This window comes from Sphingobium tyrosinilyticum (genome assembly GCF_042654265.1).
Taxonomy (GTDB): domain Bacteria; phylum Pseudomonadota; class Alphaproteobacteria; order Sphingomonadales; family Sphingomonadaceae; genus Sphingobium; species Sphingobium tyrosinilyticum.
In genome coordinates this window covers 106088-159493 of record NZ_JBHSFZ010000008.1, presented here as the reverse complement: position 1 = coordinate 159493, position 53406 = coordinate 106088, and the positions used below count along the sequence as shown (strand labels likewise).

Annotated in this window: 61 protein-coding genes (2 of these 61 only partly in view); 29 read left to right on the top strand and 32 right to left on the bottom strand. The window is 62.8% G+C overall.

What is annotated here, in order from left to right; all coding sequences use genetic code 11:
- A protein-coding gene (yihA, locus tag ACFO3E_RS06785; protein WP_066526716.1) for a ribosome biogenesis GTP-binding protein YihA/YsxC crosses the window boundary here: on the top strand, positions 1-559 show its 3' portion. 89 nt of this gene lie to the left of the window's left edge; 559 of the gene's 648 nt are visible here — the last part of the coding sequence; its start codon lies off the left edge, out of view; its stop codon occupies positions 557-559.
- A 70-nt stretch (positions 560-629) separates the two neighbouring features.
- Here the strand turns inward: yihA and ACFO3E_RS06780 are convergent, their stop codons facing one another.
- A complete protein-coding gene (locus ACFO3E_RS06780; protein WP_380803365.1) occupies positions 630-1187 on the bottom strand; it encodes a 2'-5' RNA ligase family protein in 558 nt (185 codons plus the stop codon).
- A gap of 123 nt (positions 1188-1310) precedes the next feature.
- Between ACFO3E_RS06780 and ACFO3E_RS06775 the strand changes: the two genes are divergently transcribed.
- From ACFO3E_RS06775 to ACFO3E_RS06760, 4 genes are read left to right on the top strand one after another with little or no spacing between them, the layout of a single operon-like run.
- Positions 1311-1745 carry a pyridoxamine 5'-phosphate oxidase family protein gene (locus ACFO3E_RS06775; protein WP_066526713.1) on the top strand — a complete coding sequence of 145 codons (435 nt, stop codon included), beginning with the start codon at positions 1311-1313 and terminating at the stop codon, positions 1743-1745.
- The gene (locus ACFO3E_RS06770) at positions 1723-2190 is read left to right on the top strand and encodes a DoxX family protein (RefSeq protein ID WP_380803363.1); all 468 of its coding nucleotides are present in this window, start codon (positions 1723-1725) and stop codon (positions 2188-2190) included. The genes ACFO3E_RS06775 and ACFO3E_RS06770 overlap by 23 nt, the downstream gene beginning before the upstream one ends.
- 54 nt (positions 2191-2244) lie before the next feature.
- Positions 2245-4290, top strand: a complete 2046-nt coding sequence (locus ACFO3E_RS06765) for a carbon starvation CstA family protein (RefSeq protein WP_066526711.1) — start codon at positions 2245-2247, stop codon at positions 4288-4290.
- A complete protein-coding gene (locus ACFO3E_RS06760) occupies positions 4287-4472 on the top strand; it encodes a YbdD/YjiX family protein (RefSeq protein ID WP_066526709.1) in 186 nt (61 codons plus the stop codon). The genes ACFO3E_RS06765 and ACFO3E_RS06760 overlap by 4 nt, the downstream gene beginning before the upstream one ends.
- A 9-nt stretch (positions 4473-4481) precedes the next feature.
- Here ACFO3E_RS06760 and ACFO3E_RS06755 read toward each other — a convergent pair whose 3' ends face one another.
- Both ACFO3E_RS06755 and ACFO3E_RS06750 read right to left on the bottom strand, forming a co-directional pair.
- The gene (locus ACFO3E_RS06755) at positions 4482-5399 is read right to left on the bottom strand and encodes an XdhC family protein (RefSeq protein WP_066526707.1); all 918 of its coding nucleotides are present in this window, start codon (positions 5397-5399) and stop codon (positions 4482-4484) included.
- Between the two features lie 142 nt (positions 5400-5541).
- Entirely contained in the window at positions 5542-6207 is a 666-nt protein-coding gene (locus tag ACFO3E_RS06750) for a S24 family peptidase (protein WP_380803361.1), read from the bottom strand.
- A gap of 115 nt (positions 6208-6322) precedes the next feature.
- On the opposite strand from ACFO3E_RS06750, the gene ACFO3E_RS06745 reads away from it, so the two are divergent.
- Both ACFO3E_RS06745 and ACFO3E_RS06740 read left to right on the top strand, forming a co-directional pair.
- Positions 6323-6508 (top strand): hypothetical protein, encoded by a 186-nt coding sequence (locus ACFO3E_RS06745; protein ID WP_380803359.1) that lies wholly within the window; start codon positions 6323-6325, stop codon positions 6506-6508.
- Positions 6505-6876, top strand: a complete 372-nt coding sequence (locus ACFO3E_RS06740; protein WP_380803357.1) for a hypothetical protein — start codon at positions 6505-6507, stop codon at positions 6874-6876. Before ACFO3E_RS06745 ends, ACFO3E_RS06740 begins: the two co-directional genes overlap by 4 nt.
- 10 nt (positions 6877-6886) lie before the next feature.
- On the opposite strand, the gene ACFO3E_RS06735 is transcribed toward ACFO3E_RS06740, so the two are convergent.
- Both ACFO3E_RS06735 and ACFO3E_RS06730 read right to left on the bottom strand, forming a co-directional pair.
- Positions 6887-7738 (bottom strand): hypothetical protein, encoded by an 852-nt coding sequence (locus ACFO3E_RS06735; RefSeq protein WP_066529084.1) that lies wholly within the window; start codon positions 7736-7738, stop codon positions 6887-6889.
- A 4-nt stretch (positions 7739-7742) separates the two neighbouring features.
- Positions 7743-8969: a TIGR04063 family PEP-CTERM/XrtA system glycosyltransferase gene (locus ACFO3E_RS06730; protein WP_380803355.1), complete on the bottom strand. Its 1227-nt coding sequence runs from the start codon at positions 8967-8969 to the stop codon at positions 7743-7745.
- 200 nt (positions 8970-9169) lie between these two features.
- Between ACFO3E_RS06730 and ACFO3E_RS06725 the strand changes: the two genes are divergently transcribed.
- The 5 genes from ACFO3E_RS06725 to ACFO3E_RS06705 all read left to right on the top strand — a co-directional run bounded on the left by ACFO3E_RS06725 (position 9170) and on the right by ACFO3E_RS06705 (position 13996).
- Positions 9170-10537, top strand: coding sequence for a putative O-glycosylation ligase, exosortase A system-associated (locus ACFO3E_RS06725; protein ID WP_380803353.1), 1368 nt, complete (start codon positions 9170-9172; stop codon positions 10535-10537).
- The gene (locus ACFO3E_RS06720; protein WP_066526691.1) at positions 10537-11241 is read left to right on the top strand and encodes a hypothetical protein; all 705 of its coding nucleotides are present in this window, start codon (positions 10537-10539) and stop codon (positions 11239-11241) included. Before ACFO3E_RS06725 ends, ACFO3E_RS06720 begins: the two co-directional genes overlap by 1 nt.
- A 67-nt stretch (positions 11242-11308) precedes the next feature.
- Entirely contained in the window at positions 11309-12316 is a 1008-nt protein-coding gene (locus tag ACFO3E_RS06715) for a DNA topoisomerase IB (protein WP_380803351.1), read from the top strand.
- A gap of 22 nt (positions 12317-12338) precedes the next feature.
- Entirely contained in the window at positions 12339-13508 is a 1170-nt protein-coding gene (locus ACFO3E_RS06710) for a mechanosensitive ion channel family protein (protein WP_380803349.1), read from the top strand.
- Between the two features lie 89 nt (positions 13509-13597).
- On the top strand, positions 13598-13996 hold the full coding sequence (locus tag ACFO3E_RS06705) for a hypothetical protein (RefSeq protein WP_380803347.1): 399 nt from the start codon (positions 13598-13600) through the stop codon (positions 13994-13996).
- On the opposite strand, the gene dgcA is transcribed toward ACFO3E_RS06705, so the two are convergent.
- Complete coding sequence (gene dgcA, locus ACFO3E_RS06700) at positions 13990-14967, bottom strand: N-acetyl-D-Glu racemase DgcA (RefSeq protein ID WP_380803345.1); 978 nt, start codon at positions 14965-14967, stop codon at positions 13990-13992. The genes ACFO3E_RS06705 and dgcA overlap by 7 nt on opposite strands.
- 104 nt (positions 14968-15071) lie before the next feature.
- On the opposite strand from dgcA, the gene ACFO3E_RS06695 reads away from it, so the two are divergent.
- Together ACFO3E_RS06695 and ACFO3E_RS06690 are read left to right on the top strand one after the other, a co-directional pair.
- Positions 15072-16358 carry a class I SAM-dependent methyltransferase gene (locus ACFO3E_RS06695; RefSeq protein ID WP_380803343.1) on the top strand — a complete coding sequence of 429 codons (1287 nt, stop codon included), beginning with the start codon at positions 15072-15074 and terminating at the stop codon, positions 16356-16358.
- A gap of 57 nt (positions 16359-16415) precedes the next feature.
- Positions 16416-18203: an ABC transporter transmembrane domain-containing protein gene (locus tag ACFO3E_RS06690; protein ID WP_380803342.1), complete on the top strand. Its 1788-nt coding sequence runs from the start codon at positions 16416-16418 to the stop codon at positions 18201-18203.
- A 123-nt stretch (positions 18204-18326) separates the two neighbouring features.
- Here the strand turns inward: ACFO3E_RS06690 and ACFO3E_RS06685 are convergent, their stop codons facing one another.
- The 5 genes from ACFO3E_RS06685 to ACFO3E_RS06665 form a co-directional block, all read right to left on the bottom strand.
- The gene (locus tag ACFO3E_RS06685) at positions 18327-18644 is read right to left on the bottom strand and encodes a PilZ domain-containing protein (RefSeq protein ID WP_066526677.1); all 318 of its coding nucleotides are present in this window, start codon (positions 18642-18644) and stop codon (positions 18327-18329) included.
- 194 nt (positions 18645-18838) lie between these two features.
- The gene (locus tag ACFO3E_RS06680; RefSeq protein WP_066526675.1) at positions 18839-19261 is read right to left on the bottom strand and encodes an ExbD/TolR family protein; all 423 of its coding nucleotides are present in this window, start codon (positions 19259-19261) and stop codon (positions 18839-18841) included.
- Between the two features lie 20 nt (positions 19262-19281).
- On the bottom strand, positions 19282-19770 hold the full coding sequence (locus ACFO3E_RS06675; protein ID WP_066526673.1) for an ExbD/TolR family protein: 489 nt from the start codon (positions 19768-19770) through the stop codon (positions 19282-19284).
- A 116-nt stretch (positions 19771-19886) separates the two neighbouring features.
- Positions 19887-20645, bottom strand: coding sequence for a MotA/TolQ/ExbB proton channel family protein (locus ACFO3E_RS06670; RefSeq protein ID WP_197486260.1), 759 nt, complete (start codon positions 20643-20645; stop codon positions 19887-19889).
- Positions 20646-20716: 71 nt separating this feature from the next.
- Positions 20717-21376 carry an energy transducer TonB gene (locus tag ACFO3E_RS06665; RefSeq protein WP_066526669.1) on the bottom strand — a complete coding sequence of 220 codons (660 nt, stop codon included), beginning with the start codon at positions 21374-21376 and terminating at the stop codon, positions 20717-20719.
- Positions 21377-21626: 250 nt separating this feature from the next.
- Here ACFO3E_RS06665 and ACFO3E_RS06660 point away from each other — a divergent pair, with 250 nt between their 5' ends.
- On the top strand, positions 21627-22484 hold the full coding sequence (locus tag ACFO3E_RS06660) for a hypothetical protein (protein WP_380803338.1): 858 nt from the start codon (positions 21627-21629) through the stop codon (positions 22482-22484).
- Between the two features lie 98 nt (positions 22485-22582).
- Positions 22583-23887 (top strand): homoserine dehydrogenase, encoded by a 1305-nt coding sequence (locus ACFO3E_RS06655; RefSeq protein WP_380803337.1) that lies wholly within the window; start codon positions 22583-22585, stop codon positions 23885-23887.
- 14 nt (positions 23888-23901) lie between these two features.
- Here ACFO3E_RS06655 and ACFO3E_RS06650 read toward each other — a convergent pair whose 3' ends face one another.
- On the bottom strand, positions 23902-24213 hold the full coding sequence (locus tag ACFO3E_RS06650) for a hypothetical protein (protein ID WP_380803336.1): 312 nt from the start codon (positions 24211-24213) through the stop codon (positions 23902-23904).
- 155 nt (positions 24214-24368) lie between these two features.
- On the opposite strand from ACFO3E_RS06650, the gene glpX reads away from it, so the two are divergent.
- The gene (glpX, locus tag ACFO3E_RS06645) at positions 24369-25352 is read left to right on the top strand and encodes a class II fructose-bisphosphatase (RefSeq protein WP_066526663.1); all 984 of its coding nucleotides are present in this window, start codon (positions 24369-24371) and stop codon (positions 25350-25352) included.
- A 68-nt stretch (positions 25353-25420) separates the two neighbouring features.
- Here glpX and ACFO3E_RS06640 read toward each other — a convergent pair whose 3' ends face one another.
- The 5 genes from ACFO3E_RS06640 to ACFO3E_RS06620 form a co-directional block, all read right to left on the bottom strand.
- Positions 25421-25798, bottom strand: a complete 378-nt coding sequence (locus ACFO3E_RS06640; RefSeq protein WP_066526661.1) for a MerC domain-containing protein — start codon at positions 25796-25798, stop codon at positions 25421-25423.
- A 98-nt stretch (positions 25799-25896) separates the two neighbouring features.
- The gene (locus ACFO3E_RS06635) at positions 25897-27678 is read right to left on the bottom strand and encodes a sensor domain-containing diguanylate cyclase (protein ID WP_380803335.1); all 1782 of its coding nucleotides are present in this window, start codon (positions 27676-27678) and stop codon (positions 25897-25899) included.
- A 75-nt stretch (positions 27679-27753) separates the two neighbouring features.
- On the bottom strand, positions 27754-28161 hold the full coding sequence (gene clpS / locus ACFO3E_RS06630) for an ATP-dependent Clp protease adapter ClpS (protein WP_066526657.1): 408 nt from the start codon (positions 28159-28161) through the stop codon (positions 27754-27756).
- 111 nt (positions 28162-28272) lie between these two features.
- Complete coding sequence (locus ACFO3E_RS06625) at positions 28273-29124, bottom strand: phasin family protein (RefSeq protein ID WP_066526655.1); 852 nt, start codon at positions 29122-29124, stop codon at positions 28273-28275.
- 141 nt (positions 29125-29265) lie between these two features.
- Positions 29266-31008, bottom strand: coding sequence for a PHA/PHB synthase family protein (locus tag ACFO3E_RS06620; protein WP_066526653.1), 1743 nt, complete (start codon positions 31006-31008; stop codon positions 29266-29268).
- A 141-nt stretch (positions 31009-31149) separates the two neighbouring features.
- Between ACFO3E_RS06620 and ACFO3E_RS06615 the strand changes: the two genes are divergently transcribed.
- The 3 genes from ACFO3E_RS06615 to ACFO3E_RS06605 are packed head-to-tail and all read left to right on the top strand — an operon-like array spanning position 31150 to position 33407.
- On the top strand, positions 31150-32358 hold the full coding sequence (locus ACFO3E_RS06615; protein ID WP_380803334.1) for an LL-diaminopimelate aminotransferase: 1209 nt from the start codon (positions 31150-31152) through the stop codon (positions 32356-32358).
- A 39-nt stretch (positions 32359-32397) separates the two neighbouring features.
- Positions 32398-32874, top strand: coding sequence for a DUF2721 domain-containing protein (locus ACFO3E_RS06610; RefSeq protein ID WP_066526647.1), 477 nt, complete (start codon positions 32398-32400; stop codon positions 32872-32874).
- A complete protein-coding gene (locus ACFO3E_RS06605; RefSeq protein ID WP_380803333.1) occupies positions 32871-33407 on the top strand; it encodes a (2Fe-2S)-binding protein in 537 nt (178 codons plus the stop codon). The genes ACFO3E_RS06610 and ACFO3E_RS06605 overlap by 4 nt, the downstream gene beginning before the upstream one ends.
- 8 nt (positions 33408-33415) lie before the next feature.
- Here the strand turns inward: ACFO3E_RS06605 and ACFO3E_RS06600 are convergent, their stop codons facing one another.
- The 3 genes from ACFO3E_RS06600 to ACFO3E_RS06590 all read right to left on the bottom strand — a co-directional run bounded on the left by ACFO3E_RS06600 (position 33416) and on the right by ACFO3E_RS06590 (position 37397).
- A complete protein-coding gene (locus tag ACFO3E_RS06600) occupies positions 33416-34225 on the bottom strand; it encodes a DODA-type extradiol aromatic ring-opening family dioxygenase (protein WP_380803332.1) in 810 nt (269 codons plus the stop codon).
- Between the two features lie 69 nt (positions 34226-34294).
- Positions 34295-36865, bottom strand: a complete 2571-nt coding sequence (locus ACFO3E_RS06595) for an HWE histidine kinase domain-containing protein (protein ID WP_380803331.1) — start codon at positions 36863-36865, stop codon at positions 34295-34297.
- Entirely contained in the window at positions 36858-37397 is a 540-nt protein-coding gene (locus ACFO3E_RS06590) for a biliverdin-producing heme oxygenase (protein WP_380803330.1), read from the bottom strand. Before ACFO3E_RS06590 ends, ACFO3E_RS06595 begins: the two co-directional genes overlap by 8 nt.
- Before the next feature lie 241 nt (positions 37398-37638).
- On the opposite strand from ACFO3E_RS06590, the gene ACFO3E_RS06585 reads away from it, so the two are divergent.
- The 3 genes from ACFO3E_RS06585 (at position 37639) to ACFO3E_RS06575 (ending at position 39925) form a co-directional block, all read left to right on the top strand.
- Positions 37639-38490 (top strand): RcnB family protein, encoded by an 852-nt coding sequence (locus tag ACFO3E_RS06585; protein ID WP_380803329.1) that lies wholly within the window; start codon positions 37639-37641, stop codon positions 38488-38490.
- A 97-nt stretch (positions 38491-38587) separates the two neighbouring features.
- Complete coding sequence (locus ACFO3E_RS06580; RefSeq protein ID WP_380803327.1) at positions 38588-39265, top strand: 2OG-Fe(II) oxygenase; 678 nt, start codon at positions 38588-38590, stop codon at positions 39263-39265.
- Positions 39266-39451: 186 nt separating this feature from the next.
- The gene (locus tag ACFO3E_RS06575; protein WP_380803325.1) at positions 39452-39925 is read left to right on the top strand and encodes an RcnB family protein; all 474 of its coding nucleotides are present in this window, start codon (positions 39452-39454) and stop codon (positions 39923-39925) included.
- Positions 39926-40174: 249 nt separating this feature from the next.
- Here the strand turns inward: ACFO3E_RS06575 and ACFO3E_RS06570 are convergent, their stop codons facing one another.
- Positions 40175-41752, bottom strand: a complete 1578-nt coding sequence (locus ACFO3E_RS06570) for a lysine--tRNA ligase (RefSeq protein WP_380803323.1) — start codon at positions 41750-41752, stop codon at positions 40175-40177.
- A 199-nt stretch (positions 41753-41951) separates the two neighbouring features.
- Between ACFO3E_RS06570 and ACFO3E_RS06565 the strand changes: the two genes are divergently transcribed.
- From ACFO3E_RS06565 to ACFO3E_RS06555, 3 genes are read left to right on the top strand one after another with little or no spacing between them, the layout of a single operon-like run.
- Positions 41952-44708, top strand: a complete 2757-nt coding sequence (locus ACFO3E_RS06565; protein WP_380803320.1) for an ATP-dependent DNA helicase — start codon at positions 41952-41954, stop codon at positions 44706-44708.
- Positions 44705-45247, top strand: coding sequence for a SixA phosphatase family protein (locus ACFO3E_RS06560; protein WP_380803317.1), 543 nt, complete (start codon positions 44705-44707; stop codon positions 45245-45247). Before ACFO3E_RS06565 ends, ACFO3E_RS06560 begins: the two co-directional genes overlap by 4 nt.
- On the top strand, positions 45216-45782 hold the full coding sequence (locus ACFO3E_RS06555; RefSeq protein ID WP_380803315.1) for a GNAT family N-acetyltransferase: 567 nt from the start codon (positions 45216-45218) through the stop codon (positions 45780-45782). Before ACFO3E_RS06560 ends, ACFO3E_RS06555 begins: the two co-directional genes overlap by 32 nt.
- A 2-nt stretch (positions 45783-45784) precedes the next feature.
- Here the strand turns inward: ACFO3E_RS06555 and ACFO3E_RS06550 are convergent, their stop codons facing one another.
- From ACFO3E_RS06550 to rpmF, 5 genes are all read right to left on the bottom strand, one after another.
- The gene (locus ACFO3E_RS06550) at positions 45785-46156 is read right to left on the bottom strand and encodes a MerR family transcriptional regulator (RefSeq protein ID WP_380803467.1); all 372 of its coding nucleotides are present in this window, start codon (positions 46154-46156) and stop codon (positions 45785-45787) included.
- A gap of 73 nt (positions 46157-46229) precedes the next feature.
- Positions 46230-46526, bottom strand: coding sequence for an integration host factor subunit alpha (ihfA, locus tag ACFO3E_RS06545; protein WP_066526619.1), 297 nt, complete (start codon positions 46524-46526; stop codon positions 46230-46232).
- A 125-nt stretch (positions 46527-46651) separates the two neighbouring features.
- Positions 46652-47620: a beta-ketoacyl-ACP synthase III gene (locus ACFO3E_RS06540; RefSeq protein WP_066526617.1), complete on the bottom strand. Its 969-nt coding sequence runs from the start codon at positions 47618-47620 to the stop codon at positions 46652-46654.
- Complete coding sequence (gene plsX / locus ACFO3E_RS06535) at positions 47617-48642, bottom strand: phosphate acyltransferase PlsX (RefSeq protein WP_066526615.1); 1026 nt, start codon at positions 48640-48642, stop codon at positions 47617-47619. Before plsX ends, ACFO3E_RS06540 begins: the two co-directional genes overlap by 4 nt.
- Positions 48643-48707: 65 nt before the next feature.
- Positions 48708-48887, bottom strand: a complete 180-nt coding sequence (gene rpmF, locus ACFO3E_RS06530; protein ID WP_380803311.1) for a 50S ribosomal protein L32 — start codon at positions 48885-48887, stop codon at positions 48708-48710.
- A 210-nt stretch (positions 48888-49097) separates the two neighbouring features.
- Here rpmF and ACFO3E_RS06525 point away from each other — a divergent pair, with 210 nt between their 5' ends.
- Positions 49098-49526 (top strand): MAPEG family protein, encoded by a 429-nt coding sequence (locus ACFO3E_RS06525; protein WP_380803309.1) that lies wholly within the window; start codon positions 49098-49100, stop codon positions 49524-49526.
- Positions 49527-49530: 4 nt separating this feature from the next.
- Here the strand turns inward: ACFO3E_RS06525 and ACFO3E_RS06520 are convergent, their stop codons facing one another.
- From ACFO3E_RS06520 to ACFO3E_RS06505, 4 genes are read right to left on the bottom strand one after another with little or no spacing between them, the layout of a single operon-like run.
- Entirely contained in the window at positions 49531-50187 is a 657-nt protein-coding gene (locus tag ACFO3E_RS06520) for an MBL fold metallo-hydrolase (RefSeq protein ID WP_380803306.1), read from the bottom strand.
- Between the two features lie 39 nt (positions 50188-50226).
- Positions 50227-50652 (bottom strand): RrF2 family transcriptional regulator, encoded by a 426-nt coding sequence (locus ACFO3E_RS06515; RefSeq protein WP_066526610.1) that lies wholly within the window; start codon positions 50650-50652, stop codon positions 50227-50229.
- 51 nt (positions 50653-50703) lie between these two features.
- Positions 50704-51060 carry an ArsC family reductase gene (locus tag ACFO3E_RS06510; RefSeq protein WP_380803304.1) on the bottom strand — a complete coding sequence of 119 codons (357 nt, stop codon included), beginning with the start codon at positions 51058-51060 and terminating at the stop codon, positions 50704-50706.
- Between the two features lie 5 nt (positions 51061-51065).
- Positions 51066-51446: a RidA family protein gene (locus ACFO3E_RS06505; protein ID WP_380803301.1), complete on the bottom strand. Its 381-nt coding sequence runs from the start codon at positions 51444-51446 to the stop codon at positions 51066-51068.
- Positions 51447-51582: 136 nt separating this feature from the next.
- Between ACFO3E_RS06505 and ACFO3E_RS06500 the strand changes: the two genes are divergently transcribed.
- A complete protein-coding gene (locus tag ACFO3E_RS06500; protein ID WP_380803298.1) occupies positions 51583-51888 on the top strand; it encodes a hypothetical protein in 306 nt (101 codons plus the stop codon).
- 138 nt (positions 51889-52026) lie between these two features.
- Positions 52027-52485: a thermonuclease family protein gene (locus ACFO3E_RS06495; protein WP_380803296.1), complete on the top strand. Its 459-nt coding sequence runs from the start codon at positions 52027-52029 to the stop codon at positions 52483-52485.
- Here the strand turns inward: ACFO3E_RS06495 and ACFO3E_RS06490 are convergent.
- Entirely contained in the window at positions 52482-53024 is a 543-nt protein-coding gene (locus ACFO3E_RS06490; protein ID WP_066526605.1) for a glycine zipper 2TM domain-containing protein, read from the bottom strand. The two genes, ACFO3E_RS06495 and ACFO3E_RS06490, sit on opposite strands and share 4 nt — an antisense overlap.
- A 381-nt stretch (positions 53025-53405) precedes the next feature.
- Position 53406, bottom strand: partial view of a YegP family protein gene (locus ACFO3E_RS06485; protein WP_380803294.1) — a 1-nt sliver only. It continues 158 nt past the right edge of the window; only 1 of the gene's 159 nt is visible here; its start codon lies beyond the right edge, outside the window; the stop codon is cut by the window's right edge — 1 of its three bases falls inside, at position 53406.

The window sequence follows — 53406 nt, the reverse complement described above, 5'->3', positions numbered from 1 at the left end:
CAAATTCCTGCCCGACATGTCGGTCAACGAAGTCGCCTTCGCGGGCCGATCCAACGTCGGCAAGTCCTCGCTCCTCAACGCTCTCACCGGCCGCAACGGCCTCGCGCGCACATCCAACACGCCGGGGCGGACGCAGGAATTGAACTTCTTCAATGTGGGAGATCCGCTGCGCTTCCGCCTCGTCGATATGCCGGGATATGGCTATGCCAAGGCGCCCAAGGACATGGTCCGGAAGTGGCGCTTCCTGGTGAACGATTATCTGCGCGGCCGCGCGAAGCTGAAGCGAACGCTGGTGCTGATCGACAGCCGCCACGGCATCAAAGATGTCGATAAGGATATTTTCGACATGCTCGACGCGGCCGCAGTGAGTTACCGGGTCGTCTTGACCAAGGCGGACAAGGTGAAGGCCAGCCATCTGGCCGAGGTCATTGCGGCGGTGGGCGAAGCCATCCGCAAGCGTCCCGCCGCTCATCCCGACATTATCCCGACGTCCAGCGAGAAAGGCATGGGCATCCCCGAATTGCGGGCTGCGGTGCTGGAGAGCGTAACTCAAGGGTGAGTTGAGGTCCTTGGCCGTCGGCCCCCTTGAACGGCTCGCGGAGGCAACGGGCGCTGGCTGTGCTAACGCCCTAAAACAGCGAATATTGCCCGTCTCCTGTGAGCGGCCATGTTCCCAAAGTCTCATGCCGCGTTTGGCCGACATGGCTGCACAGCAACGCGAATTGCTCCACCCGCCAGTGAAAGCCTTCGATCCTTCTCTGCTCAGGCGGCCCGTTACGATAGAATAGTGTCTGACGCGGACTGAAGCTCCAGCCGGGGCGCAGCATCACCCCTGCCCCGCGCATCGCGTCGATGATCGACCGCTGCAACGCGTTAAGCAGTGGCAGGGAGGATGACGGCCGCAATGCAGCCGACCGATTGCTGAAGCTCAAACGATCAAGCGGCAGATCGAAAGGTTCCGCCATGATGGTCGTTCCCGCGCGCAGCAGTGCCTTGATCACTGCATAGGGATAATCATCATAATCGGCTGTAATGGCCAAGGTCATATGCTGATGCTCCGGCAAAATCCGGCGCGCCCCATTGGCCAGACTTTCTGCCAGATAGTCGATCTGCCGTGCAATCACCGGCGAAGTCTGGAGCGCAAAGAACAGCCGGTACAAGGCTTTGGTGCGCATATCGTGGCGCATCGCTGATCCTTTTGATTCGTGATATGTTCGCTATATGTTCTTATTCTTCGCATTGCGAGTCCTCACCGGAGCCCTTTGCCGGTCCGGGCGTTGGGGTTTTGAAAATTGAAAGGAGTAGCACCGATGGTTCAGCGGACGCTGGCGCAACTTGCGAAAGCGATGAAGGATATCGACTTCGCGATGCTCTCCACTCATGCAGGTGACGGCCGTATCGGCGCCCGCCCCATGAGCAACAATCGTGACGTCGAATATGATGGCGATAGCTATTATTTCACGACGGATGACACGGTGATGGTCCGAGACATCGAGCAAAACCCCAATGTCGGCCTCTCCTTTCAGGGCAGCGCCGGATTGCTGAACCAGCGGCCCCTGTTTGTCGCCATCGAAGGTCGCGCTGATCTGATCCGTGACAAGACGGAATTTGAGGCGCATTGGAATAGCGATCTGGAGCGCTGGTTCGAACAGGGCGTGGATACCCCTGGTCTTGTGATGATCAAGGTTCGCGCTGAACGCGCCCATTATTGGGATGGCGAAGATGAAGGGGAAGTCGGCCTCTAAGCCGTCAGAGGCCAACCGACGGGACCGCATTCGCATAGCGGCGCTGTGGCTTCTGTCAGCGTTTTATCTGGTTGCGGGCATCGCGCATCTCACTCGGCCGAGCGGCTTCGTCGCGATCACGCCCCCCTGGGTGCCCTGGCCTGCTCAGGTTGTCGCCCTCACTGGGCTGGCGGAGATAGCGGGGGCGATCGGATTGCACATTCCACGCCTCCGCCGGGCAGCTGGCGTCGGGCTTGCCCTTTATGCCCTATGTGTCTGGCCAGCCAATCTCAACCACGCCATCAACGACATCCCGCTGGGCGAGGCGCATCTTGGCTGGTGGTATCATGGGCCACGCCTGTTGTTGCAGCCGGTCATCATCTGGTGGGCGCTCTGGGCCAGCGGCGTCATCGACTGGCCGTTCAGGCGAAAGGGCGTGGCCCGGAAGATGGGTGATTGTCTTTGAAGGACGCGGCCTTACTGTGACCGCCGACCTTTCAGAGCAAAGCCAGAGAGAGTGATGACCCGGCATATCCCATGGATCCCGATCGCCATTATCGGCGCAGCCGCCCTGTCCGTCGTCGCAGTGTCGCGCGGCGAGGCGGTCAATGCTCTCTGGATCGTCATAGCCGCAGTCAGCAGCTTTCTCGTCGCCTACCGCTACTATGCGCTCTACATCGCCCGCGCCGTGATGCGGCTCGATCCGTCGCGGCCCACCCCTGCTATCAGGCGGGCCGACGGCCTGGACTATGTCGCGACAGATCGCGTTGTGCTGTTCGGCCATCATTTCGCAGCCATCGCGGGGGCGGGACCGCTCGTTGGCCCGGTCCTCGCCGCGCAGATGGGCTATCTGCCCGGCACGATCTGGATCATCGCAGGGGTCGTGCTGGCCGGTGCGGTGCAGGACTTCATGATCCTCTTCATCTCCATGCGCCGCGACGGCAAGTCGCTAGGCGAGCTGATCCGCATGGAGATGGGCCAGGTTGCAGGCACCATAGCGCTGTTCGGCGCCTTCATGATCATGGTCATTATCCTTGCCGTTCTGGCGCTGATCGTGGTGAAGGCGCTCGCCGAAAGCCCGTGGGGCATGTTTACGGTGGCGGCGACCGTGCCGCTCGCCATGCTGATGGGCGCCTATACGCGCTGGATCAGGCCGGGTCGGATCGGAGAAGTGTCTCTGCTGGGTCTGGTCGGGCTGCTGGCGGCAATCGTTTATGGGCAGAGCGTGGCGCTCTCGCCCGTCTGGGGTCCCATCTTCACCTTCACGCCGGTGCAGTTGTGCTGGATACTCATCGGCTACGGCGCAGTCGCTTCGGTGCTGCCGGTCTGGCTGCTGCTGGCTCCGCGCGATTATCTGTCCACCTTCCTCAAGATCGGCGCGATCGCCGCACTCGCCATCGGTATCGTCATCATGGCCCCGCCGCTCAAGATGCATGCGGTCACGCAGTTCGTGAACGGCAATGGCCCGGTCTGGTCGGGCGGGCTCTTCCCCTTCCTGTTCATCACCATCGCCTGTGGCGCTGTGTCTGGTTTCCACGCGCTGATCGCCAGCGGCACCACGCCCAAGCTGATCGCCAGCGAAGCCGACGCGCCGATCATCGGCTATGGCGCGATGCTGATGGAGGCGTTCGTCGCCATCATGGCCCTGGTAGGGGCGTCCATCCTGGACCCCGGCGTCTATTTCACGATGAACAGCCCGGCAGCGGTGATCGGCACCGATGCCTCAAGCGCGGCGGCGGCCGTAACCGCCATGGGCTTCCCCATCACGCCCGAACTGATCGCCCAGACAGCGAAGGACGTCGGCGAACATACAATCATCTCGCGAGCGGGCGGCGCGCCGACGCTTGCGGTGGCCATGGCGGAAATCTTTTCTCATGTCGTAGGTGGCCCGGCGATGAAGGCCTTCTGGTATCATTTCGCGATCCTGTTCGAAGCGCTGTTCATCCTGACTGCCGTGGACGCGGGCACACGCGCGGGCCGTTTCATGCTGCAGGACTTGATCGCGCTGGCCGTGCCCAGCTTCAAGGAGACGAAGAGCATCGGCCCCAGCCTGGTTGCGACTGGGCTTACCGTCGCGGCATGGGGCTTCTTCCTCTATCAGGGTGTCACCGATCCGCTGGGCGGCGTGAACACGCTGTGGCCGGTGTTCGGCATTTCCAACCAGATGCTCGCCGCCATCGCGCTCATGCTGGCCACGGCGGTGTTGTTCCGCATGAAGCAGGACCGTTATGCCTGGGTGACGATGATCCCGACGACATGGCTGCTGGTCTGCACCCTGTCGGCGGGCCTCTTAAAGCTCGTGTCCAGCGATGTGAAAGTCGGCTTCCTTGCCCATGCCGCCAAGTTCAGCGCGGCAGCGGAGGAAGGCACGGTCCTCGCCCCGGCCAAGTCGATGGCGGAAATGCGGCAGATCATCTTCAACGACCGGGTGGACGCGGGGTTAGTCGCGATCTTCCTAGCGGTCGTCCTCTCGCTGCTCTTCTTCACGATCCGCACCTGCCTCGCCGCGCGGCGGACGAACGGACCGACGGCACGCGAGATTCCGGCGCTGGTGCCCGCGGAATGAGCGGGCTGCTGGACAGGATTCGGCGAACAGCGCGGATGATGGTCGGCGTGCCGGACTATGACAGCTACGCCCGGCACATGCTGACGCATCATCCGGACCAGCCCGTAATGACGCACGCGCAATTTTTCCGTGAGCGGCAGGAAGCGCGCTACGGCGGCAAAAATGGGGGCAAGTGCTGCTAAGCGCGCCGGTCAGGCCCGCGCATTGAACCCTGCAATCATCCCGGCCGCAATGGACAGCGCGATCTCCGCTGCGCCCACCGCTCCGATGTTGAGGCCCGCCGGACCGTCGATCCGCGCCAACTCCTCTGCTGAAAAGCCCATGGCCGTCAGCCGCTCCAGCCGTGCCGCATGGCTCTTGCGCGATCCCAGCGCCGCGACATAGCCGGTGGGCGCCCGCAACGCTGCGGCCAGTGCCGGATCATCGATCTTGATGTCGTGGCTAAGCGTCACCACCGCCGTCGCCTCCCCCGGCTGACGCGCGGCAATCGCCTCGTCGGGCCAGCGATCATCCAGTTCGACGCCGGGAAAGCGCTCGTTTGTCAGGAACCGCCCGCGCGGATCGATCACCACCGGCGTCACGCCGATCGCCGTTGCAAGGGCGCTCAGGGCCTGAGCAATCTGGACAGCCCCCACGATCAGCAGCCGGCGCGGCGGATCGTAGCGGTTCTGGAACTGGCCTTCGATGGCGCCTTCCCGGCTCAGCCCCGTGTCGAGGTCAGTAGAAAGAAGGAGCGCGCGCCCTTGCTCCCGCGCCTGTGCAACCCGGTCGAACAGTGCAGGCGCAAAGCCGCCCTCGCCCACCGGCTGCACCAGCACGCTGATCTGGCCGCCGCAGGGCAGTCCCACCGCCCAAGCGTCGTCGTCGGCAACGCCATAGCGTTCGACATGCGCCGGGCGGCCTGCAATTACCTCCTCCGCACGCTGCAATACATCGGCCTCGACGCAGCCGCCCGAGATGCTGCCTTCGAAACGGCCATCCTGGTGCACGATCATATGGCTGCCGCGCGGCCGGGGCGCCGATCCCCAGGTCGATACCACTGTCGCCAGCGCCATGGGCGCGCCGCGCCACTCGATCGCCTTGCGGATCACCGCGTCATTGTCGTTCAAGCCGGATCTCCTTGCCGGTCAGCAGATAGGAAGCCGCAACCGCGACGCCAAGCGAGGGCTGATCGACATTCAATTCAGGTGGAGCCGAAAAGCGTGATCCCCGGCGCTTTGCAGGCCCGCATGGCTGGATGTCGATCAGCCCTTAGACGAGCCGCCGTCCGGTCCATACCACCCTGCCGACGATCGCTACCAGCGCCGGCTCTATATCCACCCAGCCGGGATAATGACGATTATCGCTGAGTACGCTGAACAGCCCGCGCCGGGGGCCCATCGCGATGCGCTTTACCATCAGCACACCGTCCAGCCGCAGCACATAGACCCCGTCGCGGAGCCGCGTCGCGTCATCATCATGATCGACCATGATCTCATCGCCGTCATTCAGTGTCGGCGCCATCGATTCGCCATCAACGCGGATGATGGAGACGCGCTGCGGGCGAACGCCCAGATGCCGCAGCCAATTGGCGTCGAACGCCAGCACGCCCGCCGCCCGCTCATCCTCATCGAGTGAACCTGCCGAGGCGCCGAGCGACAATCGCGGCACCGGCACCACGGCGGGCAGCGGCCGCGATTTCCTTTCAATCGGCACCTGCCCTCGCGGCCCGCCAAGCATTTCTTCAGCCACGCCGAAATAACGCGCCAACACGCGTCTGTCCTCTTCGTCCAGCTTACGCGGCGTGCCGCGCTTTATGAACTGCTGAACATAGGCCGGATTGCGCTTTAGCAGCCGAGACAGATCGGCATAATTCTCCCCCCGTTCGGCAATCAGCCGTTCCAGCACCACGCGCGGATCTTCTCCATTACCGACCATGATTCATCCATAATGATAGGATTTTTCCTAGACAAGTAGGAAATAGGATAAGAGATAGGAAGAAGCTCAGGGATTCGCAGCGGGCGAGTCCTTTGGAAGAGGGAGAATGGAAAATATGCTGCTTCGCGCCGTCGAGAAATTTCTGCGGGACAACGGCATCCCCGCGACACGCTTCGGACGAGAAAGCGTGCGCGATCCTCGTCTGGTGTTCGACCTGCGCCAAGGTCGCGAGCCAGGGGAACGGATCAAGAGACGAATAGAACATTTCATGAACGCATATCGCAGGAGCGTCGGCCAATGACAAGCATCGATCATATCCGCCAGCCCCGAAATCTGATCGGAAATGAAGGAAGCCGCTTGCGAGGCAAGGATCCCCTGCCCCGGCTTCTGGTCCAACTGCTGGAACGCGCCGGGGAACCCGCGATTGTCGAACGCGCCGCCAGTCGTCCGTGGGCGAGCGCATTGTTTCAGGGAAGGCGGCATGTCATCGCCCTGCGTCTTTCCGGGCCAGACGCGCAAGAAAGGCGAGCGGTATTCGCGGCAGGTCTGGAGGAAGCGGAATGGTCGCTCCCCCGGCACTTCGTCGCCGACATCACGATAGACGGCGGCCACTCCGCCCCACAAGAAGAAGTGATCGAGCTTTCGGCCCTGACCATCGAAGATTGGTAATAAAGGGTCCTTAGCGCGTGCGGTCTGCCATTGCCCGCAAGGTGCCCAGCGCCGCACGCAGCGCCTGGTCCACATCGTCCTCGAGCCGATCGCGGACCGGAACGGGCTGCTCCACCGGCATGTCGGCAATCACGCTGGCTGCCGCTCTCGTGCCACGCACGCGCTCGGCAAGGCCCCGTTCGAAACGGGCGGTCAGTTCGCTAAGCGACGGCGCTTGGCCGCCAGGTGAGGACTGTCCGCCCCGTTCTGCGCTGGCTGCGTGCACGGCCGCGCTCATTTCTTCGAATTCCGCCCCAATCAGTTCGGGAGCGGCCTCGGCCTCTTCAGCCAGCGGCTTGAAAGACAGCGTCATCGGCTGCTGCTCTGGCCCGGCCTGCTCTGGCCGCTCGACGGGCGCAGGTGCAATGCGGGGGAATATTTCCAACCCGCCAAAATCGCGACTGGCGAAGATCGGCGTGCGTATGGGCGCGTCGGGGTGCGCATCGGCGCGGCGCGCCAATGGACGCGACACCCGGGACGAACCCGCCGCGCGGCTGCGGGACAGCCAGTTCAGCTTCGGCAATGCAAAACCCATTCTACTCACTCCCGGGACACCGCGACGGCGTCCATTCTCTTTCCCAGGCGCTGGCGCGGCGTTGAAGCACAGGCAGCCCATTCCCATCAGCGCGCCAAAGCCGGCGAGCAGCAGTCGCGCCTTCATCCCCAGTGGCGGCGCGGCAGCAGGCCAGGCTTCGCTGAGCCCGCTCGACGCCACGACCGTTTCGACCACGCCCGCCGGCATCGCCAACAGGATCAACGCCACGGCGAGACCGCCCAGCACAGCCGGGGTGATCGTCCCATGTCGCCGAATCGCGGTCGCCATCGACTCAGGCGGCGGCGCGCACGCGCTGCGAACGCTGCAACAGCCGCTCATAAACAGGCTCGTACCGCAGAATATTTGACGACCAGTTACGCTCACGCTCGACAAAGGCCCGCGCGACCCCGCGCCGATCGTCCCAGAAGCCCCTATCGGCGAACATGCCCGCCAGCGCCGTCGCCATCGCCGCCGGATCGCCCGGCGCAAACAAGGTGCCGGTGACGCCATCCTCGATCAATTCGCGATGCCCCCCGACGCTCGACGCAGCGACCAGCCGCCCCTGTGCCATCGCCTCCAGCGGCTTCAATGGCGTCACCAGATCGGTAAGGCGCATCAGCTTACGCGGATAAGCGAGGACATCGACCTGCGCGTAATAATTCTCGACCTGATCGTGCGGCACCCGGCCAACGAAAAGAATATGGTCGGCAAAGGGCGAAGCCGTCGCCTGATCGCGCAACGCCTGTTCGCAAGGACCGCTACCGACCAGCAACAGCTTGACCTTCGGGCGCGCACGCACGAGTCGCGGCATGGCTGCGATGAGATCGTCCAGCCCCTCATAATCATAAAAGCTGCCGATGAAGCCGACCACATCGGCACCCTCTAGCCCCAGCTTTTGCGTAAGTGCCGGATCACGCGGCACGGGAGTTCCGAACTGCTCCATATCCACCCCATTGGGCGACACGATGATCTTGGCCGCATCGATGCCGCGAGAGACGAGATCCTGCCTCAGCCCTTCGCATATCACCGCGACCGCATCGGCCGCTCGCACCGCATGAGTTTCCAGCTGCCGGGTGAGCCAGTAACGCGGGCTACCTTCTATACCCGTGCCGTTGCCGACCGCCGCATCTTCCCAAAAGGCGCGGATTTCATAGACCAGGGGAATGTCGTGCCGCTTCGCCGCACGCTGGGCCGCCATGGCGTTCAAGACCGGTGAATGGGCATGGATCACATCGGGCCGCCAGTGCGCGATAAGCGCATCGATCGCGTCGGCATGGGCGGAAATATCCCGCCATTCGCGCAGCAGCGGATTGCCCGTCGCCGCATTGCCCGGCGTGCGATGGAAATGAAGGCCGTCGATCGTCTCTTCGGCAGGGCCCGCCGTGCCATGACGATGGCCGGTGATGCCCCGCACCTCCCAGCCCCGCGCCATCTGCGCCCGCAGGATCGCGCGAGTGCGGAACGTGTAGCCGCTGTGCATCGGCAGGCTGTGATCGAGCACATGAAGTATCCGAGTCATGTGCAAACTTGTGCCGGAAAAGGTTTAACGGCCCGTCAACTCTGCCGCGCTAGGAAAAGGCCGTGGCCACGGACGAATCCCTCACGCGATGATTGACGCCTTCTCCCTGCTGATCAGCCATGGCGTGATCATCCTGGCGGCATGGCGGCTGCTGTCGCGCCCCGACCTGGACGACGAATCGCAGGTGGAGCGCACGCCCGATGCGTGACATCTTCTTCTTGGCCTTCCTCGGCGCTTTCTTCCTGCTCGGCTTGCGGCGGCCTTTCCTGCTGATCGCGGTCTATACCTATATCGACATAGTCTCGCCGCAACGGCTTTCCTATTTCCTGCTGAACCGCATCCCCATTTCCGCGATCGCCTTCGCCTTGGCTGTGGGGGCATGGCTGTTGGTGGACAAAAAATCCGACTGCCGCTTTTCCATGCGCCAGGTGCTGCTTTTGATCCTGCTAGCCTGGTGCGGTTATACGACCGCGACCGCCGATTTCCCGCTCAACGCCCACACCAAATGGGAATGGGTTTGGAAAGCGATGATCTTCGCGATCTTCCTGCCCCTCACCCTGCGCACCAGGCTGCGGCTGGAGGCGTTGACCCTCTTCATGGTGCTGTGCGCCAGTACGATCATCATCAACGGCGGCATGAAGACGGCGCTGTCGGGGGGCGGCTATGGCGTGCTGAACCTGATGGTCGATAATAATAGCGGCCTTTATGAGGGCAGCATCATCAGCTGCGTCGCCATTTCGCTGATCCCGCTGATCCTCTGGCTGGCGAAGCATGGCACCATCTTCCCGCCGGACTGGCGCGTGCGCGGCTTCGCCTATGCGCTGTGTCTCGCCTGCCTGCTGATGCCCATCGGCACCGAAGCGCGCACCGGCCTTGTCTGCATCGCGATCCTCGCTGGGCTGATGCTGATGCGGTCGAAGCGGCGTTTCGTCTATGGGCCCTTGATGGCGATCGCCGCACTCGCCGCTATCCCTTTCCTGCCCGCCAGCTTTACCCAGCGCATGTCCACGATCGAGAATCATCAGGGCGACGAAAGCGCCTCAACGCGCCTCGCCGTGTGGAAATGGACGCTCGACTATGTGAAGGAGCACCCCGGCGGCGGCGGGTTCGACAATTATCTGCAGAACAGCTTCACCTATCACATGCAGGAACGGGTGACCGACAGCGGCGGGTCACGCGTCGAGCGGCGGCTCGTCACCGACAAAGGCCGCGCCTATCACAGCGCCTATTTCGAAATGCTTGGCGAACAGGGTTATTTCGGTTTCGCCGTCTGGCTGCTGATCCACCTCATCTGCTTCATCCGCACCGAATCGATCCGCCGCCTCTACCGTAACAGCGACGCTCCAGGCGAAGCATGGATCGCGCCCTTCGCGCTGGCGCTCCAACAGGGGCATGTCATCTATATGGTCGGATCGCTGTTCGTCGGGATCGCTTACCAGCCCTTCATCTTCATGATGCTATCGCTGCAGATCGGCCTCGACACCTATCTCGCGCGCAAGCGCGGGGCAGCGGCGCGGGGCCGGCTTGTTCCACTGCAACCATTACGGCCTATCAAGGGGGGAATGTGATGAGCGGAGAACTCCGCATTTTGGGTGTCGCCCATGGCCTGCTGCTCGGGCTCGTGCTGGCGTCGCCGATGATCGGCCCGGACCTGCTGCCGTGGGGCGTGGAGGCGCTGTTCATCATCGCCGCCTTTCAGCTCCGTCTGGCCGATCGCCGATGGGAATCCCGCGCCGGCCTGCGCGGCTGGGCAAGCCACATCCGCATGGCGCCCGGCCGCCTCGTGCCCTGGGCGGGCACAGCCGTCGTCGCCGTGATCGCAGGACCGCAGCAAGCCGCATTGGCAGGATCGATTCTGGCCGCAATATTGATGGGGGAACTGCTCATCTATCCCGTCGGGGCCTATCTGCTCGGCCGACTTCCGCGCCGCGGCCTGGCCGCCCTCATCCTGCTCCTGCTGATCGGCTGCAGCCTCGCTGGACAGGGCCAGCCGGCCCGTCTCGCCATGGCTTTCGCCCTGGGCATGAGCGGCTGCGTCTTCTGGATGCGCGGGCCTGATGGCGAAGCACGATCGACCATGTTGACCGCCAGCGCCGCCGGGGTGGCGCTGCTGTGCGCCTTGATCCTGCCCGCGACCACAGCCTTCGCAATGCCCGCGGGCGTCTTGGCGGCCACGCTCACTCTCGCGCATCTGTCGGTGATCCGCCGCCATCCCGATCATTGGCGTCTTCGCGGCGCCGGAGGCTTCCGCTGGCGGCTCACCGGATCTTGACCCCCCGGGTCTAAAGCTGCGGAACGAAGCAAAGTAAGGCGGGTTAGAGGCTCTTGAGAAGGAGCCCATGCCGCAAAATCGACTTGTCCACGCCAATGACAGCCTGCCGGGGATTTCGCGCCGCGCACTGAAGCGGGGCTGGGCCTATTTCCTACCCGACGGTACACGCATCACCGATCGTGATGAAATCGACCGGCTCAACGCCGTCGGCATGCCGCCCGCCTACCGGGATTGCTGGTTCTGCCCGCTGCCGCACGGCCATATCCAGGCGATCGGCTATGACGATCGCGGCCGCAAGCAATATCGCTACCATCCCGACTTTCGAGCGGCGCGCGAGGCGGAGAAATATGGCGGGTGCGCCCTGTTCGGCCGCGCTTTGCCCCGCCTTCGCGCCCGGATCGAGGCAGACCTATCGACCCGCGGTCTCCGCAAGGAGCGCACGATCGCGGCAGTCGTCCGCCTGCTCGACCTCGCCAAGGTCCGCGTCGGCAATGAACAATATGCCACCGCCAACAAGAGCTTCGGCGCAACGACGCTCCGCCGCCGCCATGTCGATCTTACCGGTCAAAAGCTGCGGCTACGCTACCGCGCCAAGTCGGGCCGCGAGCATGACCTGACGATCAGCGACCGCCGCCTGCTTCGCTTCGTGCGCGCGATGCAAGACCTCCCCGGCCAGCATCTGTTCCAATATCTGGATGAAGATGGCGTAGCCCGCCCGATCAGTTCGGGCGACGTCAACGCCTATATCGCCGAGGCCATGCGCCACGATTTCACCGCGAAGCACTTTCGCACCTGGGGCGCTTCCACGATCGCGTTCGAAACGCTGGCGTCGGGGCCTGTCTCGCTTGCGCAGATGGTCGCGCCCGTTGCCGAAGCGCTGGGCAACACCCCCGCGATCAGCCGCAAAAGCTATATCCACCCAGCGCTTATCGAACTTTGCAAATCTGGACAGGATGAATGGCGCGCAGGGCTTCGCTTGCCGCGCACTACGCGCTATCTGACGCGTTACGAACGCGGACTGATCGCCTTTCTGGAAGAGCGTGGCGCAAGCCCTGCACTCCCCCTGGCGGCCTGACCGCCCTCATTTCAGGATCCCCATGGCTGCAAAGAAAGACCCTGCCCTTCCCGACATCGCGGTGCGCCCGCCGAACCTTCCGGAGATGTGGCACTCGACGGTTAATTGGTTCTCCATCCATGCGCTGCAGATCCTGGTTGCGGTGGGCGTCGGCGTCGTCATCTATCTGACCCTCGCCACGCTGCGCCAGTTCGGCAGCCGCCTCAATGGAAAGCCCGGCGACACGCTGGGCCTTCCCCATGTCATCGGCCGCGCCATCGCCAGGACGACGCATTTCTTCATGGCGCTGGTCGCCGCCCGGTTGGTGGTAAGCTACGCCAACCCGCCCCAGATGGTGCTGAAGACGGTCATCTTCCTCTTCACCATCGCGGCCGTGTTCCAAGCGGCGATTTGGGCGCGGGAGATCATCCTGGGCCTCATAGAGCGCAAGACGGTCGGCGACGAAGGGCATGGCGAAACGCTCGCCAACGCCATGGGTCTGATCCGCGTGCTCGTGACCTTCGGCCTGTTCGCGATCGCCGCCGTGGTGGTGCTCGACAATCTGGGCGTCAACGTCACGGGCCTGGTCGCTGGCCTCGGCATTGGCGGCATCGCCATCGGCCTTGCAGCCCAAGGCATATTTTCAGACCTGTTCGCCGCTCTTTCGATCATCTTCGACAAGCCCTTCCGCCGCGGCGAGGTCATCACCTATGACCAGACCACCGCCCGCGTCGAAAAGATCGGGCTTAAAAGCACGCGCCTGCGCGCCATGACGGGCGAGAAGAAGGTCATCTCCAACGCCAATCTCCTGCAGAAGGAAATCACCAGCCTTCATACGCTGGAGCAGCGCCGAGTGACCTTTTCGCTCGGCATCATCTACCAGACGCCGGATGAAAAGGCCGACACCATTCCGTCCATTCTGAAGCACATCGTCGAAGGCGAAGGGTTCCATTTCGTCAATGCGGGGCTTGTGCGCTTCGGCGCGAGTTCGCTGGATTTCGAACTCAATTTCGATGTGCCCGATCCCGACCGTCACGACTATTTCCAGTCACGGCACCGGGTCGGCCTAGCCATTTGGCAGCGGTTCAAAGCGGAAGGCATCGAATTCGCCTATCCCACCCAGACGAGCTTCACCGCTGCCCCGGATGGACGAACGATCATGCCCTATCCCGATGCTGACCCTGTCGATGAGAGGGCGAGGCGCTTCACCTGAGCGGATTTTCGATTCGGCTCGCCTTCCCCTCGCTTGCCTGACGCGCGCATGCCCGTCACGCAGCAGCACGCCTAGATTTGGGGAAGATCATGATGATACGCCAAACCGTTGCCGCCGCATCCTTGCTCGGCGTCCTTGCCCTCGCACCGGCCGCTCATGCCGAAGGCTTGGGAGCGGAACTGAATTATGGCCGGGCAGACGGCCATTGGGGCACAGAGATTGGCGCGGGCTATGCGCTGGACGTCGCCGGTTTCAGCCTGACCCCTGGCGCCGGCATTTATCTGCACGATGGCGATGCGGAGCTCTATGGCAGGGTCGAAGCGACCTACTCGCTGCCTGCATTCGCGACGATCGGCGCAGGCGTCCGCTTCAGCAGCGATAACACGCGCCCCTATGCGACGATCGCCATGCCGATCATTCCCAAGCTGCGGGTGAAGGGTAATGTCGGTCCCAAATATTATGCTGTGGGCCTGACGCTGGGCTACTGACCTGTACCCCAGAGCGTGCCGGGATGAAGCAGCCCGTCCTTCAGCGGCAAGCCGCCCTCACGGTCCTTGGCCAGCAACAACGCGCCGTCGAGATCGATCCAGTCCGCTCCCTGGGCCACCAGTGCCGCCGGAGCGATGCCGAGCGAGGTTCCAAGCATGCATCCGACCATCGCGCGAAAATTCCGGGTGCGCGCTTCGCGTGCCAACGCCAGCGCCTCGGTCAGCCCGCCAGCCTTGTCGAGCTTGATATTGACCGCGTCGAAATCGCCGAGCCGGTCAAGGTCCGCCCGCGTATGACAGCTCTCATCGGCACACAGCGGCAACGGCGCTTTCACGCCTACCAGCCTGTCCTCACGGCCGTGAAAGACCGGCTGCTCGACCATTTCCACGCCAAGCTGCGCCAGAGCCGCCGCTTCCGCTGCGATATCCAGGTCATGCCAGCTTTCATTGGCGTCGACGATCAACCGCGCATCGGGCGCACCCGCCCGAACAGCTGCGATTCGCGCCCGGTCGCCCTCGCCCGTGAGCTTGCACTTCAGCAGGGCGAACCCCTTGGCAGCGGCGAGCCGCGCATCCGCCTCCATCTGGGCGGGATCGTTCAGGCTGATGGTGAAGGCGGTGGGCAGCGGAGCGGGCGGCGCGAGCCCCGCCAACTGCCAGACGGGTGCGCCCGCCTGCTTGGCCTCCAGATCCCACAGTGCGCAGTCAAGGGCATTGCGCGCCGCCCCGCGCGGCATTCCCCGCAGCAGCGCGTCGCGATTCAACGGACCATCATAGGCGTTGATCGCGGCCGCGCAGGCTTCGGCGGTTTCGCCCTCATAATATATCGGCGTTCCCTCACCCCGACCGACATGCTTCCCATCACCGACCGTGCACAGGACCACATCGACCGATGTCTTGGCGCCCCGGCTGATGATGAAGGCCCCCGCCACGGGCCAGCGTTCGACGGTCGCGGAAATTATACGGGTCATCGGCGTTTCCTGAACGGACGAAAGAGGGAGCAGATTTGGGGTCTATGCGAAAATCCCGAGCCGCCGCATAGTCCCGCAGGCTTTAATATGAGGATCGGCGCACCGTGACGTCCCGCGAACTGACTGGTTTCCTCCCCCTGGCCGAACAGCAGGCCGACGACGCGCGACGCCGAATGTCGGACCTCGCCTGGCGCCTGGGTTTTGGCGCCATCAGCTGGCCATGGTTGCTGGCCAGCCTTTCGGGGGGGCGCAAGGCTGACAAACGCGCCCTCCTCAAGGAACTCGCCCTGCCGCATGACGCCCTTCCCCATCTCGGCAGCTGGAAGGCCGATGTCGGCTTTCTCCGCCATATCGTGCGGGAAATCGCACGTTTGCAACCTGCGCAGGTAGTCGAACTCGGCGCAGGCGCGTCCACCTTGGTTGCGGCACGGGCGTTGGCCCTGCATGGCGGCGGCCGATTGACCAGCTTCGATCAGCATGGCGGCTTTGTCGATGCGACACGGACATGGCTCGCTGATAATGGCCTGGAAGCCGACCTGCGCCATGCCCCGCTTACGTCAGAAAGCTCGGACTGGCCGGGGCGCTGGTATGCGCTCGACGCCCTGCCCGATCATATCGACCTGCTGATCATCGACGGTCCGCCTTGGTCGGTCCATCCGTTGGTGCGCGGTGCGGCCGACAGCCTGTTCGCGCGGCTGTCACCCAACGCCGTCGTGCTGCTCGATGATGCGGCGCGCCCGGGCGAGCGGATTGTCGCGCACCGATGGCGTCAGCGCTGGCCGCATATCGACTTTCGCCTGATGCATGACGGCACGAAGGGCACGCTGGTCGGGCGCAGGCGCGACATCTCGCTGCCAGTGGCAAATGACAATGAAGGCGGCCGCAGTTGGAGGCATCTCCGCCGCGCCGCAGCCATGGCGGCGCTGCTCGCCACAGGCTGGATCGCGAGAGGCGCGCTCGGCGAATTTCCCCAAGCCGCGCAGGCAAGCCCCTTCCTTGACGAGGCCGCGGCATCCCATCGCGCCGGTCTGTTACGGCAAAATATGGCGTCGCAGGTCGAAAGCGCGACGCTCAATGCCGACGAAATTCGCCGTTCCACAGGGATCATCCTTCCGGCTTTGCCGCGCAACTGGCGCGTCACCGATGTTCAGCTTTTCCCCACGCCCGACAGCCCCGCCATCGCGGTTTCGATCATCACTCCGGCTGGCGAGCAGCTCTCCTTCTTCGCCGACCGGGCAGAGACACCCGCCGAAGCGCGGCCTCTGCTCGCCCGTCGGGCAAGCGATATCATCGCTTATTGGGAAGCTGGCGACATGGCCTATGCGCTCACCGGTCGCACCGGGCCGCGCCGGATCATGACCCTGGCGGCGGAAATTACACCGTCCATCTGACAGGATCGCCTTTGATCCTCGTTGAGGCTTGCACAAGGGGCTGCTAAGCGGCCGCGCATGCAAGATGCGGAAAAGCTCGACCCACGCAGCAGTGCGCGTTCCTCCCTCGGTAGCCTGGGGATGCTATGGCGCTTCGCCACCCGCTATCCCGGCCGCATTGCTGCCGCCGTGGCCGCGCTCATCGTATCTTCGGCAGCGACGCTCGCGATCCCCAGCGGTTTCCGGCTGGTCATCGACCGAGGCTTCATGGGCGGCGGCGACATCAGCCGCTGGTTCCAATATCTGCTGCTGATCGTGTTGATCCTGGCGATGGCGACGGCCGCCCGCTTCTATTTCGTCTCCTGGCTCGGCGAACGCGTCGTGGCCGATATCCGGTCCGCGACACAAGCCAATCTGTTGCGCCTTGAACCCCGCTTCTTCGAAGAGAACCGGCCGTCCGAAATCGCGTCGCGCATGACGGCAGACACCGCCATCATCGATCAAATCGTGGGCTCCACCGTTTCGGTGGCGCTGCGTAACCTGGTCACCGGGGTCGGCGGCCTCATCTACCTGTTCGCTCTTGCGCCGAAGCTGGCGGGGCTGCTCGTGCTGGGCATCCCGGTAATCCTGCTCGTGATGATCAGCCTGGGGCGGCGCGTCCGCAAGCTCTCCCGCGCCAGCCAGGATCGTTTGGCAGCCGTCGGCAGTGTGACGGCTGAGGTGCTCGGGGCCATGAAGATCGTCCAGGCGTTCGGGCAGGAGGGCCGAGAAGCCGCGCGTTTTGACGCGACCGTGGCGGAGGGCTTTGCAACTGCGCGGCAACGCATATTGCTCCGCGCCGCCATGACGGCGGTCGTGATCGCCTTGGTGTTCGGCTCCGTCGTCGCGGTGATGTGGCAGGGCGCTCTGGACGTGAAGGCAGGCAACCTGTCGGGCGGCAGCATCGCTGCCTTCGTCCTTACGGGCGGCCTCGTCGCCGGGGCATTTGGCGCGCTTTCCGAGACCTGGGGAGACCTGCTCCGTGGCGCTGGCGCGGCCAGCCGGCTGCACGAATTAATGACCGCGCAGCCCGAAATTGTCGCGCCTGCCAACGCCAAACCTCTGCCGCAGCTTCCCCAAGGGGCTCACCTCCAGTTCGACCAGGTGCATTTCAGCTATCCGACACGGCCGGACGATGCCGCACTTCATGGCGTCACGATCGACATTGCACCGGGCGAAACCGTTGCAATCGTCGGGCCTTCGGGCGCGGGCAAATCGACGCTGATCCAACTCGCCTTGCGGTTTTACGATCCAGATTCGGGAACGATCCGGTTGAATGGCGTCGCCTTGCCCGAAGCGGACCCAAGCGCCGTGCGCGGCATGATGGCGATGGTCCCTCAGGACAGTGTGAACTTCGCCGCTTCTGCCCGCGACAATCTGCGCTTCGGCCGCTGGGACGCGACCGATGAAGAGATCTGGGAAGCCGCACGCGCCGCCAACGCAGAAGCCTTCCTGCGCGCGCTGCCGCAGGGCCTGGACACCTATCTTGGCGAAGGAGGAGCGCGCCTGTCCGGCGGCCAGCGTCAGCGCCTCTCGATCGCGCGGGCGCTGTTGCGCAATGCCCCCATCCTGCTGCTGGACGAAGCAACCTCAGCCCTGGACGCCGAATCGGAACGGCTGGTGCAGGATGCGCTCGCTCGGCTGATGAAGGGGCGCACAACAGTCGTGATCGCTCACCGACTGGCCACCGTCCGTGCTGCCGATCGCATCATCGTGCTTGATGCAGGCAGGGTCGTTGAGCAGGGCGATCATGCCGCGCTCATGGCGAAGAAAGGCCTCTACGCACGGCTCGCCAACCTCCAGTTCCAAGACTCTCCGTCCGCCTGAACCCCGCCGTCAGTGCATTAAAGCATCGTGTATAGAAGTGGGTCGATTACAGCGAAGCGAGGGGCGCAACTCGTAACTGCAGCGCTGCGTCCCTCGGATTTCCGCAGCGCATTGCAGGAAGCCCTACTGGCTGATCCTGACGATATGATCCAGGATCGCGGGATGCAGGGGCCGCTCAAAATGACAGCCCGCCTCATGACCGCGAGCCCACAGCACATGCGCGCGGCGGCCCTCAAATCCAGGCAACATGATCCACAGGGTATCCCCTGCCGCTAGCTTCATGAAGCTTTGCAGGCGGAAGCCGGTGACGGAAAGATCCGCAACTTGGCTCTTGAACCAGTTTTCGCCGGGCCTGCGAACCTTGACGGGCACTTGCACATGGCGGCGCTCAGCCAATCGGCTGTTCTTCCTGCTCACGTCAATTTGTAGTTCAGCGCCCATGATTCACATGCGTCCCTCGCGACCCACTATCGCCGATCAGGATTAAGGAAGCATTGAAGGACTGAAGTCGAAAAAAAGGGGTCGCCGAAGCGACCCCATAATCAGTAGCCAAAGGCTGATTGCGTCACCCCTGCCCGCGCCCGGAAGCGGGAAGTCGAACATTCCCGGCCAGACGGCGGCGGCGTAGTCAGCCTTTAGAAATTACCATATTGCTCGTTGCCCACGAAGCCGAGCTTCGTGACGCCAGCGCGCTTGATCTCCGCCAGCACTTCGTCAACGACGACATAGCGGGTCGCGGCATTGGGCTGGAACTGCAGCTCGGGCTCCACCGGCAGACGCAGGGACTGCTGAAGATACTGACGCAGAGTCAGCAGGTCGATGGCCGAACCGTTCCAGGTGATGATGCCACCCTGGTCGATCGCAACCTTGTTCTTGACAGGATCAATGACGCTGTCAGTCGGCGGCGCGTTCTGCGGCAGATCGATCTTCACCGCGTGGGTTTGGATCGGGATGGTGATGATGAACATGATGAGGAGAACGAGCATGACGTCGATCAACGGCGTCGTGTTCATTTCCACCATCGGCTCGCCGTCTTCACTTCCGGCACTCATAGCCATGGGGCGATACTCCTAAAAACTTAGAGCCGCTGCACCGTCGAACCCGGTTCGGGCTCGGAGATGAAGCCGACCTTCGGGAAACCGGCGCGCTGCATCGTGTAGATGGTGCCGCCGATACACCGATAGGGCGTATTGATGTCGCCGCGGATATGCACTTCAGGCAGATCCTCTGGCGTCATATTTTCAACGCCGCCCGCCTTCTTGATGTCCGCCTCGAGCTTCGCGACCGCGCGGTCGAGCAGCTCATCCGAAGACACCTTGGTCAGGTTCCAATAAACCGCGCAGCTGCCGTCGCCGGCCTGCGTGATCGACAGCGAGACATTTTCCGGTTTCGTCGTCGTCGGCTCGAACGCGACCTTGGGAAGCTGCAGCTGAACCGTCTGGACGACGACCGGGACCGCGATGAGGAAGATGATGAGCAACACCAGCATGACGTCGACGAGCGGCGTCGTGTTGATGTCGGACATCGGCTTGTCATCACCGCCGTCGGAGCCAACACTCATTGCCATTGATAATTTCCTAACATCCGTGTCGATGGCGCCCCGTCAGGACGGGGCCCATGGCCGGTGGGGAACCTTGGCGGTCGCAGCCGCCCGCCGGTTCCCGCACCGGCTCCTTGACCCAATCAGGCCTTGGTCGGAGCTGCGGCCGGCTTGGCGGCAGCAGCGGCCGGGGCAGTGGCGAACGAAGGCTTCACAGCGCCGTTCGACACGAGGTGGGCCAGCAGATCGACGGTGAAGCCGTTCAGCTGTTCGGCGATCGACTTGTTGCGGCGCTGCAGGAAGTTGTAGGCAAGCACCGCAGGAACGGCCACGGCCAGACCCAGCGCGGTCATGATCAGAGCTTCACCGACCGGGCCGGCAACAGCGTCGATCGAGGCCTGACCGGCAGCGCCGATCTTGATGAGCGCGCGGTAGATGCCGATAACGGTACCGAACAGACCGATGAACGGCGAGGTCGAACCGACGGTCGCGAGGAACGCCAGGCCAGTGCCCAGCTTCGAGTTGATCGCGGCTTCCGAACGAGCCAGCGAGCCGTGCAGCCAGTCATGCGCTTCGACCGGATCGGTCAGCTTGGTGTGTTCTTCCTGCGCCTTGATGCCGTCATCGACGATCTGCTTGTAGGCGCTGTTCTTTTCCAGCTTCGCCGAACCTTCCTTCAGCGTGGGCGCGCGCCAGAAAGTCGCGCGGACCTTCTTGCCCTGGTTGAGGACCTTCTGCTGCTCGATGAGCTTGGTGAACAGGATGTAGAAGGTGCCGACCGACATGCCGCAAAGGATGATGAACACGGTCCAGGCGATGGTACCGCCCTGCTGCAGAGCTTCCATCAGGCCGTACGGGTTCTCCGACTTGGGCGCGGCCGCGGCTGCGAGATACATCAACATTTTCAAGACTTCCCTCTCAAAAGGATCAATAAAAGGGGAAGGCGGCGGCAGCGCCGGCCTTCCCGATAAAATTATTCAGGTAGTCGCCAAGTGATACGGCCGTTGTACGTGTCGGACATCGGCCCACCTCCTGCAGCCGTCGCCGCCTTGAACCTCGCGCGCTTTGGCAGGAGGCGGCAGGTCGCCTCGTCGAGATCGGCATGACCGGTCGAAGAGGTGATGGTGCAGCTGGTGACACGGCCATCCGGACCGATTTCCAACCTGAATCCGGCAGTACCCGAACGTTCCTCACGCTGCGCGCGGCTCGGATAGTCCGCATCGCTAAGCCAGCTTCCCGGCGAGCTGCGCGGGGTCGCCCGCGAAGCTGGGACAGCAGGCGGCGGCGGCGGGGCCGGGGGCGGCGGTGCGGCAACCGGAACCGGGTTGAAAACCGGCGGTGGCGTACGCACCGTCTGAATGGGCGGCGCCGGAGCCGGCGTCTGAACGATGGGCGGGGGCGCGACGACTGGCGGCGGCTCGACCGGTTGGTCTGGCGGCGGCGGCGGCGGCTCCTCATCCGGCGGCGGCGGTTCCTCCTTCACGTCGATCACGTTCAGCTGTTCCGCCGCCTTTTTGACATATTTCATGCCAAGACCGGTGACGAAGGCATAACCCAGAACAGCGTGAATCAGGGCGACGATGATAATCGAGATCGTGCGACTCGATCCTTGCGAGTGGTCAGCATAGGCCATTCGGCAACGACACTCCTTAACTCAGCTTACCATTGTTATCCGGCAAATAAGCCAAAAACGGCCCCAGCTGGCCGGGTCCTCCCCGGTCACCTTTGGCCCCTATCCGTCCATTTGCTACCGTGCGAACTCCTATCGCGGCGCATCGTGGCACGCAAACGCTTTATCGATACGATCATTTGCGATTAACATTTTACACCGGAATGACTTGCCTGTGGCAACAATGTCACGGATGACTCTGGACAGGACGAACATGAAAAGCAAATCCTCCATGACCTTCAGAAATATGGCTGCGGCATGCCTCATTTTAGCCGCATATCCACAGGTTTCAGCGGCTCAGACGAACCAGGCGACGGAACCCGCAATCCTTTCCTATTCCGATCTTGCGGACCTTGCAGACGCCGCGCCGCTGGTCGCGGCCGCGCGCATCCGCAGCATTATTGCACTACCTGCCGAGCAAGCCCAAAATGTCCCGGCAGGTCAAAAACGACTCTATGTCGAGGCGGAAGTCACCAACCTGATTCGCGGCGAAAGCGGAATCAGCCCGCTGGTTTACTACCTTTACGACGCGCCGCTCAACGCCCGCGGAAAGCTGCCCAAACTCAAAAAGGCTAACGTGATTCTCTTCGCACGCCCGGCGGCACGGCCCGGAGAGATCCAGCTCGTCACACGCGACGCACAGATCCCTGCCACGCCGGCTACCTTGGAAAAGGTAAAGACAATCCTCTCCGACTTAATGACAGAACGCGCACCTCCGCGAATCATAGAACTGGGCGACGCCTTCCATGTTGCCGGTACCGTCGCGGGAGAAGGCGAGACGCAGATATTCCTGCGCACTGCCAATGGCGAGCCCGTATCGCTTTCCATCCTGCGCCGCCCGGGACAGGAACCCAAATGGGCTGTCGCCTTGGGCGAGATCGTCGATGAAGCAGCGCGGCCGCCAGCGCCGGGAACGCTCCTGTGGTACCGCCTCGCCTGCAGCCTGCCGCCAGCGCTTCCGGAGCGCTCCGTTCGCGCACTCTCCCCTTCCGATGCCGAAGCGGCGCGTGTGGATTACGCGCTGATTATCCAATCGCTTGGCAATTGCGGCCGCACGCGCACCCCGCGCTGACAACCCACCGGCGCCACCGCCTCGTCCTTTTCCTTGGACAGAGGCGTATTGGCGGCTATCAGCGCGGCTTTACGCCACCCCTGAGGACTGCAACGACCATGACCAATCTGCACCGCCACGCCCCGCTGCGCGTCGCGCTTGTCGGCCTCGGCACAGTGGGCGGCGGCGTGATCCGGCTGTTGCAGACCAACGCCGACCTGATCGCCCGCCGAGCAGGCTGCCCCATTCAGATCGTCGCCATCTCTGCGCGCGACCGCAACAAGGATCGTGGCGTCGATCTGTCTCCCTTTGAGTGGGTCGATGACATGACGACCCTCCCCGGGCGGGAGGATATCGATGTGGTGGTGGAGCTGATCGGTGGAGCTGACGGCCCGGCCCTTACGCTGGCGCGGCAGTGCCTGTCAGCGGGCAAGCCCTTCGTCACCGCCAACAAGGCGATGCTCGCGCATCACGGCCTTGATCTGGCGGCTTTGGCGGAAAAAGCGGGCATCGCGCTCAAATATGAAGCGGCCGTGGCAGGCGGCATCCCGGTCATCAAGGGGATGCGCGAAGGTGCGGCGGCGAATGAGATCAGCCGCGTCTATGGCATTTTGAACGGCACGTGCAATTATATCCTGACCACGATGGAGAAGGAAGGACGCGGCTTCGACGATGTTCTGAAGGAAGCGCAGGAACTGGGCTTTGCCGAAGCGGACCCGAGCTTCGACATCGACGGCGTGGACGCAGCGCACAAGCTGACCATCCTTGCCAGCCTGGCCTTCGGCACGGAACTCGACTTTGACAATGTCGCCGTCACCGGCATCCGCCATGTCCTCGCCGAGGACATCGCCGAAGCGGCGGCGCTCGGTTACCGCATCCGTCTCGTCGGGATGGCGGAAAACGGGCCGGAAGGCTTGTTCCAGCGCGTCCATCCGATGCTCGTGCCGCTCGACCATCCGCTTGCTCATGTCGATGGCTCGCTCAACGCTGTGGTTGCGGAGGGAAATTTCGTCGGACGCCTCTTCTTCCAGGGCCGCGGCGCTGGGGACGGCCCGACGGCATCGGCGGTAGTCGCGGACCTGATCGATGTCGCGCGCGACGAATATGGCGACGCCTTTGCGATGCCCGTCGCGGCGCTGGCGCAACAGCCGCCAGCCGATGCCGGAGCCCGCGTCGGCCGCGCCTATCTCCGTTTCAAGGTGCAGGACCGTCCCGGCGTTCTGGCGGAGATCGCGGCGGCGACCCGCGACGCAGGCGTTTCCATCGAAAGCATGATTCAACGTGGCGCGAGCCACGATGACAGCGTGTTGATGGCGATCGTCACCCATGCGGGCGAAGAAAGCTGCGTCCTCAATACGCTGGAACGCCTCGCTGGATCGGACAGCCTGCTGCAGGCGCCGATGGTCATGCACATCCTCGACTAGGCCAAACTCTTCCCTCAGCGAGGCATGAAGCTGTTCATCAACGTCTCGCGCAGCGGCTCGCCCAAGCGGAACAACCGCAGCCGGGCCTGCTTGGGACAGCCCATATTGCCGATCACCCGGCAAGGCCGCGCGTCGAAGCGATAAGCATTCATTTTATTATCGGGGCCGGCCCCTGCGCCCTCGGGAAGTGGGCGGCCATTATCCTGTCGGCTGACGATGCAAAGCGCCGGCACCGCCTGGCAGGGAGCGGTGGCAGCAACGGAAATCTTGGTGGGCAAGGGGGCGGAGTGGGCAAGGCTGGCGGCGAACAGCGCGGCGATCATCATCACGACCCTTTGAGTTTGTCAGTTCGCCCAACGCCACAGACGGTCTTCCGTTGCATCCGCGCCGTGAAAAGCGGTTGGAAGTCCGCTGGATGGCTCGACAAGGCAGGACTGACCTCCTATCGCGCTGTGCGTACAGAGACAGCAGAGGGATTATCATGGTGCAGGCTAGCTCGATTCTCGATCGTGTCTTGGTGCTCGAGATGGTGCGCGTCACCGAAGCGGCCGCCATTGCCGCCTCCAAGCTGATCGGGCGTGGCGATGAAAAGGCTGCGGACGCCGCCGCCGTCGAAGCGATGCGCCTTGCTTTCAACGACCTTTATATGGACGGCACCGTCGTCATCGGCGAAGGCGAGCGCGACGAAGCACCCATGCTCTACATCGGTGAGAAGGTCGGCAGTGCGATCGGCACCGGACCCAAGATCGACATCGCGCTGGACCCTCTGGAAGGCACGACGATCACGGCGAAGGCTGGGCCCAACGCACTCGCCGTCCTGGCCATTTCCGAAGAAGGCGGCCTGCTTAATGCGCCGGACGTCTATATGGAAAAGCTGGCTGTGGGCCCCGGCTATCCGGAGGACATCATCGACCTCAACAAGCCGGTTCGGGACAATGTCGAAGCGGTGGCTAAGGCCAAGGGCGTCCATCCGCACGAAATCATCGTCTGCGTTCTCGATCGTCCGCGCCATGAAAAGCTGATCGCCGAGTTGCGCGCGATCGGATGCGGCATCATGCTGATCCCGGATGGCGACGTGGCGGGTGTGATCGCGACCACCAACCCGGAAACCAATATCGACATGTATATGGGTTCAGGCGGCGCGCCTGAGGGCGTTCTCGCCTGCGCGGCGCTGCGCTGCGTTGGAGGTCAGTTCAAGGGCAAACTGTTGTTCCGCAATGATGATGAGCGTGCGCGCGCCTTCAAATGGGGGATCACCGATCTCGACAAGGTCTATGACCTGAAGGAACTGGCGAAGGGCGACTGTATCTTCGCCGCGACCGGGGTTACCGACGGATCACTGCTGGGCGGCGTCAAGCGTCTGCCGGGCGGCAAGCTCACTACGGACAGCGTCGTCATGCGCGCCAGCACGGGAACGGTCCGCTGGGTAAAAGGTGAGCATCATCTGGACCGCAAGCATGTCTGACCGGTCCGTGGGCTGAAACGAAAAAGGGGGCTCCGGCCCCCTTTTCTTATTCCGCCGAATAGGCTGGGTTAACGCCCGGCTCGATGATTAAGGTCGTGACCCAGCGCAAGCGTAGCCACACCCAGCAGGGTGTAGGCACTCTCCAGCCATCCATGGTCCAGCGTCATCGCGCCTGCCATGATGCCGAGTCCCAACGAGCCGATCGCAGCGGGCATCATGAAGCCATGCTCGATCGCGCCATGACCGAGCGCCACAGCGCCGAGCAGGATGGCAAACACCAGTCCAACTTCATGAATGAGAGGATTTTCAAAAATCCCACCCGCAGAAGCCAGCACGCCCAACAGCACCGCGGTAGCGAAACAATGGGCCACGCACATGCCCGACAGCGCAATCGCTAGGCGATCGATACGGCCATTCAAAAGGCTGGAGCGGATGCTAATCGGCATGGTGACCGCTACATAAGCCGAAGCAGATGAAGTTACAACATATCATCGGACATATTTTATAGCGTTGACCGGATCGGATCGGCCTGCTTGAAGCCGCGCTAAGCCGCTAGGCGCAGGCAGTTCCGGCCACTGTTCTTTGCACGATAAAGTGCCTTGTCTGCAGCTTCCAGCAGCTCGGCCCTCCCCGCTTTTCCATCCAGCTCCACCAAGCCGGCGCTGAACGTCACGGCGATCGTCTGCACACCGTCAGCGCTGATGCGCTGCGCAGAGACCATGTTGCGCAGTCGTTCGCATACCATGGTTGCACGCTGGATGTCAGTGCCGGTCAGCAGGACCGCGAATTCCTCCCCTCCCAGCCGACCGATGCTATCACCTCCACGCAAGCCAGGGCGCAACCGCTCGACAAATCCCGACAATACCTTGTCGCCCGCGCCGTGTCCGAAGCGGTCATTCACCGACTTGAAATGGTCGATGTCGATGAGCAGCAAGCAGGCATGCGAGCCGCGTGCAACCCGCTGGATTTCCTGTTCCAGCTTCTCCAGAAATGCCCAACGGCTGTCGGCCCCGGTCAGGGTATCGACTGCCGCCACCCTTTGCAGCGCACGCTGCCGCGCCTTGTGGCGCGACATGTCGCGAACCGTACTCACCACTCCGATGGGCAAGCCCTGTTCGTCGAGCATCGCGCGGGTCACCATCTCGCACCAGTCCGCGCCATCAGTGGAGAGCAAGGGGCGGAACTCAACCGTCTGCACATCGCCCGGTTGTGCGAGCGCGCGGCGGTGAGCGCGGATCACCTCAGGCCGATCCTCTGGATCGACCAAAATCTCTGCCGGCCGCCCAACCAGCAGGCCTGGCGCACAGCCAATCTGCTCCGCGGCGGACGGTGACGCATATTCTATGACTCCATCGACGCTGACATTCAGGACCACGTCGCCGCTATGTTCGGCGATCGCGCGATACCGCGCCTCACTGGCCTGCAGCATTTGGAAAAGCCTGCGCCTGCCGTTGAGTTCGGCTGCGAGCGGCATTGAAAGGACAAAGCTGAACGCCAGGAACAGTTGGAACAACTGCGTCCGCTCGCCAATGCTTCCTTGAACCATGTTGAGCGGTCCATGGCCCGTCACCGTGGCCGCGCCGCCGATGATCGCGAGCAGTACGACGGATGCAGCAGCGCCAAGAGACCCCACCCGGAACGCTATCACCACGAGGGGTAGCAGCAGCAGGAAGAGCATCGGATATCGCGCCAGGAAAAAGACGTGAACGGTGATGAGAGCAAAGACCATAAGAAGGCCCACTGCCTCCAGCTTCTTCTTCCCAGTCGTTTGCTCAATCCACCGGCTGACCTGACCTTGCAGCAGCATTGTCAGGATAGGCGTGCAGGTCAGGCCACCCAGCACATGACCGCTATACCACTGCAACCAAGCCGCGCTGAACTTCACCGGCGTTAACGCGGAAGCCACCATCGCTGCCCCCAAGCCCGTAATCATGTTCGCGGGCAGGCACAGCGCGAGGATAAACACAAGCAAGGACCGTTTCGATCCATCCGCCAGATGCACGGGTATGAAACGGCGGCACAGGATGGCGACGATCAGGGATTCGGCGATGTTTACGGCTGCCATTGGCAGGGCCGCTGCGGGTCCCATGCCAAACAGCGCCGTCGAGATCATGCTGGCGATGCCGCAGGCCGCGATGACGCGTGGCCAGTAGCGGGTTTCCGATGTCTGCAATTCCGCCATCAGCAGCGCGTTGGCCGCCCAGATGAACGCCAATCCACCTTCAAAACGCGAACAAAGCAGAGCGATCGACGCCATCAGGAAATAGGCGACGCCCGCAATGACCGGCGTGAAAAATGAAGAAGGAGAACGAAGCGGGACAGACATCACCGCGCCGGGCTAGCCGGTTATCGTTAATATAAGATAACCTTACTCACCGGCACCCGGCACTTGGCTGACCGTTCAGGCCTTTTCCAGCGTGCATTGAAGCGGATGCTGGTTCTGCCGGGCGAAGTCCATCACCTGGTTCACCTTCGTCTCCGCCACCTCATAGCTGAAGATGCCGCACACGCCGACGCCGCGCTGATGCACGTGCAGCATGACGCGCGTCGCCTCCTCCATGTCCATCCGGAAGAATTGCTGCAGCACATGCACGACGAATTCCATCGGCGTGTAATCATCGTTCAGCATCAGCACCTTGTACAGCGACGGCTTCTTAGTCCGGGCGCGCGTGCGGGTGGCGATACCCACATTGGGGCCACCGGGGCCCTCGCCCTGATCGTCCTGATCCCTGCCCGCCATTAGGAGGGGAAATGCCACTGTGCTGATGCTGCTCATGTCGGGTGAGAATATGGCGATTCCGGCCGTCATGGCAAGGGGCGCAGGCTGCAAGTCATCGTGCGCCGCGCGGGAATCAACAAAACGGCCCCCGCCCTCAGGCAGGAGCCGTAATATTTGTGCGTCGACTGGTCTGCGGGCAGATCAGGCGGCGAGCGACTTCACCTTGTCGGTGACAACGGTCACGCGCGCGGTGAGCGGCTGGGCAACATCACCGGCCAGCTTGATCAGCGCTTCGCTGCTCTTGGCCGCTTCCTTGGTCAGCTCGTCGAAGCTGCTGGAGAAGAGCTGGCTCTGCAGCTGGAAGAACTCGGTCGGGGTCTTGACGGTCGAAAAGCTCTTGAGCGAGGCAGTTGCCTTCTCGAAGCTCTTGCGGCTGTAATCGACGGCTTCCTGACCCAGGGTCTCGATGCCCTTGGCGGCGATCTTGCCGGATTCGACCAGCGCCTCAACATTGCCCTTGGCGATGTCGCTCAGCTCTTCGATGGCCTTGGTGGACTTTTCAACGCTGGCCTTCGCCTTCTCGTTGAAATCGGCATAAGCCGTTTCCAGCTTGGCCTTGGTCTCTTCAGCGAACTTCTTTCCGGTCTCGATCACATCGTTCATCATCTTGGTTCCTTCTGTGGCAGGCAGCGATTCGGGCTCTACCGGCCCGGCCTTGGATGACAGGCTCTTGACTTCCTTGGGTTCGACCTTGGTCTCTTCCACCAGCGGTGCCGGTGCGGACGGCAAAGGTTCGATAGCGGGAGGCGCGGCTGGTTCTGGCGCTGCATCGACCGCCGTTGTCGCGGCTGCGATCGCGGCCGGATTGGCCTTGGCAGCAGCCGTCGGCTTGGGTGCGACCTTTGTAGCCTCAGCCGATTTCCGCGCTGGGGGCGCCTTGGGGCTCGCGGCCACCGCCGCTTCCGCCGCCTTCAGCGCTTCAGCTGCTGAAAGCGTCGATGACGGCTTCTTGGCCACTTGCTTGCGACGGCCGGGCTTTGGAGTCACTGCCATGGAAACATCCTCCGTTGTTGCAGTGCACAATACACATGGCGCAGGATGAGTGCAAGTATTTTGTGCAGTGCAGCAAACGGAAGGCATCAGTCCCACTTAGCGGCGATTTATACCCGCAAAAAGGACAGACAAATCAGCGCGTCAGCGCTGCTTTACGTAGCGTCCGGGCGCATCTTCCAGAGCCTTGAGCGACCCCTTGCCCGGCACACGTCCACCTTTTTTCGCGGACACCGTCGAATCACCCAGGGACTTGATCCACTCAGCCCAGTCCGGCCACCAACTGCCCTTGGTCTCCTTCGCGTCTGCGACAAAGTCCTCCAAACTCTTGGGCAGTTCGTCACAGCTCCAATATTGATATTTTCCCGCTGCGGGCGGATTGACGACGCCCGCGATATGGCCCGACCCGGCGAGCAGGAATCGTATCGGCCCGGAAAAATGCGAGGTCGCTTTCCACACGCTTTCGGCAGGCGCGATATGATCTTCCCGTCCGGCCTGGATATAAAGCGGCGTCTCCACCTTGCGCAGGTCGAGCGGAGTGTCGTCAATGCTGAGCGCGTCCGGAACCACCAGTTGATTGTCGCGGTAAAGCTGCGTCAGGTAATTTTTGTGCCACTGGGCGGGCAGGTTGGTCGTGTCGCCATTCCAGTACAGCAGGTCGAAGGGCGGATAATCCTGCCCTAACAGATAATTGTTGACGACATAGTTCCAGATCAGGTCGCGGCCGCGCAGCAGGTTGAAGGTCGCTGCCATATAGCGCCCGTCCAGGAAGCCGCTGGTCGATAGCTGATCGACCAGCTTCATCTGATCATCATCGACGAACAGGCTGAGGTCGCCTGCCTCGCTGAAATCGACCTGAGCGGTGAAGAAGGTGGCGCTCGCCACCTTATCCGCTTCTCCACGCGCAGCGAGCAGCGCCAGCGTCGCGGCCAGCGTCGTCCCCGCTACGCAATAACCGATCGTGTGAACGCTCGGCACACTCAGCAACTCGCGCACGGTATCGATCGCATCGACCTGTCCGCGCAGGATATAGTCATCCCACAGCAGGTCCTTCATGGATGCGTCGGCCGATTTCCAGGAGACAAGAAAGACGCTGATACCTTGGTCCAGCGCCCATTTGACGAAGCTTTTTTCCGGCGACAGATCGAGGATGTAGAAGCGATTGATCCAGGCCGGGAAGATGACGAGCGGGGTCTCCAGCACCTTATCGGTGGTGGGCGTATAGTGGATCAACTGGTAAAGCGGCGTTTCCTTGATGACCTTGCCAGGCGTCGTCGCAATATTGCGGCCGATCTCAAAGACCGCGCCATCCGTCTGCGTGAGCTGCCCTTTTTCCATGTCGGCCAGCATATGCTGAAGGCCCTTGACCAGATTCTCGCCGCCGCTCTGCAGCGTTTTTTCCATCACTTGCGGGTTGGTGAGCGGAAAATTGCTGGGCGAAACAGCGTCGAGCATGCCGCTGGTAGCAAAGCGCAGCTTTGCTTTCTGCTTGGGATCCACCCCATCCACGGCATCGGTCAGCTTCAGCAGATAGTCGGACAGCAGCAGATAGCTTTGGCGGATCAGGTCATAAAAAGGATGGTTCGACCAGGCCGGATCGGCAAAGCGTCGATCCTTGCGCGCGGCCGGACTGCTGGGCGGTGGAGGCTCGGCCTGGTCGCGCAGCATGCCGCCGGAATCGAGGAAGCGCTGCCACAGCGCCAGCCCTTCATTGGCAAAGCTGGTCTGGATGCGCGCCACAGCATCGGGGTTGAAGGGAAGCGCCCGGCCCGTGGCTCCGGCCGCCTGCTCCAGCAGCAATTGCTGCGCCCGGCCCATCACCTCCGTCCACTGCTGCATCTGTTCAAGGGTCGGCAGGTGCGGTTCGTTGAGGTTCTGCGCTTCCATGGCCACCTTCCTCCTCCTGGCATCCTTATATGCGCCGCTTTCTCTGGCGCGAGGCTGCCCGGCGGGCTATAGCCGGAGAACGTCGCGTCAAAAGCGCGTGCGTCACTATCCCCTATGGAGACCTTTCAGGAAAGCCCTATAATGTCCGAAGAATTCTACCGCATGAAGCGCCTACCGCCCTATGTCATCGCTGAAGTCAACGCGATGCGGGCCGCCGCGCGAGCCGCGGGAGAGGACATTATCGATCTTGGCATGGGCAATCCTGATCTGCCTCCGCCCGATCATGTCATCGCCAAATTGTGCGAAGTGGCGCAAAAGCCGAGCGCCCATGGCTATTCTCAGTCGATGGGCATTCCCGGCCTGCGCCGCGCCCAAGCCAATTATTATGGCCGCCGCTTCGGCGTGGACCTAGATCCAGAGACCGAAGTCGTCGTCACCATGGGATCGAAGGAGGGCTTGGCCAGCCTCGCCACCGCGATCACCGCGCCCGGTGACGTCGTGCTGGCCCCCAATCCCAGCTACCCGATCCATATGTTCGGCTTCATCATCGCGGGCGCGACCATCCGGTCGGTTCCGACCACGCCTGACGAACATTATTGGAAATCGCTTGAAAGGGCGATGGCCTTCACGGTGCCGCGCCCTTCGATCCTGGTCGTAGGCTATCCCAGCAACCCGACAGCAGAGACGGTTGATCTCGCCTTTTACGAGCGGCTGGTGGCCTGGGCAAAGGAGAACAAGGTTTGGGTCCTTTCCGACCTCGCCTATTCCGAGCTATATTATGACGGCAATCCGACGCCTTCGATCCTGCAGGTGCCGGGCGCGAAGGATGTGGCTGTCGAATTCACATCGCTCAGCAAGACTTATTCGATGGCCGGATGGCGCATCGGCTTTGCCGTAGGCAACCGCCAGCTGATCTCGGCGCTGAAGCGCGTGAAATCCTATCTCGATTATGGCGCCTTCACGCCCATTCAGGCGGCTGCATGCGCTGCGCTCAACGGACCGCAGGACATCGTCCAGAAGAACCGCGAACTCTACCACAAGCGCCGCGATGTGATGGTCGAGGCGTTTGGGCGGGCAGGCTGGGAAATTCCCGCGCCCAAGGCATCGATGTTCGCCTGGGCCCCGCTGCCTCCTGCGCTCAAGGACATGGGCAGCCTGGAATTTTCCAAGCAGCTGCTCACCCACGCGAAGGTCGCCGTGGCCGCAGGCGTCGGCTATGGCGAGGACGGCGAAGGCTATGTGCGCATCGCGATGGTCGAGAATGAACAGCGGCTGCGGCAGGCGGCGCGCAACATCAAGCAATATCTCAAGTCCATGGGCATCAACACGCCCGCCAAGGGCGCTGCCTGATCAAAGGAAGGCCGGGCAGCAGGCGAGACCCTCTTACCGATGATCCCCCTGCCCCAGGTCTCGCAGGTCGCGCAGACGATCCAGCTCGCCCTTGCGCCTGTGTTCCTGCTCGCGGGCATCGGCGCGTTCCTCAATGTCTGTGTCGGCCGGCTCGCTCGCATCATTGATCGAGCAAGGCGGCTGGAGGACAAGATCCTTTCCTCACGGGGCAAGGAGCATGATCGCATGGTCGGCGAAATCCGCGTGCTCGACCGGCGCATGAGCGTCGTCAACATGGCGATCTTTCTCTCGGTAGCCTCCGCCTGCGCCGTCTGCCTTGTCGTGATCCTGCTGTTCGCGGGCAATCTGTTCGGCGCGCATCTCGGCACCCCGATCGCGATCCTTTTCAGCCTCGCCATGCTGGTTCAGGCGGCGGCTTTCGGCACCTTCATCCAGGAAATTCGCCTGGCATCGCGCATCATCCACGTTCGCAACGAAGTGCTCTATCATAAGGTTGAGGACAGCGAGGACGCATGACCAAGTTCACGGTGAACGACCGGCCTGTCCAGTATCGCATGGACCCCGACACACCTCTATTATGGGCGCTGCGCGATGCTTCGAACCTCACCGGGACCAAATATGGCTGCGGCACGGGCCATTGCGGCGCCTGCACCGTCGATATTGACGGGCAAGCGGTGCGGTCGTGCCAAGTGACGATCCGGGAAACGGAAGGCCGCTTCGTCACGACGATAGAAGGGCTGTCCCCCGATCGCGGCCATCCGCTGCAACAAGTGTTCGCCGCAGACAATGTCTCGCAATGCGGCTACTGCATCCCAGGCATGATCATGACGGCGGCCGTGCTCCTCAAGCGCAACGCTGATCCGGGCGATGAGGAGATAGACGCCGCAATCACCAACATCTGCCGCTGCGGCATCTACCCGCGGCTGCGAGCAGCCATCAAACGCGCTGGCAAAGTCCTGCGCGGCGAGGAGCAGGTCGAGGCCGCCCCTCCGCCCGGGGTGACGCCAGAGGACGCCGCGCGCGCCGTCCCAGCGCTTCGCCGCCCCTGAAACGCGCCTTAGCCGAAGCGGTAGGCCGATATCGGCCAGCCCCGCACCGCACTTTGATGATCGACACGCGCCGCATCGTCACCGCCTGCGCCGACCGCAACCATCAGCGGCAGAAGATGCTCTTCGCGCGGGTGCGCAAAATGCGCCTCCGGCAGCGCATCCCAGGCTGCCACACGGGCCGCGCGCCGTCCGGGATCGGGGTCGGTGACAGCTTCGGTCAATGCCTCGTCCCACAACAGAGAGGGCGTCCGCGCCTCCGAATCGCGCACGCGCATATTGTGGAAGCTCATGCCCGATCCGATGATCACCACCCCTTCGTCGCGCAGCGGCTCTAGGGCGCGACCGGCGGCGATATGCGCGGTCGGGTCCAGATCTTGACGCAGCGACAGTTGCACGACCGGGATGTCCGCTTCTGGCCGCGCCACCTTCATCGGGATGAAGACGCCATGATCCCATCCCCGTTCGCCTTCGTCGGCAACCGGCAAGCCACCATCGCGAAGTAGCTCGGCCGCCCGCGCGGCGATCGCAGGCGCTCCGGGCGCGTCCCAGCGCAGCTGGTAGGTGTGCGGCGGGAAATTATAATAGTCGAACAGAAGCGGGGGATGCTCGCCCTGGTGCACGGTAAACACGGGCTCCTCCCAATGACCCGAAATAATCAGCACCGCGCGCGGGCGTTCGGGCAGGCGCGCGATCAGCTGGGCAAGATAATCCTGCATCGGATGCCACATGGGATCGCTGGATGGACGGTCAGGATCGGCCGGGTCCATGAAGAAGCAAGGGCCTCCGCCATGCGGAATGTAAAGACTTGGCTGTTTCATCCGCCGAACATCGGGCGGCACGCTCCGCTGCGCAAGCTTGGAGGGCGAAACAATGGGTTTCCTGCTGCCTCAGCTGGCTTTGGCGCCAATGGCGGGACCGATGGCCTGCGCCAAGGTCACATTGGAATAGGGCTTCTTGATCAACGTGATGCCGCCAAACCGCTCCGGCAGGTCCAGCCCGTCGCCATAGCCGGTTGCAAATAGAAAGCCGATACCCTGCTCCGCCAGCAGGTCGGCGACCGGCAGGCTTGTTTCCGTGCCTAGATTGAAGTCCAGCACGGCGAAGTCGATGTTCCGCAGTGCTAGCGCCTCGCGCGCCCGGCTAACGCTGCCGGCCGTGACGACGTCGGCGCCCAGGTCGCGCAGCGCGTCCTCGCCATCCATGGCGATGATCATATTGTCCTCGACCAAAAGGATGTTGCGCCCCTTCAGCAATTCCGGGGTGGGAACAGCCACCGGCTTCGTCCGTTCCGCGCCGCTTACATCCGGCAGAACCGACGCGATATGGGCAGAGGGAATACAGAAATGCGCCTCCAGCCCGGCGAGGCGGTAGGCGATCTCCGCCTTGCCATCCAGGTCATAGGGGATCGATCGTTCGATCACAGTGGACCCGAAACCGCGCCGCGTCGGCGCGACCACTGCGGGACCGCCGCTTTCCAGCCAGTGAAGCAGCAAGCTGCCGTCCGGATCGACATGCCAGTCGATTGAAACCGTTCCGCCATCCGACAAGGCGCCATATTTCGCCGCGTTGGTCAGCAGTTCGTGGATCACCAGCGCCAGCACCGTGAAGGCCGACGGCGTCAGCAGGACATTGGGACCCGTCTGTTTCACCCGGTCGCGCCGCTCACCGAGATAAGCACCGGCTTCCACCTCAATCAGGTCCTGCAACCGCGCGGGCGCCCAGCGGTCAGCCGTGATCTGGTCATGGGCGCGGGCAAGCGCCTGGACGCGACTTTCCAGCGTCGCGATGAACTCATCCACCGATCGCGCGCTATTGCGCGTCTGCGACAGCAGCCCGCGGATCAGCGACAATATGTTCCGGACCCGATGGTTGAGTTCGGCGATCAGCAGTTCCTGCTTCTCGTGCGCCTTCTGCCGTTCCTCATGCGCCGAATCCGACAGGCGGAGGACGACTTCCAGCAAAGCGGTGCGAAGCGCTTCGGCAACACGCAGTTCGGCCGGGCTGAAGGCGACTGCCGTGCCTTTCACCAGCTCCGACCATTCTTCGAAACTTTTGCGCGGCGTCAGGCGGGGTCCATTCGGACCATATTCTATATGCTTTTCCTGATTGCCCGCCCAGCGCACCGATCGCATCTGCTCGGCCCGGAACAGGACGACATAGTCTCGAGGGCGGCGCGACAACGGGATGGCAAGCAGGCCCGCTGCCCGATCCGCATAGGCCGCTGCTTCCGGCATGATCCGGCTGAGACTGTCGGTAGTATAGACTTGGCTTGCCGCCGTCCGATTGAGCATCGACACGATCGCAGCAAAGGCCGACTTATCTGGGGTCAGCCCGGCCAGCGTCATGTCGCCATCTATATAGACGCCCACGCCATCGGCAGGCACGGTATCGAAGATGACGTCGCCCAGCCAGCGGGCGTTGGACAACAGGTCATGATCCTGCGCGACCGCCGACATCAGCCGGTCGGCGACCTGCCGCGCCTTGCCTTCATAGTCCGCCGTCTCCGCCCGTTCACGGCTTTCCAGCATCATGGAGAAGATCTGGCCGAACAACTCCGCCGCGCTGCGCTGGGCGAAACTGGGCAGGCGCGGCCCATAATGGTGGCAAGCGAACAAGCCCCAAAGCCGCCCCTCGACGATGATCGAGATGGAGAGCGACGCGCCCACACCCATATTGCCCAAATATTCGATGTGGATGGGCGAAACAGCGCGCAGCAGGCACAGCGACATGTCCAGCGCCGCGCCAGCAGGGTCGAGAATGGGGACGACCGGCACCGGCTGCGCCTGCACATCCGCGATCACCCTGAAGATGTTGCGCAGATAAAGCGCGCGCGCCTGCGCCGGGATATCGGACGCGGGATAGTGCAGACCGAAAAAGCTATCGATGCCGGGGCGCAAAGCCTCAGCCACGACTTCGCCATCGCCGCCGTCGGCGAAACGATAGACCATGACCCGGTCAAAGCCGGTCAGTGCCCGCACCTGCCTGGCGCCATCGCGCAGAAAGGCCGCCATGCTGTCCGTCTGGGCCAGCCGCGCGACCATGGAGCGCACCATGCTGGTCGCCTCCATCTCATCGGCGCGGGCAGGTTCAGCCTCGATGACCACCAGCGATCCGGAAAAATGCACCGCGATGTCGAACGGCGGAAAACCGTCGATCAATATCAGCGAGAATATCCGCTCCACCGCATCAGGACCGCGCAGCAGGGTAATGCGGTTGCGCAGCGAATGTATCGCTTCACCCCGGAACAGCTCGCTGATCGGCTGGCCCAGCATCTCCTGGGGCGAAAGGCCGATAAAGGCGCTACTGTTCGCCGAGACGCGGGACACCAGCCAGTCCGCCGTCAACGCGACGAGGAAGCCGAAGGGCTGGATCGTCCCCGGAACATGGATCGGTTCTCGATCGCAATTGCTGATATCGACAGCGAAAGCGGTCACGTCCGGTTCGCGGCCGTCAGCCATTCAGGCCCGCCCGCTCTGCGGCAGCTCCGGCTGCGAAGAGGGCGAAGGCTGCATCGGCACCCTGAATGGCGCCGTCAATCCAATCCTCACCGCCATCGTCGGCGGCTTTGTCCAGCGCATCCTGAAAAGCGATCCAGCCGCCTTTGCCATGCACCGACGACAGATAAGCGCGCGGGAGGCCGGGCGGCACGCGACGCTCAAGCATCGCTCCGCCAAGCCGCGATCCTTCCAACGCATAAAGCGCGCCCCAACGGAAAGCTTCGCCGCCCTGCCGCTCCACCGCCAGCGGCTCAGGCAAGGCTTTACCCAACGCAGCGAGATCTTCCATCAGGCGCGGCAGGCGCGGCGCGTCCGGCCTCGCCAACTGCTCCAACGGCGCGAGCGCGCGGGCATGCGCCCTCAGGAAAGCGCCATAGCCATCAGGAGAATCGAGCGGGAAATCAGAGAATAATTCGTCCACACGCTGATGGCTGACCATCGTCGCATCACGAAGTGCCTGTCGGACACGGCCGGCGTTGGACGTTCTTTTCACTCGTTGGTCCTAAAGGCAGTTAAGGTCGCGCGCACTGATTTAGATTAGTTTTTACAGTTGAGCGACAGCAGTTGGTCGTTTTTCCCTGCGACTCATTCATGCAAACGCGTGTGCAGCAACGGTTTTCCGAAATGTAGAAGATTCTTTCAAATCGCTGACAGGCAAGTTCAGCCTCACGACATGACGACGGTAATAAAAAAGCAACATGCGGGGCATGGCGCCCCTTTGGAAAGCGAAGATCATGTTGAAGAAAATGATGTTGGCAGGGCTGATGACCGCGACGGTCCTGGGCGGGATCGCCCCGGCCTATGCCCAAGGTAGAGAGGATGGCTGGCGCGGCCGTGGCGACGAACGCGCGGCGCGTCAGGACGGCGATGGCCCCCGTGGTCGCGACGCAACGCGCGAACAGCGAGGCGATGACAGCAGGCGCGATCAAGCGGGCCAGCGCTGGCAGCAGCGTCAGGTGGATCGCGGGCAGATACAAACGGAGCAGCCGCGACCTGACCGTCAATGGCGCGCGGGCGAAGCGCGTGGCGATGCGGCTCGCGATGCATCGCGCAACGAAACCCGCATCAGGCAGCAGGCGGAGACTCAGCGGCCGCAATGGCGGGATGATCGCCGCTCCGGTGATCGCCCCGACTGGCGCGACAATCGCCAAACGCAGCGGCCCGAATGGCGTGATAATCGCCGGGATGATCGCCTGAGCAGCGGCAATCATTGGCGGGGCAGCCTGGCTAATCCACGCCGGTTTGATGACCGTACGCGCTGGAACGGCCAGCGGCGTTGGGACAATGGCTGGCGGCAGGATCGCCGTTATGACTGGTACAGCTACCGCTCACGTTATGGCGACCGCTACCGGGCGGGTCGCTACTATGCGCCGCGCGGCTGGGACTACGGCTATACCCGTTTCTCGGTCGGCATCTTCCTTAATAGCTTGCTGTTCTCGAACAGCTACTGGATCGACGATCCTTATTCCTATCGCCTGCCCCCTGCCTATGGGACGCTGCGCTGGGTCCGCTATTATGATGATGCCTTGCTAGTCGATATACGCGACGGCTATGTCGTTGACGTGATCCACGATTTCTTCTGGTAAGGCGAAGATCGATCCTGCACGATCGATTGGGCTCGGAGCCAAGTGCTCCGGGCCCTTTTTATTTGCACAGATGAGGCCGCCGGGGCAGGAAACGCACATGACGGACGTGATCGATGACGGCGGCATCGCTTCTGACATTCGGGAGAGGATCGGCGAAGCGGTTCGCGCGAAGCTGGACCGTAATCCCATGGTCAGCCGAATCGATGCGCCAGGCCTGGAAATCTATGGCCGCCATCATTTCCTCGATGCGGAGGAGTGCGCCGCCCTGCGCGCGATGATCGATTCCGATGCGCAGCCTTCGACGCTCTTTTCGGGCAGCGCCAATTCCGACTATCGCACCAGCCATAGCTGCAATCTAAACCCTAGGGATGTCCTGGTGAGCCTTGTCAGCGACCGCATTTGTGCGCTTACGGGCCTGCCGCCGGATCATGGCGAAACGCTGCAGGGCCAGCGCTATGCCCTTGGCCAAGAGTATAAGGCGCATTGCGACTTCTTCCCCGTCACCGCAAATTACTGGCCAGCGATGATGAAGACGGGCGGCCAGCGCAGTTGGACCGCGATGATCTATCTATCTCCCGTCGAAACAGGCGGGGAAACGCATTTCCCCCATTGCGAATTCATGGTGCCGCCGGTCGAGGGCATGATCCTCATCTGGAACAATATGAAACCGGATGGCGCACCCAATCCCTTGAGCCTGCACGCTGCGCGGCCGGTGGAAAAGGGCATCAAATATGTCGTCACCAAATGGTTTCGGGAACGTCGTTGGACCGCCTGACGGAGGGCAGAGCTGTTCAGACGGACGATACAATTCGCGACATAAATGACTGATTCCTGACAGTCTCGTTCCCGCATGGTTCAGCGTGAGAGATGCATAAGCAATCCGTTGGCAGCGGAACCGGCCACAGGGACAAAGGTTAAATCCCCCGCTGGTTCAGTCCGCCAAGCTGATGGGAGAAGATATATGCGTAAGTTGATCATCCTCGGCCTGATCGCCGCCACAGCGATGCCGGGCGCCGTCATGGCCCAATCGCGTGGGGAGGTACGCGACAGCGAGCGTGACCTTCGTCAGGAACAGCGCGAACTGCGCGACGCGGAGCGCTATGGTAGCCGCCACGATGTGCGTGAGCAGCGCCGCGATGTGCGCGACGCGCGTCAGGAATTGCGGGAAGATTGGCGCGACTATCGGCGCTCGCACCGTGACGTCTATCGCGGCGGTAACTGGCGGGCTCCTTTCCGCTACAATCGCTGGGAAGCAGGGTCGCAGCTCCGCCCGAGCTACTACAGCTCGCGCTATTATATCAGCGATCCCTATCGTTATCGCCTGCCGCGTCCCAACAACCCCAATTTGCGGTGGGTAAGGCACTATAATGACGTGCTGCTGGTGAACGTCCGCAGCGGCCGCGTCATGGAAGTCCATCGTGGCTTTTTCTGGTAAAGAAGACGTTTGAGTAAATGAAACGGCCCTTGGTTTCCGGGGCCGTTTTCTTTGCGCAACTCAGCCACGCTTGCGCATGTCAGCCAAGTTCGGCCCCAGGAACGCTCTAGTTGTTTGACGGATACCCCTTGGCCGCGCCGCTCGTCTCCGAGCAGGCGCGGCCGATGACGCGCGCAAGGCACGCCATCAGTCCGAAAGGGGGTGGACCAGAAGAAAAACGCTCCGGCTGTTCGAATGTTCCGATCGGGCTCAGCCGAGCGCTTCGGCGATCAGGCGGCGGCTATTTTCAATGCCATATAATGCGATGAAGCTGCCCATGCGAGGGCCCTGATCCGCGCCTAGCAGCGTCTGGTACAATGCCCTGAACCAGTCCCGCAATTCGGCAAAGCCATAGGCTTCATCCTTGCCCAGCGCATAAACGATGTTCTGGATATCCTCCGCGCTCGCGCCTGTGGGCAGCGCCGCCAGTTCCTCATCCAGCTTCCGCAGGGCAGCGGCCTCGTTCGCCTCGGGCGCGCGCCGCTTAAGCGTCGGCGCAACGAAATCGCGGTGATAGGCCAGCGCATGACCGATCAGCGCATCCAGTTCCGGGTAGGCTTCCGCACTGGCGTCCGCGACATAATTCTGGAGATAGCCCCATACCTGCTCACGGCTGGCATCGCCCATCACCCCCACCAGGTTCAGCAGCAGGCCGAAAGTGACCGGCAGCTTACCCTCCGGCAGCTTCCCGTCATGGATATGATGAACCGGGTTACCGAGCTGCTGCTCGATCGCCTGATTAGGATAATTGCCGCGGAACTGCCAATATTCGTCCACCGCACGGGGAATGACGCCCATGTGCAGCTGCTTGGCCTTTTTCGGTTCCCGATAGGCGTAGAAGGCGAGGCTTTCCTGCGGTCCATAGGTCAGCCACTGCTCAAGGCTTAGACCATTGCCCTTAGATTTTGAGATTTTCTCGCCCTTCTCGTCGAGGAACATCTCATAGTTGAAGCCTTCCGGCGGCCGCGCCCCGAGCGCGCGGCAGATCTTCGACGATTGCGTCACCGAATCGATCAGGTCCTTGCCCGCCATTTCATAATCGACGCCCAACGCGACCCAGCGCATCGCCCAATCGACCTTCCACTGCAGCTTAGCACCGCCCGAAAGGACCGACTGCTCGATCACTTCGCCCTCATCCTCGAAACGGACCAGGCCGGCGTCGGCGTCCAGCACTTCCACCGGCACCTGCAACACGATGCCGCTCTTGGGGCTGATCGGCAGCACGGGCGAATAGGTCCCCTGCCGCTCCTTGCGCAGGGTCGGCAACATGATGTCCATGATGTCCTGATAATGGCGCAGGACATTCTTCAGCGCGTCATCAAACGCGCCCGAGCGATAACGGTCTGTGGCCGATACAAACTCGTAATCGAAGCCAAAGCGGTCGAGAAACGCGCGCAGCATCGCATTATTGTGATGCGCGAAGCTTTCGAACTTCTCGAACGGATCGGGCACCTGGGTCAGCGGCTTGCCTAGATACTCGGTCAGCATCGCCTGGTTGGGCACATTGTCCGGCACCTTGCGCAGACCATCCATGTCATCGCTGAACGCAATCAGGCGCGTCGGAATATCCGACAGCGCATGATAGGCGTTGCGAACCATCGTGGTGCGCAGCACTTCGTTGAATGTTCCGATATGTGGCAGGCCCGACGGACCATAGCCCGTTTCGAACAGGATGTGCCCCTTTTCAGGTGCGCCGCTTTGGTAGCGCTTGAGCAGCTTGCGCGCTTCTTCATAGGGCCAGGCCTTGGACGCCTGCGCGGCGGTGCGGAGAGTTTCGGAGACAGTCATGATGCACAGCCCCTAACCCCGCACGGGCGGAAAGGAAACGGCATTTCCACGCAGCAGAAGTCACGTCGCCTTCGGCATGATGAATGATAGAAACGGACAGCATGGGACGCGTTGGCCGAATGCCATGATCTGGCCCCGCATCAGATTAACTGATCCATTTTCAGTTTTCCTTTTGTTCCTGCTCGCCTAAGCCGGACGGGTGATCGATCCTGCCGCCTTGCCTTCCCTTCACGCCAGCCATGGTGGCATCTGGCTGCGCGAAGGTGGCCGGACGCAGGCGATAGCCAAGGGAATGGCGATCGCCCGCGCGGCCGAGACGCCCACCTTGCTCCTCAACGCACCGCTTACCGGACAGCGCCTTGGTTACCCCGAGTTGAACGGCTTGGATCTGTTGGAGCTGTGGGCCTTTGTCCATCCCGCCCGGTTCCTCGTGCCGACCCCGAAAGGGCTCGCGGAAGCGCTGGGCCTGGAACGTCCGGCCACCGAGGATGACATCCCGCAACTGCTGCAAAACGCGACGGCCGCGCTGCTCGCCACGCTCGAATCGCCGACCTGGCTGGAGCGGGAGGGCGGATGGACATCTGCACAGTCACTGCACCGCCTGCGCTGGCCTTGGGCGCCCCTCATCGCCCCACGCGTCGCCCGTCCTGCCGAAGCGGAGCGTTGGCTCTTTTCGCGCCTTCCGGAATGGGAGGAAACCCCGCCCCGGCCCGCCCCCCGCACCATCTCCCTCGACGAGCAAGCCGTACTCGACCAGCTTACGCATCTGACCGGCAGCGGAGCGGAAGCTCGCCCCGGCCAGCGTGCCTATGCAGCCGCGGCGGTCGAAAGCTTCCGGCCGCGCAAGCATCGCGATCAGCCCAACATGCTTCTGGCCGAAGCGGGGACGGGCATCGGCAAAACGCTAGGCTATCTCGCGCCAGCTTCCCTCTGGGCGTCGCAGGCGCAAGGCACCGTCTGGATATCCACCTATACCAAGGCGCTGCAACGTCAGCTCGATCGCGAATCCTTACGCCTCTTTCCCGATCCAGCCACGGCGGCCCGGCGTGTCGTGGTGCGGAAGGGGCGTGAAAACTACCTCTGCCTGCTGAACCTGGAGGACGCGCTCCAGGGCGGCTTTGCAGGGCGCGCCGCGATCCTGGCGCAATTGGTCGCCCGCTGGGCCGCGTTCAGCAAGGATGGCGACATGATCGGCGGCGACCTTCCTGGCTGGCTGCCGACGCTTTTTCGCCGCAATGGATCGACGGCGCTTACGGACCGGCGGGGGGAGTGCATCTATGCAGGCTGTCCGCATTACCGCAAATGCTTCATCGAGCGCTCCGCCCGCGCCTCCGCCGATGCGGATATCGTCATCGCCAATCATGCGCTCGTGATGATCAATGCCGCACGTGGCCGCGAGACGGGGCAGCGGCCGCAACGCATCATCTTTGACGAGGGCCATCATCTTTTCGATGCCGCCGATTCGACCTTCTCGGTCGCGCTGTCGGGACAAGAGGCGATCGAACTGCGCCGTTGGGTGATGGGGCCCGAAGGCAATGCGCGGGGCAGGCGTCGCGGCCTTGCGGCGCGCCTCTCTGACCTCGCCAGCTATGATGACGAAGGTGGCGAAGCGATCCGCGCTGCGGCTGATGCGGCGCGCGCTCTGCCCGCCGACGAATGGCTGAAGCGCATCGTGGCGGGCGAGCCTTTCGGACCAGTCGAGCAGTTACTCGCCGCGGTGCGGGGCACCGTCTATGCCCGCGCCGCAGATGTGGGTGAAGCGGACGCAGGCTATGGGCTGGAAACGGAACTCGCCGAGCCGGACGGCCCCCTGGTCGAAGCCGCGCATGAGGCGGCGCTTGCGCTCGACGGCCTTTTGCGCCCGCTCACGCGCCTTGCCAAACGGCTGGAAGCGGTGATCGAAGACGCGCCTGACTGGCTCGATGGAGCAGCCCGCGCCCGAATCGAAGGCGCGATCGCTTCGTTTGGGTGGCGGCGTGACTTGATCGCCGCCTGGCTGGCGCTGCTCGCCCGCATCGGCGGCCCGGCCGACGGTGACTTCGTCGATTGGATGACCGTCGATCGGATCGAGGGACGGGAATTCGACATCGGCATCCATCGCCACTGGCTTGACCCCACCCGGCCACTTGCCGAAACAGTGCTGAAGCCGGCACAGGGTGTGCTGGTCACTTCGGCGACGCTCAAGGGTGGCGGCGACTGGGACAATGCCGAAAGTCGCAGCGGCGCAACCCACCTGCCCCAGCGCGCCCAGCAGTTCGAAGCGCACAGCCCCTTCGATTATGCGGCGCGCGCCGAAGTTCTGATCGTCACCGACATCAAGCGCGGCGACATAGCTGCGCTCTCCGGCGCTTATGGCCGATTGATAGAGGCGGCGGGCGGCGGCACGCTCGGCCTATTCACCGCCATCCGCCGCCTGCGCGCGGTCCATGCCCGCATCGCCGATCGTCTCGCGCGGGCCGGTCTGCCGCTCTATGCCCAGCATGTCGATCCGATGGACACTGGCACGCTGATCGACATTTTCCGCGACGACCCTCGCGCCTCCTTGCTGGGCACCGACGCGCTGCGCGACGGCGTCGATGTGCCGGGCCATTCGCTGCGACTGGTAGTGATGGAGGGCGTGCCATGGTCCAAGCCTACCGTGCTGCACGCCGCCCGCCGCCTCGCAGGAGGAGGCGCTGCCTATGATGACCGGCTGATCCGCGCCCGGCTCGCCCAGGCATTTGGCCGCCTCATCCGCCGCGCCGAAGACCGGGGCAGCTTTGTCATCCTCTCGGCCGCCATGCCCAGCCGGTTGCTCAGCGCCTTCCCACCCGGCACGCCGATCCGCCGAGTGACACTGGACGAGGCGATCATAGCCGTCAGTGCTTATTCCCTCGCTGGCGCTGGCCTTGGCGATGGCATGGCGTTAGGGCTTCAGGGAATCCAATCCGGCACCCACGACCTGGAGCGAAAATGAAGCGGTTGACCCTGTTGCGCCACGCCAAGTCCGACTGGGACGACCCGGTCGAGCGGGATTTCGACCGGCCGCTCAATCGACGCGGGGAGAAAGCGGCGTTGTTGATCGGTCAGTTCGCCCGCAGCCGCAAAATGCAGTTCGACCTCCTGGTCGCCTCCCCCGCGATGCGCGTCGTGCAGACGCTCGACACCTTTTTGGAAGGCTATAGCGATCCACTGGAGCCGCATTGGGACCGGCGCATCTACCTGGCATCCGTGGCGACGCTACTCGACGTCGTACGCGACCTTCCCGAAACGGCTGACAGCGCCATCATGGCGGGTCATAATCCCGGCCTTGAAGAATTGATCCTGGAACTGGTGCCCGATGATGGCGCCAGTCCGCTGCGTGAAGATGTGGAAGTCAAATTCCCAACCGCCAGCCTTGCCGTCCTCGATCTTGCCATCGATCGCTGGGCCGACGCCAAGCAGGATGTGGCAACGCTCGTCAGCTTCACCCGCCCACGGGATCTTGATCCGGCATTGGGGCCGGAAACCCGGTGAACGGGTCGATACGGTGACGCCGATCCACTGGCGAGAGGCTGTGCCGGGCGACACGTCCGCGCTGTCACTGCTCGGCGGCGCTACCTTTCTCACCAGCTTCGCGCATGACCATCCCGGACCAGCCTTGCTCGCGCACATTCGCACCGCTCATGCCGAAAGCTATTATCGAGCGGCGCTTGATGAGCCTACGCAACTGCTGCTGATCGGCGAAACGCCGCTCGGCGCGCCGGTGGGCTATGCCATGCTGACGCCACCCGACCTTCCTGTGCCCACGACCGAGCGGGACGATGTGGAGATCAAGCGCATCTACCTGCTTGGGCCTTGGCAAGGCGGCGGCCGGGGCGATCAGTTGATGGATCTGCTTGCCGATCATGCCCGGCAGCGCGGAGCCGAGCGCATGCTGCTCGCCGTATATCCGCAGAACGACCGTGCGCGCCGCTTCTACGCGCGGCACGGGTTTCACGAAATCGGCGAAACCACCTTCATGGTCGGCGACATGCCCTTCCGCGACCTCATCTATGCACGCACGCTCTGACGTCAGTCGCCGATTGCGCTGGCCAGCGCCGCTCTAATGGCCTGCAGGCGTTCCAGCAAATCCCCGCTCCTTTCCGCACCGACCGGCGCCGCAACAGGCGGTGGGCTGGCAGACAGCCTCTGATCCGCTGTCCCGCTGCCATCGGCCAGTGCCTTTTGTGCGCCTCGGACAGTGAAGCCTTCAACATTCAACAGATGATTGATGCGCCGTACCAGCGCGACGTCGGCAGGCCGGTAATAGCGGCGGTTGCCAGACCGCTGCAGCGGCCGCAATTGAGGGAAACGCGTTTCCCAATACCGCAATATATGCTGCGGAAGCCCCAGTTCCCCTGACAGCTCGCTGATGGTCAGGAATGCGCCCTCTACCTTCTCCATGGTCACGATGTTGCACTCATCAGAGCGCAAAGGTCAACCATGGGAGGACAGGCAGGAATGCAGCGCGTGCGCTTCAGGAAGCGGCGACGCGGTCCCGCATCGTCTGGCTGGCGCGGAAGGTCAGCACCCGTCGCGGCTCGATCGGAACCTCGACACCTGTTTTGGGATTACGCCCCATGCGCTGCGTCTTGTCGCGCAGCACGAAGGTGCCAAAACTCGAAATTTTCACATTTTCCCCGCGTTCCAGTGCAGAGGTCATGTGCTCCAATATGGATTCGATCAGGGCAGCCGCCTCCGATCGTGAGAGGCCGATGTGACGATTTACGCTTTCTGCGAGATCCGCACGCGTCAGGGTAGCATTGCCAGTCATCGAACGTCCCCACCTCCACCCGCCGGGTTGATGCGGATGAGAGTGGTAAATTCTGCGATAACCCGAGTGATTCGGCAAGATGAACTGTAGCAAAACCTCAAAGAATTCTGGCTATATCGAAGGGCTTACAGGCGCAAAAGGCATGCACCCCAGGTAAAGCCCCCACCCATCGCCTCCAGCACCAGCAAATCACCAGCTTTGATCCGGCCATCACGCATCGCCAGGTCAAGCGCCAATGGCACCGAAGCGGCGGATGTATTGGCATGCCGATCAACCGTCATCACCACCCGTTCCGGTGACAGCTTCAGCTTTCGCGCGGTCGCATCGAGGATGCGGGCATTGGCTTGGTGCGGGATCAGCCAGTCGATGTCGGATGCGCTGAGGCCCGCCAATTCCATGACTTCGGTCAGGACGGAGGCCAGATTCACCACCGCGTGACGGAACACTTCCTGCCCCTTCATGCGCAGCTTGCCAACGGTCCTGGTCGTTGAAGGGCCGCCATCGACATAGAGCAACTGGTTATGCCGTCCGTCAGCGTGCAGCTTGGCCGCCAGGATCCCGCGCTTCCCATCGGCGCTTTCTTCCGCGCCCAACACGATTGCTCCTGCGCCGTCCCCAAACAGAACGCAGGTCGTGCGATCTTCCCAATCCAGGATGCGGCTGAACGTCTCCGATCCGATCACCAGCGCGCGCTGCGCTGCGCCTGAACGGATCATGCTGTCAGCGACCGTGACCGCGTAAAGGAAGCCCGAGCAGACCGCCGCAACGTCAAAAGCGACGCAATCGTCTATGCCGAGCGCTGCCTGCACAATGGTGGCGCTGGCAGGAAAAGTCTGGTCCGGCGTGGCCGTCGCCAGGATGATGAGGTCGATGTCCTGCGCCGCGAGACCTGCAGCATCCAAGGCTGCCCTGGCCGCATCGGTCGCAAGGGTTGCCGTCGTCTCACCCTCACCGGCGATGTGCCGATTGCGAATGCCGGTACGTTCAACGATCCATTCGTCGCTGGTATCGACCGTCTGCGCCAATTCAGCGTTGCTGACTGCGCGGACCGGCAGAGCCGATCCCGTGCCCAGGAGGATGGATCTGCGGATCACTTTGCGGCGAGCTCCTGTTTGGACGCCGCGCCTGTCAGCGCGCTGACGCCCGCCATGTCAGCGGCGATACGCCGGGTGATATCTTCTTCCAGCAGCCGCGCGGCGACATGAACCGCATTCGCCACGCCCTTGTCATTGGCGCTGCCGTGACTCTTCACGACCACGCCATTCAGGCCCAGGAATACGGCGCCATTATGATTGTTAGGGTCGAGATGATGCTTTAGCAGATGCATCGCCGGCTTGGAAATGAGGAACCCGATTTTCGACCGGATAGAGCTGGTAAAAGCCGTGCGCAGCAAATCCGTGACGAAACGGGCGGTGCCCTCCGCCGTCTTGAGCGCGACATTGCCGGAGAAACCATCACTGACGATGACGTCCGCCTCGCCGCGGCCGATCTTGTCGCCCTCCGTGAAGCCTTCGAAAGACAGTGGGAGGCTGGTGGCGGCACGCAGCATAGCCGCCGCGTCGCGGATTTCCTCCGTGCCCTTCATCTCCTCGGTGCCGATATTCATCAGCCGAACGCGTGGACGTTCCAGATCGAAAGCGATGCGGGCATAAGCCGCACCCATCACTGCAAACTGAACGAGATTACGGGCGTCGCATTCCGTATTCGCGCCAAGGTCCAGCATGACTACGTCATTTGCGCCAAGCGTCGGCAACAGGGCAGCCAACGCCGGACGATCGACACCCGGCATGGTGCGCAGCGCAAGCTTGGCCATGGCCATTAGCGCGCCGGTATTGCCCGAGGAGACTGCAGCGCCCGCCTCGCCCGCTTTCACCGCCGCGATGGCCATGCTCATGGAGCTGGCCTTTTTGCGGATGGCGGCGCTGGGCTTATCCCCGGCAGCGACGACATCGCTGGCATGGACCACTTCGGACGCCGCGCGCAAGTTCGGGTGATGATCGAGCGCGGCCTTGATCCGCGTCTCATCTCCAAAAAGGGTGAAGCGCAGCCCTTCATGACGGTGACGGGCGAGCGCTACACCCGCCATCATCACGCGCACGCCTTCATCCCCGCCCATCGCGTCGATTGCGATTCGCGGTTGGCTAGACACTTCAGGACACCTTTGCAGGAGAGAGTGTGTCGTCAGGCCCCGACGGCAACGACTTCGCGGCCGTTATAATGACCGCAGCCTTCGCACAGATTATGCGGGCGCTTCAGTTCGCCACAGTTCGAGCATTCCTGGAACGCTTCAACGCGCAGCGAATCGTGGCTACGGCGCATGCCGCGACGGGACGGAGACGTTTTCCTCTTGGGGACAGCCATGTCGGCACCTTATTCCATAATTAAATCTGGTTGTGCGACTGGCCAGTATCCGATGGATGCCGACGCCACAGGCGCCGCAGACCCATGCGGCCCGGATGATCGCGAAGCCCTGCGCCTATAGCGCTTTTTGACCGAGGCGCAAGTCCTTCCTTGTCCCCAAGCCATGGCCGTTTATTGTGCCGCCAACGGAAAGACGGGGAGAGACATGCGATGCTGTTGCCGATCACGCTGACCTTGGCCGCAGGCTGCGCGCTCCTCAACCTGTGGCTTGCCTTCCGCTGCGCCCGGATTCGCGTCGGCAGCAAGGCTTTGCATGGCGACGGCGGCGACCCTCTGCTCGCGCGGCGGATGCGCGCGCACGCCAACTTCACCGAATATACGCCGATCATCCTCATTCTCTTCGCCCTTATCGAGCTGGCGCTTGGCTCGCCGCTCTGGCTATGGATCGGAGCTTTAGTCTATATCGCGGCCCGCGCTGCGCATGGGATCGGCATGGACGCCGATCATCCGACCCTATGGCGTGCAGGTGGCGCGCTGCTCTCCTGGATCGTCACGGCCGCGCTGGCGGTGACCGCCCTCTACGTCGCCTATCACGCCACCCGCTCCGTTCCCGCCCCACCAGCCCTGGCCGCGCGCTAACGAATCAGGCGAGCACCGCGTCTCCGACAAAGGGATTGGTGCGGCGCTCATGCGCAAAATCGCTCATCGGTCCATGACCGGGTACGAAAGCGGTATCGCCGCCTAGCGGCCACAGCTTGCCGGTGATCGCATCGATCAGCTGCTGGTGATTACCCATGGGAAAGTCAGTCCGCCCGATCGATCCCTGGAACAGCACGTCGCCCACGATCGCCAGCTTGCTGGGGCCATGGTGGAAGACGACATGCCCCGGCGTGTGGCCGGGGCAATGATAGACGTCCAGCTCCAGTTCGCCGACGCGCACCTTGTCGCCATCGGTCAGCCAGCGGTCGGGCTCGAACAGTTGCCCACGGATGCCATAGTTGCGGCCATCCTCCTCCAACCGGCTGATCCAGAAACGGTCCGCCTCATGCGGTCCTTCGATCGGCACGCCCAGCTCTTTGGCCAGCACGCCCGCTTCGCCGCAATGGTCGATATGGCCGTGCGTCACGAGGATCTTCTCGATCGTCACGCCATGCTGCGCCGCCGCCGCCTTGAGCCGTGGCAGGTCGCCACCCGGATCGACAAACGCGCCCCGATTGGTAGCGGTGCACCAGAACAGCGTGCAATTCTGCTGCAGTGGAGTGACCGGGATCAGCGCGGCTTTGAGCGGGGGTGTAGTCATGCCGCCCGATGTGGCGAAGCCCCGCGCCCGGCGCAAGAGCTAGACAGCGTCTTCCATCGCGAAGGGCTCCGCCAGGCTAATGCTGTCCAGCACCTTTGCCGTCTCGTCACGAACTCGCAGCATCACGCGATGAAGCCTGCATTCCGATTCGGGCAGGCAGTTAGTGCAGGTCTCATGCGCGAATCGGCTGGCGCAGGGCGTCAGCGCGAGCGATCCGCGCGTCAGCCGGACAATGTCACCATAGCTGACATCGACCGGAGCCAGCGCCAGCCAGTATCCTCCGTCACGCCCGCGCTGCGTCGCGACCAGCCCTTCGCGTGACAGTTCCGACAGGATGACCGTCAGGAACTTCGCCGGGATATTTTGCCGCGTCGCGATCTCGTTCAGGGGTACTGGCCCCTGTCGGTAACGGTCGGCGAGATGTTGAAGCGCGCGGATGGCGTAACGGGTTTTCTGCGAAAGCATGTGCCTGTTATTCGCCCACCCGCCTCATTTGACAAGCCGCCGTTGCCGCCGTCAGGCTTTCGCCTTGTGTAGCGCCGCTTCATAGGCCGATGCCTTGAATCCGACGACGGTCTGCCCGCCCACATCCAGGATCGGCCGCTTGATCATCGACGGGTTGGCGCTCATCAACAGGATTGCCTTGTCGGCGTCGATATGCGCCTTGTCCCCGGCGTCCAGCGCCTTGAAGGTGGTGCCGGAGCGATTGAGGATGGTTTCCCACCCATGCTCCATCACCCATTCCTCCAGCTTCCCCTTGTCCACGCCAGACACCTTATAGTCGTGGAAGCTGTAGGCGACGCGCTCATTATCCAGGAAATTGCGCGCCTTCTTGATCGTGTCGCAATTTTTGATGCCATACATGGTGATCATGGGGGTCAGCCTTTAAACGCCGTGACTTCGATCTCGATCTTCATCTCTGGCTTGATGAGGCCCGTGATGATGCAGCTCGCCGCCGGGCGGATCTCGCCGAACACCGGCGCGGTCGCCTTGCCCAGTTCGTCCCAATAAGCCGGGTCGGTGATGTAATAGGTCACCCGCACCACGTCGGCGAAGGTAAAGCCTGCGTCCTCCAGCGCCTTGCCGATGACCTTGAGCGCATTGACGCCCTGATCGACGACGCTTTCGGGCATCGCCTTCGTCTCCGGATCGGTCCCGGTGGTACCGGCGACGAAGCACCAGTCGCCCTGAACGACGGCGCGCGAATAGCCGACCTGCGCCTCGAAAGGCGAACCCGAGGAGATGAGTTTGCGGGACATGGGACTTCCTTCGAAAGGAGGAGCGGATGAAAGGATCGCGCGGCTCTTGCCCCCTGCTGCCGCTGCTGTCCAGCGCCTTTTGCCCGCCATGGAACGGGCGCCCGATTGATCGGTTGGGCAGGCAAGGAGACATGCCATGAGCCAAGACGACAAAGACCGCTTCCCCGACCAGATCGAGGAAAATGACGAACAGAGGGACAGCGGAGCCCAGGCGCAGGACGTCGCCGACGACGCCCGCGTCCGCTCCACCGATCTGTCTGAAGACAGCGAGCGTGGCGGGCGACCGAACCCGGCACAGATCATTCCCGACGACACCCCTGACCTCGTCGAGCGGATGGAGGAAATGAACCGTTCCGGACGGATCGATAACGACGCCTTCGCCGGGGAACCGCAGATGGACGATGAGGAAGATTTCCTCGGCAATACGGAGGATGAGGAATAGGATTACGCCTCGTCCGCGAGGCGCGGCGGCTATGGACGGGCCATCGCTCCATAAGCCCCTTCCCCGATCGCGCCATTCCGGCGAGAAGGTGGATCAGCTTCGCGCTGCAGCCGTGTCGCCATTGGGCAAAGCGGGAGCATGGCCACTCCCCTTCCCCAGCGCGCTGCGCTCGCCGCACTCGCCTTAACCGCCCTCCTCTTCTCCCCTGCCCAAGCAGTTTCACCTCGACAGCGCGATCCGCTGAGCGCGCAATTTGGCCTATGCGGCCGCAGCGTTCAGGCGGACAATTGCGTCATCGACGGCGACACATTCCGCATGGCGGGTGAAAAGGTCCGGATCGCCGACATCGATACACCCGAAACCCACGGCGCGCGCTGCGGCGCAGAGGGCGCCCTGGGCAGGCAGGCGACGATGCGACTACAGGCGCTGCTCAATGCGGGGCCGTTCGCCGTTGCCAGCTATCAACGGGATCGGGATCGCTACGGCCGCCTGCTGCGCCTGGTCACGCGGCAGGGACAGTCGATCGGCGCACTGCTAGTGGCCGAGGGGCTGGCGCGTCCCTGGTCGGGGGCGCGCCAGCCTTGGTGCCGTAGTTAACGGCAGCTCACACTGCCGCGATCAATCTCGCGGCCGAGCAGCGCGCCCGCGCCGCCCCCGATCAGGATACCGGCCGTGTTTGAATAGCCACGGTCGATCTGGCTACCGAGCAATCCGCCCAGCGCCGCGCCGACGATCAGCCCGGTCGTTCCGTCCGAGCGGCGGCAATAATAGCGGTCATCATAACCACGATAGATGCGGGTCTGACGCGTCACGCGGATGGGCTCATAGCCGTCGCGATAATAGCGATCGGGGCGATAATAACGCCCGTAGCGCGGGTCCGGCCGGTTCCAGTCATAATTATAAACGACGCGTCCCGGACGCTTCCAATGGCCTCTGTGACGGCCATTGTCGTGGCGGCCTTCGCGCTTCCAGTCGCGATCGTCACGGTCGCGCCAGTTGCCGTCCCGATCGCGATCCCGATCGCGCCACTCGCGATTATCGTCGCGGCCATAGCCCTGGGCCATGGCAACAGTGCCGGTCAGGGTCATCGCGCCGAGCGACAGCGCAGCGATTGTGCCTTTGAGGGTCATCTTCATGTTCTACTCCTTGCCATCTCTTGTCTGGCTGTGGAGCTAAACACTTCATCCCGCGTGGACGTTGCATGAACGGAACAAAACGTCGCGTTCAGCGGGGGGACAGGTGGCGGTGGTCGGTTCTCGTGAGCTTTGCGAAGTAGCGAAGTTCACACCGTTAATTGATGAAAAATGCCGGTCCTATTTTTCCTATTTCCCACAGATTGAAAGAGCCAGGAGACCCTAGCCTAAGGCAGGAGTTGTAGGACAGCGAAACAACACCCACTCGCTTAAGGGCTTCTTGCGATACACCTGCGAACGCAGTAGACCACTTGACCAAGGCAGAGCAGCCGGGTGGCACAAGGTAGAGGGTAGAGCCTAGTCGCTCCACCCTCGTTCTTTTGGC

Bases quoted from the DNA above. Each gene is read 5' to 3' on its own strand.
- ACFO3E_RS06780 (WP_380803365.1), bottom strand. From the start codon at position 1,187: ATGCGCCACGATATGCGCACCAAAGCCTTGTACCGGCTGTTCTTTGCG.
- ACFO3E_RS06775 (WP_066526713.1), top strand. From the start codon at position 1,311: ATGGTTCAGCGGACGCTGGCGCAACTTGCGAAAGCGATGAAGGATATC.
- ACFO3E_RS06770 (WP_380803363.1), top strand. From the start codon at position 1,723: ATGAAGGGGAAGTCGGCCTCTAAGCCGTCAGAGGCCAACCGACGGGAC.
- ACFO3E_RS06765 (WP_066526711.1), top strand. From the start codon at position 2,245: ATGACCCGGCATATCCCATGGATCCCGATCGCCATTATCGGCGCAGCC.
- ACFO3E_RS06760 (WP_066526709.1), top strand. From the start codon at position 4,287: ATGAGCGGGCTGCTGGACAGGATTCGGCGAACAGCGCGGATGATGGTC.
- ACFO3E_RS06750 (WP_380803361.1), bottom strand. From the start codon at position 6,207: ATGGTCGGTAATGGAGAAGATCCGCGCGTGGTGCTGGAACGGCTGATT.
- ACFO3E_RS06745 (WP_380803359.1), top strand. From the start codon at position 6,323: ATGCTGCTTCGCGCCGTCGAGAAATTTCTGCGGGACAACGGCATCCCC.
- ACFO3E_RS06740 (WP_380803357.1), top strand. From the start codon at position 6,505: ATGACAAGCATCGATCATATCCGCCAGCCCCGAAATCTGATCGGAAAT.
- ACFO3E_RS06735 (WP_066529084.1), bottom strand. From the start codon at position 7,738: ATGGCGACCGCGATTCGGCGACATGGGACGATCACCCCGGCTGTGCTG.
- ACFO3E_RS06730 (WP_380803355.1), bottom strand. From the start codon at position 8,969: ATGACTCGGATACTTCATGTGCTCGATCACAGCCTGCCGATGCACAGC.
- ACFO3E_RS06725 (WP_380803353.1), top strand. From the start codon at position 9,170: ATGCGTGACATCTTCTTCTTGGCCTTCCTCGGCGCTTTCTTCCTGCTC.
- ACFO3E_RS06720 (WP_066526691.1), top strand. From the start codon at position 10,537: ATGAGCGGAGAACTCCGCATTTTGGGTGTCGCCCATGGCCTGCTGCTC.
- ACFO3E_RS06715 (WP_380803351.1), top strand. From the start codon at position 11,309: ATGCCGCAAAATCGACTTGTCCACGCCAATGACAGCCTGCCGGGGATT.
- ACFO3E_RS06710 (WP_380803349.1), top strand. From the start codon at position 12,339: ATGGCTGCAAAGAAAGACCCTGCCCTTCCCGACATCGCGGTGCGCCCG.
- ACFO3E_RS06705 (WP_380803347.1), top strand. From the start codon at position 13,598: ATGATGATACGCCAAACCGTTGCCGCCGCATCCTTGCTCGGCGTCCTT.
- dgcA (WP_380803345.1), bottom strand. From the start codon at position 14,967: ATGACCCGTATAATTTCCGCGACCGTCGAACGCTGGCCCGTGGCGGGG.
- ACFO3E_RS06690 (WP_380803342.1), top strand. From the start codon at position 16,416: ATGCAAGATGCGGAAAAGCTCGACCCACGCAGCAGTGCGCGTTCCTCC.
- ACFO3E_RS06685 (WP_066526677.1), bottom strand. From the start codon at position 18,644: ATGGGCGCTGAACTACAAATTGACGTGAGCAGGAAGAACAGCCGATTG.
- ACFO3E_RS06680 (WP_066526675.1), bottom strand. From the start codon at position 19,261: ATGGCTATGAGTGCCGGAAGTGAAGACGGCGAGCCGATGGTGGAAATG.
- ACFO3E_RS06675 (WP_066526673.1), bottom strand. From the start codon at position 19,770: ATGGCAATGAGTGTTGGCTCCGACGGCGGTGATGACAAGCCGATGTCC.
- ACFO3E_RS06670 (WP_197486260.1), bottom strand. From the start codon at position 20,645: ATGTTGATGTATCTCGCAGCCGCGGCCGCGCCCAAGTCGGAGAACCCG.
- ACFO3E_RS06665 (WP_066526669.1), bottom strand. From the start codon at position 21,376: ATGGCCTATGCTGACCACTCGCAAGGATCGAGTCGCACGATCTCGATT.
- ACFO3E_RS06660 (WP_380803338.1), top strand. From the start codon at position 21,627: ATGAAAAGCAAATCCTCCATGACCTTCAGAAATATGGCTGCGGCATGC.
- ACFO3E_RS06655 (WP_380803337.1), top strand. From the start codon at position 22,583: ATGACCAATCTGCACCGCCACGCCCCGCTGCGCGTCGCGCTTGTCGGC.
- ACFO3E_RS06650 (WP_380803336.1), bottom strand. From the start codon at position 24,213: ATGATGATCGCCGCGCTGTTCGCCGCCAGCCTTGCCCACTCCGCCCCC.
- glpX (WP_066526663.1), top strand. From the start codon at position 24,369: ATGGTGCAGGCTAGCTCGATTCTCGATCGTGTCTTGGTGCTCGAGATG.
- ACFO3E_RS06640 (WP_066526661.1), bottom strand. From the start codon at position 25,798: ATGCCGATTAGCATCCGCTCCAGCCTTTTGAATGGCCGTATCGATCGC.
- ACFO3E_RS06635 (WP_380803335.1), bottom strand. From the start codon at position 27,678: ATGTCTGTCCCGCTTCGTTCTCCTTCTTCATTTTTCACGCCGGTCATT.
- clpS (WP_066526657.1), bottom strand. From the start codon at position 28,161: ATGACGGCCGGAATCGCCATATTCTCACCCGACATGAGCAGCATCAGC.
- ACFO3E_RS06625 (WP_066526655.1), bottom strand. From the start codon at position 29,124: ATGGCAGTGACTCCAAAGCCCGGCCGTCGCAAGCAAGTGGCCAAGAAG.
- ACFO3E_RS06620 (WP_066526653.1), bottom strand. From the start codon at position 31,008: ATGGAAGCGCAGAACCTCAACGAACCGCACCTGCCGACCCTTGAACAG.
- ACFO3E_RS06615 (WP_380803334.1), top strand. From the start codon at position 31,150: ATGTCCGAAGAATTCTACCGCATGAAGCGCCTACCGCCCTATGTCATC.
- ACFO3E_RS06610 (WP_066526647.1), top strand. From the start codon at position 32,398: ATGATCCCCCTGCCCCAGGTCTCGCAGGTCGCGCAGACGATCCAGCTC.
- ACFO3E_RS06605 (WP_380803333.1), top strand. From the start codon at position 32,871: ATGACCAAGTTCACGGTGAACGACCGGCCTGTCCAGTATCGCATGGAC.
- ACFO3E_RS06600 (WP_380803332.1), bottom strand. From the start codon at position 34,225: ATGAAACAGCCAAGTCTTTACATTCCGCATGGCGGAGGCCCTTGCTTC.
- ACFO3E_RS06595 (WP_380803331.1), bottom strand. From the start codon at position 36,865: ATGGCTGACGGCCGCGAACCGGACGTGACCGCTTTCGCTGTCGATATC.
- ACFO3E_RS06585 (WP_380803329.1), top strand. From the start codon at position 37,639: ATGTTGAAGAAAATGATGTTGGCAGGGCTGATGACCGCGACGGTCCTG.
- ACFO3E_RS06580 (WP_380803327.1), top strand. From the start codon at position 38,588: ATGACGGACGTGATCGATGACGGCGGCATCGCTTCTGACATTCGGGAG.
- ACFO3E_RS06575 (WP_380803325.1), top strand. From the start codon at position 39,452: ATGCGTAAGTTGATCATCCTCGGCCTGATCGCCGCCACAGCGATGCCG.
- ACFO3E_RS06570 (WP_380803323.1), bottom strand. From the start codon at position 41,752: ATGACTGTCTCCGAAACTCTCCGCACCGCCGCGCAGGCGTCCAAGGCC.
- ACFO3E_RS06560 (WP_380803317.1), top strand. From the start codon at position 44,705: ATGAAGCGGTTGACCCTGTTGCGCCACGCCAAGTCCGACTGGGACGAC.
- ACFO3E_RS06550 (WP_380803467.1), bottom strand. From the start codon at position 46,156: ATGGAGAAGGTAGAGGGCGCATTCCTGACCATCAGCGAGCTGTCAGGG.
- ihfA (WP_066526619.1), bottom strand. From the start codon at position 46,526: ATGACTGGCAATGCTACCCTGACGCGTGCGGATCTCGCAGAAAGCGTA.
- plsX (WP_066526615.1), bottom strand. From the start codon at position 48,642: ATGGGCGGGGATGAAGGCGTGCGCGTGATGATGGCGGGTGTAGCGCTC.
- rpmF (WP_380803311.1), bottom strand. From the start codon at position 48,887: ATGGCTGTCCCCAAGAGGAAAACGTCTCCGTCCCGTCGCGGCATGCGC.
- ACFO3E_RS06525 (WP_380803309.1), top strand. From the start codon at position 49,098: ATGCTGTTGCCGATCACGCTGACCTTGGCCGCAGGCTGCGCGCTCCTC.
- ACFO3E_RS06520 (WP_380803306.1), bottom strand. From the start codon at position 50,187: ATGACTACACCCCCGCTCAAAGCCGCGCTGATCCCGGTCACTCCACTG.
- ACFO3E_RS06515 (WP_066526610.1), bottom strand. From the start codon at position 50,652: ATGCTTTCGCAGAAAACCCGTTACGCCATCCGCGCGCTTCAACATCTC.
- ACFO3E_RS06510 (WP_380803304.1), bottom strand. From the start codon at position 51,060: ATGATCACCATGTATGGCATCAAAAATTGCGACACGATCAAGAAGGCG.
- ACFO3E_RS06505 (WP_380803301.1), bottom strand. From the start codon at position 51,446: ATGTCCCGCAAACTCATCTCCTCGGGTTCGCCTTTCGAGGCGCAGGTC.
- ACFO3E_RS06500 (WP_380803298.1), top strand. From the start codon at position 51,583: ATGAGCCAAGACGACAAAGACCGCTTCCCCGACCAGATCGAGGAAAAT.
- ACFO3E_RS06495 (WP_380803296.1), top strand. From the start codon at position 52,027: ATGGCCACTCCCCTTCCCCAGCGCGCTGCGCTCGCCGCACTCGCCTTA.
- ACFO3E_RS06490 (WP_066526605.1), bottom strand. From the start codon at position 53,024: ATGAAGATGACCCTCAAAGGCACAATCGCTGCGCTGTCGCTCGGCGCG.